This is a genomic window from Lacimicrobium alkaliphilum (assembly GCF_002591895.1).
Classification (GTDB): domain Bacteria; phylum Pseudomonadota; class Gammaproteobacteria; order Enterobacterales; family Alteromonadaceae; genus Lacimicrobium; species Lacimicrobium alkaliphilum.
In genome coordinates this window covers 1-57,671 of record NZ_NISX01000012.1, presented here as the reverse complement: position 1 = coordinate 57,671, position 57,671 = coordinate 1, and the positions used below count along the sequence as shown (strand labels likewise).

Genomic DNA, 57,671 nt, shown 5'->3' with positions numbered 1-57,671 from the left:
AGCGTTCCCATTACGCGGCGATAAAACAGACGCTGCTCGTTACTGATAAAACTTTGTAACTGTAGCCCGATATCGGCTTCAGAATCTATGCCCAGCGCTTCACAGAAAGCCTGATTGGCGGCAATGGGTAATCGCTCACTATTGAAGATGAGTACCCAGTCCCGGGTATGACGGAAAGCCTCTCCGAACAAGCGTAACTTTTCTTCATTTACACGGGTATGCGTCACGTCTGTGCAGGTTCCGCTGATGCGGGATATCCCCTCATCCTTATCCCACTCTACTACGCGCCCAAGATCCCGGTACCAGTGCCACTGGCCGATTTCATCACGAATTCGATAACTAAGATCAAAATGATCCGCCTCTCCCTGAATAAAACGACTCCAGTTCTGCTCAAACGCCGCTTTATCGTGGGGATGCAGCAACTCAATATAGTGCTCAATGGTAATACTGTCTGTATCTGTGTATCCAAGCTGTTTAAGTCGCGGTTGATACATCAGGCCCGTATTACTCTGCCAGTCCCATACGCCACTGTTACTGCCCGACAACGCGAGCTGAAGTTGCTCCTCGCGCATTTGCAGAGCCTGATGAGCAACAGTTAATTCGCGGGCCTGCAGATTCTTGCGACGCCACCACCAGCTCATTAGCACCAGAACAATCAGAGCATAAAAAGCATAGGCCAGAGGTGACCCCCATGGTGGGTATCTGACCCGGATAGACAAGCTTGCCGCGGGTCCCATTTCACCGGTTCGGGGATCGATAGCACTGACCTTAAACTGGTGATCACCACTTCTGAGTTTAGGAATTAATACCTGTGCATTGCGGGTAGGCGGATAATCAATATTGTCTTTCCCCGTAATACTGTACTGGTAGAGCGTCTGTTCCAGATTGCCATAATTCAGGGTAGAGAAGCTGACTTTCAGGCCAACATCATCATGTTCCAGGGTGAGTTCACGACCGCTCAGATCTGAGAGCGGCATATCCAGTGGTGCAGATAGCAAATCCAGTTCCGTGATGAGTGATGCCGGCGCTGTTTCCTTTGTATCTGTATAGCTTTGCGGATCAAACAGCGTTACCCCTTTCATAGAACCATAGGCCAGCCGGCCGTCCGCCAGATGCGTATAAGCTCCGGCATTAAATTCATTGGTCGCCAGTCCATCCATGTGGGTAAAATGCCGGATATGTTGCGTTTTGGTGTTCAGCCTCATCAGGCCACCATGGGAACTCATCCACAGGTTCCCCTCGCTATCCAGTTGCAGTCCATAAACGGCGTCTGATGAAAGCTTGTCCTGTTTCCTGTAGAGAAATTTCTGTTCCAGTGTCCCGGCATCCAGACCAAAAAGACCGTAACCTGAGTAGGCTATCCAAAGTACACCGTACTCATCCAACACCACAGATTCCGGCCCCTGATAAGCGCTGAGCTGCCCTTCTCTGAGTGCGTGTAATTTCGTCAGGTCGCCACTATCAGAATCAAAACTCCACAAACTCCCTGTCATAGAAATCAATAACTTGTTCGGCTGTCCCGGGTAAGTGCCAATAAAACCATGAGCCCATGCCGGATCCAGCATTCCATTCAGCGCTTCAATTCTTATCAGTTCATCTGATTCGGGGCGATAGCGATAAAACCCATCCTGAGTCACAAACCAAAGATCTCCGTGCTCATCCATCGTAGTACCCCAGGGATAGTCGGGTAACTTATCATCCAGCGGACTTTCTACCACAAGGCCTTGTTCAGGATCGAAGAGTCGCAGAGAAGAACGGGCATTGACCCAAAGCTTGCCGTCACCGGCAGGAAATATTTCTGTCGCGCCATATTCCCACTGCCCTGCCGGCTGCTGTTCGAGATTAAACGCAAAGGAGTGCATTTCCTGTGTGCTGGGATCGTATCGATTCAGACCATCTTCGGAGCCAATCCATAACATTCCCTGAGCATCCTGGTGCAGGCTCCAGATATTGTCATGATTAATCCCCTGACCATATCGGTTGTTTTTATGCAAATTAGTGAAATATGCAGAGTCGGGAGACCAGCGAAATACTCCATCTGATTTTGTCGCCATCCACAGATTACTCTGATGATCCTTCAGAATCTTTAAGATACTGTCATCTGAGATATGAAACAGGCCGTCGCTTAACCGCAACACAAACTGCAGGTTTTGCTCTGCGTCCAGCCGATAAAGGCCCTGGTTAGTCCCCAGCAGAAAATCATCACCATCAGGCAGAATATGCCAGATATTCAGCCCGTCTACGATCAGCTCAGCAACGGGATCGTTGTCTCCTTTTAAAAGTGCATCAACCTGATGGCGCTGAAAGCGAAATAGCCCAGCCACTGTGCCCACCCATAGCTGGCCCTGCTTATCTATATGCAGTTGCTTCACGTTGCGGCTGTGTTGCCCCAGATTGTTATTCGCCAGCTGGAGATCACGCACATCGCCGGTTTCAATGTCGAGTAGTCTGAGACCCGTCGACGTACCAATAAACAGATGCCCATTAACATACTCCATTGCCCTGATCATTTCGTGAGCAGCCCTTTCCTCTTCGCTCAATGAGTAGCGGACCTCATATTCGCCCGTGCTGACATCGAAATACACCACATCCTCAAGCAATCCCAGCCACAAGTTATCCTTCTCGTCTTCGATTATGACATCCACTTGCTGTGGTAAATCCGGGTCACTACGGAAGTAATGCACCAGAACCTGTTCCAGTTCCCCCCTTTCCGGGTTCAGACGATAGAGACCATGACTCTCAGTACCAACGAGTATCTCACCGCGACTGTCATAATAAAGGCTATAGATAATCTTATCGGCAAGTTCGCGGCCTTCCCCCTGATAGTTCAGGACACGGTAACCGTCATAGCGACTCAGCCCACCTTCGGTGGCAAGCCATAAGAACCCCTGACGATCCTGCAACAGGCTATAAACACTCCCCTGAGTCAGCCCTTCCTCCGTAGCGACCCGCTGCAGATTGGGATTTTCCACCAGTGGCAACGGTGCCGAACTTAGCGACCAGGACACTAACAGGCCTAAAAATAGGAACAGAATTTTAACGGGACGGGTCAACACGACAACGACAACACCTTGGGCTGGACGGGCGAGCTTGAAGAAGTGTGCTTAGTTTAACATCGTTACATTATGTAACAAATCATTAGCATTGAAAAAGTACATAGCCGGTCAGATACGCCAGACAGTTAAAAATGGAAACTTTGAGTCAAACGTCGCTGATAAGACCAGTATTTTACTGAGAATCCTGCATTAATCTCTATAATGTCTTATTAATATAAAAGATCGATTGTTTTTTGCTCAGTCGAACATGAATTTATTCGCAATCTGACTAAAAATAGTCAAACATAGACTTTTAACAACAATTGGACGCATTTTCGTGAACTTTTTATTATTGAATGGTCCCAACCTCAACCTGCTTGGTAAACGGGAGCCGCATATTTATGGCAACCAGAGTCTGGATGAGATCGTTCAAGCACTGAAAAAACAGGCCAGAAAAGCAGGCGTCAAACTCGAGCATCTGCAATCTAACGCGGAGTATGAGCTGATTGATGCCATTCATGGGGCCATGGAAAATTGCGATTTTATTATTATTAATCCGGGTGCCTTTACCCATACCAGCGTCGCTTTGCGTGATGCGTTGCTGGGCGCAGATCTGCCTTTTATTGAGGTGCACCTGTCCAATGTGCACGCCAGGGAGGCATTCCGTCAGCATTCTTTTCTGAGCGATATTGCCAAAGGCGTGATCTGCGGGTTCGGGGCTCAGGGCTATGAATTTGCATTACAGGCAGCAATAACACACTGCCACAACGACAGTTAAATAAAACAAGAGAGATTAACCATGGATATTCGAAAAATAAAGAAGCTGATTGAGTTGGTTGAAGAGTCCGGTGTGGCTGAGCTCGAAATTACCGAAGGTGAAGAGTCCGTACGCATCCACAGAGGCAGCTCCGCGCCCGCAGTACATTATGCTCAACCCTACCCTGCACAGGCTCCGGTTCAACAGCCCCCCCCTGCACCAGCTGCAGAAACCGCACCGGCAGCACCAGAAGAGCCTGCAGGGCATGTTGTTCGTTCGCCCATGGTTGGCACGTTCTACAGGGCATCCTCTCCGGGCTCCAAGAATTTTGTTGAAGTGGGCTCCAGCGTCAAGGTTGGCGATACCTTGTGTATCGTTGAAGCGATGAAGATGATGAACCAGATCGAGGCAGATAAAGCCGGTGTCGTGAAACAGATCCTGGTAGAGAATCAGGAGCCGGTTGAATTTGATCAGCCCCTTTTCGTAATCGAATAAGCAGGCGAATGGATATGTTGGATAAAGTACTGATAGCCAATCGTGGCGAAATAGCGCTACGGGTATTGCGCGCCTGCAAGGAGCTGGGAATCAAAACGGTAGCAGTACACTCTACTGTTGACCGTAATCTCAAGCATGTCCTGCTGGCGGATGAATCAATCTGCATAGGAGGCCCCTCCGCGACTCAGAGCTACCTGAATATACCAGCCATTATTGCTGCCGCTGAGGTCAGCAACGCTATTGCCATCCATCCTGGCTACGGCTTTTTATCTGAAAATGCCGACTTTGCCGAACAGGTGGAAAAAAGTGGCTTTGTATTTGTAGGCCCTAAAGCGGATACCATCCGCCTTATGGGAGATAAGGTTTCCGCCATCAATGCGATGAAAAAAGCGGGAGTACCATGCGTCCCCGGTTCTGACGGCCCGGTGGCTGAAGATGAAGCGAAAAACAAGGCCATTGCCAAACGTATCGGTTACCCGATTATCGTCAAAGCGGCTGGCGGCGGCGGTGGTCGTGGCATGCGAGTGGTGCGTAGTGAAGCCGATCTACAACAGGCCATCGCCATGACCAAAAACGAAGCCGGCGCTGCATTCGGTAATGACATGGTCTATATGGAAAAATTCCTGGAGAATCCCCGCCATGTGGAGATTCAGGTACTGGCTGATGGTCAGGGCAATGCCATTCACTTAGGTGAGCGTGACTGCTCGATGCAACGTCGTCACCAGAAAGTCGTGGAAGAGGCCCCGGCGCCGGGTATCACCGCGGAAATGCGTGAAAAGATTGGTGATCGTTGTCGCCGCGCCTGTATCGAAATCGGCTACCGTGGCGCCGGTACCTTTGAGTTCCTGTATGAAAACGGCGAGTTCTATTTTATAGAAATGAATACCCGTATTCAGGTTGAACACCCCGTATCAGAAATGATCACCGGTGTGGATCTTATCAAGGAGCAGTTACGCATCGCCGCAGGGCAGCCCCTGGCCATTGAGCAATCGCAAATTCAGGTACGCGGCCATGCCATAGAGTGTCGTATTAATGCCGAAGATCCAGAACGTTTTCTGCCCTCTCCGGGCAAGATTGATATGTTCCATTCTCCCGGTGGCCTTGGCGTTCGATGGGATTCTCATATTTATGCCGGTTATACCGTACCGGCCAACTATGATTCCATGATTGGCAAGCTGATCACCTATGGTGAAAGTCGTGATGTGGCCATCGCCAGAATGCGCCATGCACTGGACGAGCTGGTGGTAGAGGGGATCAAAACCAATATTCCTCTGCAAAAACGTATAATGGCCGATGAAAACTTCAGAAATGGCGGTACCAACATCCATTATCTTGAGAAAAAGCTAGGCATTCAGAAAGACTGACCTTAGCTTCAATATCAACAAAGCCAGACAGGAAGATTGTCTGGCTTTTTTATTCAGGAGAAAGAAACCGGTACTTTTGCCGCAATTCTGTATGACGCTCTGACTGCATAAAGCTTTTTAGTGCCTGATTAAAGGGCTTAACAAGACTCGGGTCGTGAAATCCAAGCCGATATTCGCTGGCAGCAAAAACTCTGTGTATATCCACCATAGACAGAGGATCTTCCACCAGTGATGAGGCAAGATAACGGAATATATTCACATCCATAACCGCAATATCAGTTCGGTTGTCTAACAACATTCTGACCTGATTCAATTGCTCTGGCAGTTCTACGTAGCCTCGGCTTTTATCCACCACAGCAGAAAATTCCTTGCCCAATAACAGCGAGGCATTCTGAAACGCCACAATGCTGTGACCACGCAAACCGGAAACATCTTTAATATCAACGTCATTACTTTTCAGACTTATCGCCACATTCTGGTAATGGATGTATACATCGCTAAGTTGCCCGGAGGGTATGCCCAGACGTTCATTCATCGTCAGTGCCAGATCCACTCGCCCTCTTAGCAACAAATCGGCTGAACGACCAAATGGCACATAAACCGGGTCCAGTTCATGCCCCATTTGCCGCAGCACCAGGCGCACCAGGTCTAACTCATAACCTGCATTTTCAGCAGCCACAATATAGGGAGGCTTATTCCAGCCTACGGCCAGCACCAAAGACTTGCCTTGGGCAGAAAAGGCCGGGAAAGCCAATACAATCCACAGCAGCTTACTAAATCTGTACAAACTTCTGAGCTCCCATTGCAATTTTGTCCACCCATATCCCCTGTGGCCTGAAAGACACGCAGTATGCGCAAATATCCCTTATGCAGCAATATCACCGTGACCCTTTAACGGGTTATCATGGTACTTTTTACGGAGAAAATAATGGCCTGGATCCAATTGCGCATTAATACCCACGCCCAAAGGGCCGAGTCAGTGGGCGACCAGCTTGCTGAACTGGGTGCTCAGGCAGTTACCTTTACAGACGCTAAAGACACGCCATGGTACGAACCCAAACCCGGAGAAGTACAATTATGGCCTGATACCCAGGTGGTGGGGTTATTTGATGCCAATGAAGATATGCAGCCGATACTCAGACAGGTGCAGGGCGCTTTGCCTGAAAATACCCTGATTAAACTGGATCCTCTTGAAGACAAAGATTGGGAGCGGGAATGGATGGACAACTTCCATCCGGTCAGATTCGGCAAGCGCTTGTGGATATGCCCAAGCTGGCGGGATGTACCGGACCCCGGCGCAGTCAATGTCATGTTGGATCCGGGTCTGGCTTTCGGAACCGGCACACACCCTACCACCGCCTTGTGCCTGCGCTGGCTCGATGGACTGGATCTGACTAAATGCACAGTGGTGGACTTTGGTTGCGGCTCCGGCATTCTGGGTATTGCCGCACTGAAACTCGGTGCTGCACGCGTCATTGGCATCGACATTGACCCTCAGGCAATACAGGCCAGTGCAGAAAATGCCCGGCGTAACAGCGTTGCAGAACAGATCGAACTTTACCTTCCCGAGCAACAGCCAGCCCTCAACGCCGATATTGTGGTAGCCAACATTCTTGCCGGTCCTTTAAGGGAATTGCGTCAGGTGATCACTGACTATTGCCGCCCCGGTACAATGCTTGCCTTGTCAGGTATCCTGAAAGAACAAGCAGAGGATATCAGCAATCTCTACAGCAAGGACTTCGATATGGATGCCATAGCCATTGAAGGAGACTGGGCGAGAGTCAGTGGCAAGCGCAAAGCCTGACATCCTCTGTTAATATCACTGTTTATTAACATCCAGGCCGCGATACCACTGAGCTGGACGCTTTTAGGCACCTTTGCCAGTGTCAATAGCAAAATGGTAAAAAAACTGACATTTTGTTTAATTTATAGCCTTTTCAACACCGAAAAAAAACCGTAAACTTAGCGCCCTTTTGAACGAGCTGGATGATTTTTGCACAACCGCGTGATGCAGATTGGTCCTTACCGACTGGAAAATAATCTGATTCTGGCGCCTATGGCAGGAGTCACAGATCGTCCTTTCAGGCAACTATGTAAATCCATGGGTGCAGGACTGGTGGTATCTGAAATGCTTTCATCGAATCCTGCGGTCTGGAACTCTGAAAAATCCAGACAACGTATGGATCATCAGGGAGAAAGCGGAATCCGCTCTGTTCAGATAGCTGGCTCGGAGCCAGAGCTTATGGCTCAGGCGGCCATCCATAATGTGAACAACGGTGCACAGGTCATCGATATCAATATGGGTTGTCCGGCCAAGAAGGTAAATAAAAAACTGGCAGGTTCGGCCTTGTTACGTCAGCCACAGCTGGTAGAAAAGATTGTTCAGGCAGTGGTAGCGGCAGTGAGTGTGCCGGTCACTCTGAAGATTCGTACCGGCTGGGATCCTGACCACAGAAATGGCGTTGACATTGCCCGGATTGCCGAAGCCAATGGCATACAGTCTCTGGCCGTTCATGGCAGAACCCGGGCCTGCATGTACAAGGGTGAAGCCGAGTATGACACCATCAGTGCGATCAAACAGGCAGTACGTATACCTGTGGTTGCCAATGGTGACATACGCACCCCGCAGAAAGCCCGACAGGTGCTTGAGCAAACCGGTGCGGACGCCATTATGGTGGGTCGCGGAGCTCAGGGAAGACCCTGGATATTCCGTGAAATAGAGCACTACCTGAAAACAGGCGAATTGCTTCCCGCGCCAACACTGAATGAGGTTCGGCAGATTATGCTGGAGCACATCGGTAATGTTCATCAGTTTTATGGTGAATTTATGGGAGCCAGAATAGCCCGCAAACATGTGGGCTGGTATCTGGCGGAACATGACAAAGAACGTCAATTCCGTTTCGCGTTCAATGCCATCGACAATGCTGCAGAGCAAATTGATGCCTTGAACCTGTATTTTGATGCGTTAACTGAATCGGCAGTCAATGCCGGCCAGTTGCCAACTATCACTAACCAAAGAGCAAGACAGCATTATGTTTGATCAAAACGTGACTTCTCCTTTTACGACGACTATTACTACACCTTCTCAGACTCAGGCTCAAAAGCCACTGCGCGACTCGGTCAAGCAGGCCGTAAACAAATACCTCAAGCAACTGGACAACACCAATATCGAGAATCTTTATGATTTGGTACTGGCGGAAGTAGAGGCTCCCCTGCTTGAAGAGATTATGACTTTTACCCGCGGCAATCAGACCCGCGCTGCCATCATGATGGGGATCAACCGTGGTACCCTGCGTAAGAAACTTAAACAATATGGCATGAACTAAGACGCCCGGCGTCAATTTCTGAAAGAGCACCAACTGGTGCTCTTTTCACTTCCACTATCTGTATTCTGATGATTTCCAAGAGGACCCCGTTGATGGAAAACCCTAAACCCGTTCGTCGCGCCTTGCTAAGCGTGTCTGATAAAACCGGGATCGTCGAGTTTGCTGCCGCACTGGCGGCCATGGACATAGAATTACTGTCTACCGGCGGTACCGCACGCTTACTGGCCCAAAATGGAATCGATGTAACCGAAGTGTCCGATTATACCGGCCATCCGGAAATTATGGACGGCCGGGTAAAGACCCTTCATCCCAAAGTTCATGGTGGTATCCTCGGCAGACGCGGCCAGGACGACGGCGTAATGGAAACACACCAGATTCAGCCTATCGATATGGTGGTGGTAAACCTCTATCCCTTTGCCAAAACCGTAGCAAACGAAGAATGTACTCTGGAAGATGCAATTGAAAACATCGATATCGGTGGCCCGACAATGGTCCGCGCCGCGGCAAAAAACCATAATGATGTGACCATTGTCGTCAATAGTCAGGATTATGCGCGGATACTGGACGAAATGCAGGACAATAACGGCAGTCTGACTCAGGCAACCCGCTTTGACCTGGCCATCGCTGCCTTCGAACATACCGCCCAGTATGATGGCATGATTGCCAATTACTTTGGCACCATGGTGCCGGGTTACCAGCAACCTGAAGGTGATGAAGAAGCTGATGATTCCGCTTTCCCGCGCACTCTGAATATGCAGTTTATAAAACAGCAGGACTTGCGCTATGGAGAAAACAGTCATCAGTCAGCGGCGTTTTACACTGAAGCCGAGCCTGCTGAAGCATCGGTAGCCACTGCCCGGCAATTGCAGGGCAAGGCGCTGTCTTACAATAATATCGCCGATACCGATGCCGCGCTGGAATGTGTCAAAGAGTTTGCGCAGCCAGCCTGTGTGATTGTCAAACATGCCAATCCTTGCGGCGTGGCTTTGGGCGATGACCTGCTTAGTGCTTACGACAGGGCGTTTAAAACCGATCCTACCTCTGCATTTGGTGGCATTATCGCATTTAACCGTGAGTTGGATGAGCAAACGGCTAAAGCTATTGTCGACCGCCAGTTTGTAGAAGTGGTCATTGCCCCTCAGGTGAGCGACACTGCCGCAGAAATCTTTGCCTCCAAGAAAAATGTGCGCGTGCTGGAATGTGGTGACTGGCAGGGACAACTGACTGAGGAATTTGACCTGAAGCGGGTCAATGGGGGCCTACTGGTACAGGACAGAGATATCGGTATGGTAGACATGTCAGATCTCAAAGTGGTGTCTAAGCGCAAGCCTGACGAGCAGCAGCTACAAGACCTGCTATTTGCCTGGAAAGTGGCCAAGTACGTCAAATCCAATGCTATCGTTTACTGCAAAGACAGTATGACTATTGGTGTAGGCGCCGGTCAGATGAGCCGGGTCTACTCGGCCAAAATCGCCGGTATCAAGGCCGCCGATGAAAACCTTGAAGTGGCCGGTTCAGTTATGGCCTCCGATGCCTTTTTTCCGTTCCGGGATGGTATTGATGCAGCCGCCGCTGCAGGCATCACTGCAGTGATCCAGCCGGGTGGCTCTATGCGCGATGACGAAGTTATCGCCGCCGCCGATGAGCATGACATGGCCATGGTATTTACCGGCATGCGCCATTTCAGACATTGATCTGAATTACTAACCACAGAGGCACGGAGGTTTAAAACAATATTCACCGCGGAGCCGCTGAGTTCGCAGAGATTTAATGGGTTAAGTCCTGTTTTCTCTGCGCCTCTGCGAGAGATGGTTATTTGTTCGTGGGTTTAGTGTTTTTCGTGGTTAAATTCGATCTCGCAAAGACGCTGAGAGCGCACAGAAGAGCCATTTGTTATAGGGTTCAATTTATTATTGGCTGGTATGCCTAAACTGGCGTTGTCAGGCGAATAAATTCGCCCCTACAACTCCGTGGTCCTGTGATTATATTAAATCTCGCGGAGGCGCAAAGCCGCAGAGAAATACAAATCTGGCGCTATAAAGCCCCAGCGCCACTGCGAGAGGTAATTAAACATAGTCTGTATAGAGTGAAGTGCATCCAGGAAAACTCACAAATTACTGCGTTGCTTGACGGGCTACGATGCTAAATAATTCTGCGCTATAGGATCTAAGGGAAATAAAATGAATATATTGATTATTGGTGGTGGTGGCCGTGAACACGCTCTGGCCTGGAAAGCAGCACAGTCGGCTCAGGTTAACAGGGTTTATGTTGCCCCGGGTAACGCTGGCACTGCCACCGAGAACAAACTGGAAAATGTCGCTATCGGCGCCGAAGATATCGATAATTTACTGGACTTTGCCCATAAAAATAACATTGAACTGACCATAGTCGGCCCGGAGGCACCTTTGGTTGAGGGCGTTGTAGACAAATTCACAGAAGCCGGATTGCGCTGTTTTGGCCCAACTAAGGGTGCCGCACAGCTAGAAGGTTCGAAGGCTTTTACCAAAGACTTTCTTGCCCGACATAAGATTCCTACCGGAAGCTACCAGACCTTTACTGAGATTGATTCCGCTATCGCCTACGTAAAAGCCCAGGGTGCACCGATTGTGGTTAAAGCCGATGGTCTGGCTGCAGGCAAAGGTGTGATCGTGGCGACTACTGAAGCCGATGCCGAAGCCGCCATTCGCGATATGCTCGCTGATAATGCCTTCGGTGATGCAGGAAGCAGAGTGGTCATTGAGGAATTCCTCGAAGGTGAGGAAGCCAGTTTTATTGTAATGGTGGATGGCAAAAATGTTTTGTCTTTTGCCACCAGCCAGGATCACAAGAGAGTGGGTGATGGCGATACCGGGCCTAACACCGGTGGTATGGGCGCCTATTCTCCGGCGCCTGTTGTCACTCCCGAAATCCATCAACGCATTCTGGATGAAGTCATTTACCCTACGGTGAAAGGCATGGCCGCTGAGGGCCATCCCTATACCGGTTTCTTATATGCCGGATTAATGATTGGTGAAGATGGCAGCCCTAAGGTGATTGAGTACAACTGCCGATTTGGTGACCCGGAAACGCAGCCAATTATGTTGCGTCTGGAATCAGACCTGGTGTCATTATGCAATCAGGCTCTGGACGGGAAGCTGGATCAGGCCGAAATACACTTTAATCCTCGTGCCGCTGTCGGCGTCGTGCTGGCAGCCGGCGGTTATCCGGGAAGCTACGCCAAAGGACTTGAAATCAGTGGGCTTGGCGAAGGTGAGTCTCAGAGCGCGAAAGTTTTTCATGCCGGTACCAGCTTACTGGACGGTAAGGTGGTGACCAATGGCGGCCGCGTGCTCTGCGCTACGGCCTTGGGTAAGACGGTCAGCGAAGCTCAGCAGCAAGCCTATCAGCTGACTTCCACAATCAGCTGGCAAGACATGTTCTGTCGCAAAGACATTGCCTGGCGCGCCATTGCCAGAGAGCACAAAAACTAGATTATTGTAGCTCCTGGTAACGGGTCGGATACGATAGCATAAAGCGAGCGCCGCCTGACGGGGAGCGCTGCACCTCGCAACGGCCTTCGTGCCACTGCTGAATGCGGCTAACAATCGCCAACCCCAGCCCCGCCCCACCGCGCTTTCTGGCGCGGCTGTTATCGGGACGAAAAAATGGCTCGAAGATCCGTTCGCGATCTTCCTCTGCTACTCCCGGGCCGTCGTCGTCCACCAGAATGGTGATTGAGTCGCTGCTCTTTTCAATACTCACAGAAATTCTGTGGCGGGCATAACGCAGAGCATTTTGTAACACGTTCTGTAGCGCCCGCTGCACAAAATAGCCATCACCGAGCAATTCCACATGGGTTGTCTGCACGTCAATGTCAATGTTTTCATTTTCGGGCGACCTGAGTCGTCCGATTACAGAATCAATCAGCTCATTCAGGGGTAATACTGAATAGTCCATTTCCGGTGCCGTATGCTCCATGCTGGCATAGTCGAGCATTTCCTGAATCAAACTCTCAAGTTCGGCCACATCCCGGTTCATATCCTGCCAGGGTGAAGAGCCAGGCTGAGGCTCGGCCGCCAGCGCGAACTTCAGTCTGGACAACGGCGTACGCAACTCGTGGGCCACGGCACCGGTAAGTTCACGCTGACGCTGAAGCAGGGATTTGATCTGAATGCTGAGCTGATTGAAAGATCCCATGATCCCGGCCAGCGCCGACGCCGGATTCACCGACAAAGCGGGTAAAGAACCGTCCTGTTGCAATGAGCTGGATGCTTTCTTGAGCTTCAACAGATCCCGCCATAGTGGCCAGATCCACAACGACAATAACGCGGCAAGCAAGCCAAAAAATACACTACTGTACAGCCAGAAATCGGCGGTGCGATTATCCGGACTATAGACCTGCATCAACTGGTTGTCAGGGTATAGCTTATAGACTTGCTGCCCATAATTGGGATCATGCAGGATCACCGACTTTCCTTGCTGCAAGCGCTTTTGCATATCATCGGGCCAGGCAATCGAATCCGCTTCCATCCAGCGCACCACCAGGCCTGCTCGCGTTAATTGGTGTTCCGGTGATTGTTCTTCAGGGGATGACAATAAAGCAGCGCTGGCGGTGATCCAGGGATCGGTCGTGTTATCAGAGGCGAAGAATACCTGATCCAATAGCGCTGCCAGCCCCACAAGGGATAACACAATAAACAGATAAAGACTGATAAACAGGCGTGCCATCAGATAATAGTACCTAAATACATTGCGGCGTTCGGGTATTAATCCCAGGCATCAGCAACAAAGAAAAATCCCTTGCCCCAGATGGTTTTAATGCGCTGAGGATTCTTCTGGTTATCATTAAGCTTCTTGCGCAACCTTGAGATACGCACATCAGCCGAACGGTCCAGACCGTCGTACTCACGACCAATAAGCTCACTGTAGATACGTTCTCTATCCACCAGTTCAGAGGCGTTCTCGGCCAGCATCCACAACAAATCAAACTCATGACTGGTAAGTTGTATTGGCTCACCACCGAGCATTACTTTTCTCGATGCACGGTCAATTTTAAGCTTACCGAACTCAAGTTTGTCCTGGTTCCTGTTACCCGCTTCCTTCTGCACCCGACGCAGCAGTGCATTAATTCTCGCCAGTAGCACTCTGGGCTCAACGGGTTTGATAACATAGTCATCAGCCCCCAACTCCAGCCCTAAAACCTGATCAAAATTAGTGTCCCGGGCGGTAAGAAACAAAATCGGGCCATCATATTCCTTGCGTAGAGAACGGCAGAGGGAGAAACCATCCTCACCGGGCAACATCACGTCCAGCAGCACAATATCGGGGCGATTCTCCCGCACCTGTGCGATCAGATCGGCACCATCTTCAAACTGCCTGACACTGAGACCATGGTTGTTCAGAAAGTCGGCTGTGAGTTGACTCAATCTGATATCATCTTCAACTAAAAATACATTAGCCATCAAAATACGCTCCAGGGGGTTCTGACTCGCTGACGAATCCGGCTCAGGGACTTAATTTCCAGTGTTTCCTGCAGCAGTGTTTGGTCGTCACTGTCACGCATACTGATCACTGACGCCTCACGAAATTGCAGTGTGATACTGATTTTCTCATCGGGCATAGCCCAGCACTGAACCTGAGAATCTTGTATAAAAAGACAACTGTGTTGTGGGATTTCGCCCCATAAACTGATATCCAGTTGCAGTTCACAGGCATCTCCAATCTGTTCAACCACACAGATGTTAGGCTTAATCCGCCAACCTGCCGGTTCCGCCTGAAGGGCCTGTGACCAGCCCAGCATAAACAACAATGTCAGCCACAATCCATTTTGCTTCACGTATACTCTCTTCAGAACCGGTAAGCGGCCCCCATAAACAGGGTGTTAATCGAGCCTTCCTGAACCAATGGACTGCCAGTCATACCATCATGCAGTTCTGTATGGCTCGCTTTAAATAACATCAGCCACTTTTCAGACAGAGGCTTTGTCACAGTCAGATCCAATCCGGGCTGCCAGCCGCTGCCACCGCTAAAATAATACGAAAGAAGGACACCGTCCCGCTCACCCAGACCGTAATAGTAATCCGTCAGTGCAGCGCTTTTCCAGGTCAGGGAAGGAGTCAGAACAATACGCCACCCCCCGGCCTGCCACATTCTGCTGTAACTCAGTGACAGTTGATGCCCGTGATGAACGCTGCTGACATCGGTCAATGCGGCGAGTTGCCATTCTCCCTGCTGCTGCCGGATGTGTATGCGGGCACCACCATTTACAGCCCAGCGACGCGTTGCTACATCGTCTTTGGAAACTTCAGGTGGGGGGACCCTGGCTGGCCCGATAAAACTCGCGCTCAGGGAAAAATTCGAAAACAACACATTAGACGGATGAAAATACCGGAAATAAGCTGCCTCTTTGTTCAGGTTAACAAACGTCTCCAGTGCCACCTCTCCTGAATCATACCACTGGTAACCAAACTCATCATTATCCAGATAAAATGACTCACCGTACCAGGCAATATCGGGCAATAACAACAAAGGTATATTGTCGCCGTCCACCAGCGGATTCGTGCGCACACCAATGCCCAGAGCAAGGCCAAACTGCCAGTCTTGTTTATCGACACATTGCCCGGCACCGTATTCGCAGCTTTCTGCGGAGCGGCATGTCAATACAGATAAAAACAGACATAGGCTGAGTAACAGGGTTTTCATACTAAAAGTGCCATGTAAATAAAAAACGCCTCAAGTGAGAGTTCAGATAGTGCAAAGGCCAGGTAACCCTTTGAAGGTATAGTGAGTCTGAATCAAAAAATAACATCAGCTTATGCACTTTTTTGGATCTCGCCTGAAGGGAATACCTGAGAAACCTCACTCTTTATTCGGATATCCTGATTGAGCACCCTTATCTCTTCGCAATCAGACTCAGATAAGACATTTTTCAGATTGCTCTGACATAGGTTTATTAAACAATATGGTGCTCTGCAATATCCGGGGAGAGAGTATCAGAGGGCGCTGCGACAGGCACCTGGAAATTACAAATCCTCACAAATGCCTGGCCCAAAGCATTAATACCAATTGAACGAAATAATTGGTCAACTTAGAGCTAGTCAGAAGGGCTTAGGTCAAGGCGGCGCTTCGAAGGCATAGTCGTTCTACGTCAAGAAACGGCAACGAAGAGATAAGCCCTTCTGGTTGCTCCCTGCGGGCGAGGCTAAAAAGCCCCCTGGCTGTGTTATGGCCCTTCGATTTAGACCCACCAGACCTTCAGGACCATGCCTTGCCAGTGAACTTTTTAGCTCTCGCTAAGTGATCAATTATTTCGTTCAATTGGTATAACCCGATATTCAGGGTAAATTCAGTTGCAACATCTAAACTAATGGTCAGAAAACAATAATACCTGTAATCAAATCAGAAACCCGGAGAAAAGAATGAAGACCCTGTTAACAATCCTGACCTTATCAACACTGGCAGCCAGTGGCCATGTGCAGGCCAAGGCGGATGTAGAAGTTACCTGGCATGAGCCAGAAAATTATACCGACATTCGGGCTGCCAACGCATCACGTACTAAATTCAGAGAGAGAACCACTAAAGAGTTACAAGAGTATATCAATGAATTAAGCGAATCCCTGCCTGATGGGTATAAACTGACGATGACAGTCACAGATCTGGATCTGGCCGGGCAGGTATGGCCAGGCAGTTTCGTGGGCCTCAACTCCGCATCGGATGTCAGACTGATAAAACGCATTGATATTCCGCGTATCACCTTTGAGTACAAATTGATGGATGCACAGGGACAAACGCTGAAACAGGAAGAGGAAGTCAAACTCAAAGACATGTCGTTTCAGGACAAACACAATCCGTTCTTTGACAGCGAACCCCTGCGTTATGAGAAAAACATGCTCAGGGAATGGTTCAGGGATACCTTTGCTGAGTACGAAGTTGCGGGTAAATAAACAAAGGCCGCTGAAATAGCGGCCTTTGTTGGTTAATTTCGCTCAAAGTAATTTTTCAATAGAGCGATAAAGCTCTGCCGCCTTCTCGCTGTTCAGATTATTGGCCTGAGAAGATTCCCCTATACTACTCGACACCCTGACGAAATTATTATTCAGCTCCTGAGGTTCCTGCTCTTTCTCTTGTTTGACCGGCGCACTTTGCTGGCGTTCCAGCTGGCGCTGTTCTGACTGCTGCAAAATTTTAGCCTGAGCAGAGAGCTCAACCTGAGGCTTATTCGCCTCACCAATGCCGAAAGCATTCAGGTTTCTGCTTTTATTCCCGGCATCAACTCTATCAGCCGGCAACCTGACATCATTCTTCAGCGTTGCACTTGTTGCATTAATTTCCATGACAAGCCCCTACGACCATTGCTTAACTAAGTATGGTTCAGGCTGTATAAAAAACCAACAGAAGGTGCAAATACGTCATCATGACCCGCGAACTCAGAACGCCCCGGTTCTGTCCGCCAATTGTCTCTATGGCTTATCTTTCAGGCTCTGCCGAAAATTAGAAAGGGTCAGTAACATCAATTCCATCTTTTTGACGACGGGCACCAGTCTCGCCTCAAAATCGGCCTGGTCCTGCACAGACTCCAGCTCAACCACTTCTCTACCCAATTCCTCCACATAGGGAGAAAAGCGTTTACTGCTTACGGTAAAACCGGCATCTTTGGCAAAAACATGCTTGAACTTCCCTTTGCCAGACTGCTGTAGTCTGGCCAGCGCATTATCAGCATCCAGTGCACGGCGATATATCAGCTGCATATTTTCTTTCAGTTTGTCGATGATTGGCTGCATAGTTCCAAATTTTTTTCTAAAGATTACTCAGGAATGGTCGATAAGGTATCGAAGGCGGGCAATTCTGCCTGCTTTTCATTTTACTCACAAGCTGTTAGAGGAATAAAGGTATGGAACTACAAGGTGCACGCACCTCTGGAATGTCCGACGCGTCTGTAGAATTGCGTTCTGCAAAACTTGCTAAGAATCAGCAGGAAGAAGAAGGCAAACAGGCGCTTCAGCTGCTGGATTCAGCAGCTGGCGTACCAAAACCTTCTTCGGCTGATCCTGCGTTAGGCTCGACTATCGATACTTTCGCCTGATAAGTCACCTGGCTTTCCAGAGCCAGGATGAAGATGTAAGTCTAAAGGTGTTTTACCGGGCTGGTTCCCAATCTCTCTGACGAGTTTGGGAACCAGGTAACCCGGTAAACGCCTTATTATTCCTTCCATCAAAATTCTTGCCTGTTGCTCCTGTGTATCAAAGTGTGCTGCCCCCTGCACCTTATCCAGCAGATGCAAATAATAGGGCAGAATGCCGGCCCGGAATAACGCCTCACTGAGTCTGACCTGCGCTTCTACTGAATCATTCACACCGTTAAGCAACACCGCCTGATTTAATAACGTCACGCCTGCCTGTTTTAAAGGTTGCAGTTTTGCTGTCAGCTCATCGTCGATTTCATTCGCGTGATTGATATGCAATACCAACACAGGGGTCAAACGGCTGTTGATAAACCAGTCCAGAAATTCCGCCGTAAGCCTTGAAGGAATGACCACCGGCAAGCGGCTATGTATTCGTAACCGGCGTAAATGCCCAATGGCTTCAAGCTGTTCAGTTATCCAGCCCAGAAAGTTGTCTTTAGCCATCAGCGGATCACCGCCGGAATATATGACTTCGTTAATATTCTGATCTGCTGCAATATAGTCCAGCGCCTGCTGCCAGCCCCGCTTAGACAACGCGTTATCTTCATAGGGAAAGTGGCGCCGGAAGCAGTATCGGCAATTTACTGCACAACCACCCCGAATAATCATCAGCACCCGACTCTTATACTTATGCAGCAAACCGGGCACTGCGCCTTGTTGCTCTTCCAGCGGATCTTCGCTGTAACCCGGCGCAGCAGTAAACTCTTTTACATCAGTGATGACTTGTCTGAGCAATGGGTCATTGGGGTTACCCTGTTGCATGCGACGCATAAAGGGCCGTGGCACCATGACCGGAAATAACTTTCTGGCAGCAAAGCCAGACTCAAAACTGACAGGGTCCAGTTTCAGGTCGGTTAACAGTTTTTTTGGATCCCGGTATGCCTGAGCCAATTCTTTTTGCCAGGAAACCTCTACAGGATCGATAATATTAGGTATCATCTGCGACAGTACTGTGCGTTCGAATAGTAATGAGGAAAAAATGGCATCTTACAGCACAAATGAGTTTAAAGCTGGGTTAAAAATCATGCTTGATGGTGAGCCCTGTAACGTGATGGAAAATGAATACGTCAAACCGGGAAAAGGACAGGCTTTTAATCGGGTTAAGATCCGCAAGCTGATCTCCGGAAAAGTGTTGGAAAAAACCTTTAAGTCCGGTGATACGGTAGACGGTGCCGATGTCATCGATATCGATCTCGCTTATTTATACAGCGACGGCGAATTCTGGCACTTTATGAATAATGAAACCTTCGAGCAAATTGCCGCAGACAGCAAAGCCGTTGGCGACAACGCCAAATGGCTGGTAGAAAACGATGTCTGTACCCTGACATTGTGGAATGGCGCCCCCATTAGCGTTTCCCCGGCGAATTTCGTCGAACTGGAGATAACCGAAACGGATCCGGGTCTCAAGGGTGATACCGCAGGAACGGGCGGTAAACCCGCCACACTGGCAACGGGTGCTGTAGTCAGGGTACCACTGTTTGTGCAAACCGGCGAAGTGATCAAGGTCGATACCCGCAGCGGCGAGTATGTTTCCCGGGCTCAGAAATAGGCGTTATTATCCCCAAACAGCCCACCTGTGGTGGGCTTATCTTTTCAGGATTCTTCATCTCCATGACAGACCCTGTCGGCAACAATAGCTGGCGTCCCAGCGCACAAATATCAGTATTAGCTCAACGGGCCGGTTTAATTGCACAGATCAGACAGTTTTTTGCACACCGCAAGGTGATGGAAGTAGAAACTCCCTGTTTGTCTCTGGCCACGGTGACCGATCTGCACCTGCAAAGTTTCAGCACGCGGTATACCGGCCCCGGTTTAGCCAACGGCAAGACCCTTTACCTGCAAACCTCTCCGGAATTTGCCATGAAGCGTTTACTGGCAGCGGGTAGTGGTTCAATTTATCAAATCTGTAAGGCTTTTCGTAATGAAGAGTGCGGCCGTTTTCATAATCCGGAATTCACCATACTCGAGTGGTACAGGCCTGACTTTGATCATCATCAGCTGATGCAGGAACTGGATGAGCTGATGCAGCGTATCTGCAACACCTCAGCCGCAAGCAGGCTTAGCTATCAACAAGCCTTTGTGCACTATCTGAACATAGATCCTCTGATCGCCGATCTACAGACTCTGCGACAAGCCGTTATTGGCCTGGGCCATAACGAACTGGCCGAACACGAAGAGGATAAAGACACGCTTTTACAATTGCTGTTTTGTGAAGTGATTGAACCACAAATTGGTCGGCAGGCACCCTGTTTTATTTATGACTTCCCTGCCTCACAGGCAGCACTAGCCCGGCTTAGTCCCGAAGACGCTCGTGTGGCTGAACGTTTTGAGCTCTATTATCAGGGGGTCGAACTGGCCAATGGTTTCCATGAACTGACCGATGCAGATGAACAGCGGCAACGTTTCGAACAGGATAATCTGAAGCGGCGACAAAACGGCAAACAAGAGAAACCCGTTGATACGCATCTGCTCGCCGCACTTCATGCTGGCTTGCCGGATTGCGCCGGTGTGGCGGTCGGCATTGATCGACTGATGATGCTGGCATTAGGCCAAAACGCTATCGACGATGTTATCAGCTTTGGTATTAATCACGCATGAAACTTAACCAGGCACAAAATCAGGCGGTCACCTTTATTTCAGGACCTTGTCTGGTGCTTGCCGGTGCCGGCAGCGGGAAAACCCGGGTGATTACCAATAAAATTGCGTATCTGGTGCGTGATTGTGATGTACCCGCCCGTTATATCCTCGCGGTAACCTTTACCAATAAAGCTGCACGGGAAATGAAAGAACGTGTTGCCCTGACATTGGGCAAGCAGGAGTCCCGTGGGCTCAAAATCTCTACCTTTCACACCCTCGGTCTCAACATTATCAAGTCTGAGGTGAAAGAAATCGGTCTTAAACCCGGGTTTTCCCTGTTTGATGACAAAGACAGCATGGCATTGCTTAAAGATCTGACCATGGAAAAGCTGGACGGTGATAAAGAACAATTATTCCTGTTACAAAACTGCATCTCTTCATGGAAGAATGACCTGATTATGCCGGAGCAACTGCAGAAAAAGGCACTGTCTGCTGGCGAACTGGAGTTCGCCCAGTTTTACCTCCGCTACCAACAAAACCTGCGGGCCTACAACGCATTAGATTTCGACGATCTGATTATGTTGCCAACCTTGCTTCTAAGGCATAAAGAGCATGTACGCCTGAAGTGGCAAAAGCGCATACGCTATATGCTGGTAGATGAGTACCAGGATACCAATACCAGTCAGTATGAACTGGTGCGCCTGCTAGTCGGAGAACGGGCTCGTTTTACCGTGGTTGGTGATGACGACCAGTCCATATACTCCTGGCGTGGCGCTAAGCCACAGAACCTGGTGCTGCTGCAAAAAGATTTCCCTGCGCTCAGAGTGGTCAAACTGGAGCAGAATTATCGCTCTTCGGGACGTATTCTTCACTGCGCTAATATCCTCATCCAGAACAACCCCCATGTTTTTGACAAGAAGCTGTATTCAGAACTGGGTTATGGCGAGCCCCTCAAGATCCTGCTGGCAAAAAATGAGGATCACGAAGCTGAGCGGGTAGTGGCAGAACTGATGGCGCACAAGTTTATGAACAATACTCAATATAAAGACTATGCAGTCTTGTATCGGGGTAATCATCAGTCACGCTTGTTTGAAAAGGTGATGATGAGTAATCGTATTCCTTACAAGATAAATGGTGGCATGTCATTCTTTGCCCGCGCTGAGGTAAAAGACATCATGGCCTATCTGCGTCTGTTGGTGAATCAGGACGATGACAATGCCTTGTTGCGGATCATCAATACCCCTACCCGTGGCATTGGCCGCGCAACCCTTGAAAAACTGGGAAATTTCGCCAACGAACTGCACGTATCGCTGTTTGAAGCGGCCTGTCATCCACAACTGGGAAGCGTTATATCCGGCAAAGGTCTGACAGCGATCGAGAATTTCAACCGCTGGATTGTCGGGCTCGCCGACAATGTAATGCGGGGCGATACTCAGGCAGGGATCCGGGAAATGATCAAAAGCATGCAGTATGAAGAATGGCTGTATGCCACCAGTACCAGCCCCAAAGCTGCGGAAATGGGCATGAGTAATATCAGCACACTGTTTGGCTGGATCACTAATATGCTCGAAGGCGATGAGCTTGAACCTCCGATGACCTTGCCAGAGGTGGTTAACCGATTGATCTTAAGGGACATGATGGAACGGGGGGAAGATAAAGAAGATACCGATCAGGTTCAGTTGATGACATTACATGCATCCAAGGGCCTGGAATTCCCCTATGTATTTATGGTTGGCATGGAAGAAGGGTTGCTGCCACACCAAAGCAGTATTGATGAAGATAATATAGAAGAGGAACGTCGACTGGCCTATGTAGGTGTAACCCGGGCACAGCGTGAGCTGTTTTTTACCCTGACACGGGAAAGACGCCAATATGGCGAACTCCTGAACCCTGAACCGAGTCGCTTTTTGTACGAATTACCTCAGGATGACTTAGTCTGGGAAGATAAAAAGCCGAAGGTCAGTGCTGAACAGCGCCAGCAAAAAGGACAAACAGGTATTGCCAACCTGCGTAATCTGCTGAACAAGTGAGTTTTCAGCTATCAGTATTCAGTTATCAGTCGTATCTGTTTCAGTTGATATAATCCTGGATTCGGCGGTTGACTCACGGGCGGTAGCACATCTGCAGGATCCAGGATAATCATAAAGATATAGTCCCTGTCTGACCACTGAGGACTGGGAACTGATAACTGGTTAACCGGCGACCACTACACCAATGTCTTTAGGCTGTAAGTCTTCCAGTCGTTGAGCCTGTACCACAATATTCCCCTGCCCCAGTTCACAACCAATTTCACGTAGCGCCGCTAACTGCTCTTCCCGATCAATACCTTCAGCAATCAACTTGAAACCCAGGTGTTCGGCAATACTCAGGACAGATTGAATCATCTTAAGATTCTTTTGAGACCTGGGCAGAGATTTCACAAATCGATGGTCGATCTTCACATAATCAAAGGGGTAGGAATACAGATAACTCAATGATGCCAGGCCACTTCCGAAATTATCCAGCACCAGGGTCACACCCGCCTTTTTAAGCTTCTTCAACGCCGGTAATACGTGTTGAGAGCGCTGATTCAGAGCATTCTCATCAAATTCCAATACCAGTTGTTCAGGTGAAATATGGTATTCACCGAGCTGATTGAGAAGTTGAGTTACAAGCTTGGTCTGTAAAATATGATTAATACTCAGGTTCATGGCAACGCGCAGGGGCTTAGTTGCCTCAGACTGGAGCTTACTCAGACTTTCACAGGCCTTTTCGAGCATAAAGTTATCCATCTCTATGGTCAGCCCGGTATGCTCCGCCACATTCCAGAATTGCTCTCTTTTCACCTTGCCCAGCGTCGGGTGTAACCAGCGGATATAGCACTCCAGATAGATCCATTCGTTACTGGTAAGATCAACGGTAGGCTGACAGAAGCATTCAAACAACCCCTCCTTGAGCATACGCCGGAATTCACTCTCCAGCTCCACTTCTTCGAGCAGCCGGTCACGCATACTCGAATCAAATGTCATATAACGGCCTCGCCCGAAGGCCTTGGCCTGATACATAGCGGCATCAGCATCACGAATCACTTCATCAGCATTCGAGTACCAGCTTTGCAGAAATGCGATGCCGATACTGGCGCCCGAGTACATTTCTTTGTCATCCAGGATAAAGGGCTTACCCAGTAACTCGATAATGCGGGTTGCGACCTCTTCTGCATCGTCTTCATGGTCAAGACAATCCAGCAGAATGACAAACTCGTCGCCACCGAGCCGGGCGAGCAAATCATGGCCACGAATACACTGACCAATGCGCTTAGACACCTCGATCAGGAACATATCGCCAGCATGATGACCAATGGTGTCGTTGATCAGTTTAAATCTGTCGAGGTCGATAAAAAGTACCGCAAAATTGTGTTCCGGATGACGCTTCTTATTAGCAACCCCCAGTTCCAGGCGGTTTGTAAAGAGTACCCGGTTTGGCAGGTCAGTCAGAGCATCATGATGGGCATCATGGATTAACTTGAGCTCTATTTCTTTACGCTCTTCGATCTGCTTTTTCAGATGCTGATTCGTTTTATATAATTCCTCGGTACGCGCTTTCACTTTATCAGCCAGTTGCTGATTCATTTCCTGAGTCGCTTCGGCGGCCCGTTTTCGCTCCATAGCCACTGCAATATGATGGGAAACGAATTTCAGTAACTCCAGATCCTTAAGGGAATAGCCTTTATCATTTTCGTACGTCTGTACGGCAATGACCCCGGAAATATCCCCTTCGACAACCAGGGGTGAACCGAGCCAACAGTTGTTCCGTTCAATCATCCGCTCACTGACTTCATCATCCAGTTCACCACTGGATGCCAGGGCCCGGGCTCTTGGAAGATCAATCAACGCAGCCTGCCCGGTAGTCAGTACATACTCGGTCAGCCCCTTACCCAGCGGCCGGGATTCAATCTGCTGCTCTTTTTCATCACTGTAATAGGGAAACTCGAGGTGCTGGCTCTTGTCATCAAGTAGCGCCACATAGCAGTTGGGCGCACTCAGCAAACGCGACAAAATGTCATGCAGGCTGGCATAAAAAGACAGCATGTCGCCTTCGACATTCGCAGACAGCTCAGATATCTCAAAAAGGGCTTGTTGCAGAGATTCAATCTTCTGTCGTTCCTGAATCTCTTCCTGCAGCTCTTCATTAATAGTACGCAGCTGGCGGGTGCGTTCACGAATGGTTTTCTCGGTTATCTCACGGCTCTTGACACGATCCACCGCGTTAACGATATGCTGGGAGACAAACACCAGCAATTCCAGATCCTGCTCGCCGTAACGCACTGATTCATCATAACTCTGCACCACCATGGCACCAATTACCTGAGTACCACGCTTTAACGGCACACCAATCCAATCTACAGGATCTGAACCGAGCTCTTCTGCGCCAATATGCTTCAGATGTTGTTTATAAGTTTCTTTGGGCAGGAACAACGGCTCACCGGTTCGCAATACGTGGCCTGTTATACCCTTTTTCAAAACAGATGAGGGCAACTGGCGAACATTCAGCTCGTCGAATTCATCAACAAAGTAAACGAAGTCCACCAATTCAGTATTCTGTTCATACAAGGCAACAAAAAAATTGCGGGCATTCATCATGCCACTGATAATATCGTGAATAGCGGGATACAGGCGCGACAGCTCACTCACAGAATTAGCGAGTTCGGAAATATCAAACAGAGCCTTTTGTAAAGTCTCTGCCTGTCTGTATTTTTCTGTCAGTTGCTGAAGCTTCGGTACAAGTGCCCGTAACTCCTCTGCACTAAGGGCTTCAGCATTTTTGTCGTTGCTCATAATGCCTTTTATGAAAGCGAGTTATTTGTTTTATGTCTTTATATTAGTATCGCCAACCGGACAAAAATAGCGCAATTGATAACAAAAGGCCACCAAAAAGGTGGCCTGTGTTACTCAGAAATTACTTATCTTTGAATAGATTAGAGCCCATCGATCATATGTTCGATAGCCGCTTTGATATCATCATCTGAACAATTCGCACAGGTTCCCATTGGTGGCATCGCGCCAATGCCATTAATGGCATTACTCAGCATGGTGTCAAACCCTTGCTCCATACGTGGCTTCCAGTCATCCGCCACACCTGATTTTGGCGCGCCCATGGCACCGGTTCCGTGACAGGCGAAACAGGAAGTCTGATAAATTTCCTGACCTGAACGCGGGCCCGAATCTGCAGCTGCAGTTTCGGCTTCAGCACCGGCAACCCGCACCTGACCAATAGGTTTAATGCGATCTTTAATGGCATCATCTGAAGAATCGTATGCCTGACCGGCAAACGCCACTATCAATCCAATTCCAAAAATCATTAACGTTTTAATCTTCACTACGGACTCCCACTGCCACTGGTCTGTATAAACAATTTTTTCTGGGCCAAGATTATAACGGTTAATCAGTGCCCTACAACCTTTTAATACTCACGCAAAGGGAGATTGGCTCAAATCAGAAAGCAAGAGACTTGCCCCGCGCCCGAATCCCTCCGGACCCGATAAGGCATATTTGATTACTTTATCCGAACAGGCGTTGTGCACAAAAATGCCGCCCTAAACAACAGATCCGGATTGATTTCACCTGCTGTTTGCGGCATAGTACGCCGCGCCTGGGCCTTACCGGTTTCAACCACTGACAGATTCCACGTCCGGGCTCAATCTGAAACCGCCCGTAGCTCAGCTGGATAGAGCGCTGCCCTCCGGAGGCAGAGGTCAGAGGTTCGAATCCTCTCGGGCGGGCCATCTCTTCCAGTCACTCTACCGAGAGCCATCACTAACATCTGGTGACTCCCTGAACTCACCGTGACCAAAATTTTCTTCCTCGGCAATTTCGCCTCTCTGACAGCCAATATTCTAAACAAGCCATGTCGGCCTTTATAGTCACCTTTGATAACGCACAGGCGCCAAACCTCCCATTGCCTGAGCTTTGTCTGCAGCAGATAAGCTGATAGCCTGTACGCAAAGACAAAAGAGTTTCACTATGACCCAGGAGCGCCCACAAAGAGTTTTCAGCAGCAATGTAGGCGTTGACCAGGTCATTCAACGGGTCGGCAAGAAAATTACCCTGGGTCTGCCGCTCGGTTTGGGCAAGCCCGTTCATTTTGCTAACGCCTTATATCGGCGCGCCAAACAAGATCCCAGCATAGAGCTGCATATTGTCACTGCGCTGTCACTGGTGCCGCCGAAGCCTTCCCAGGGTCTCGAAAAGCGCTTTATGGATCCTTTTGTTGCACGTCTGTACGGCGATATACCTGAGCTGGCGTATGCCAGAGATGTGCTCAATCGTGAACTGCCTGACAACGTTAAGGTTTCAGAGTTTTTCTTCCAGGCCGGTAATTTTCTCAATCATCCTGAACAGCAGCGCCGGTATATCTGCACCAATTACACTCACGCGATGCGTGATTTAATCGCACTGGGTGTTAATGTTGTCGGGCAATTGGTCGCGCCTGATACAGCCCCCGATTATCCGCAGCAGTTCAGCCTCAGTTGTAACCCTGATTTGTCACTGGATTTATTCCGGAATCTGCGGGCAGCAGAAACCAAAGACAAGCCGATAGCTTTGGTAGCGGAGTGTAATAGCAATCTGCCTTTTTTCGGCCCCGATGCTGCTGTTCCTGTCACCACGTTTGACCTTGTACTACACAATAAAGAAACGGAGTATCCTCTTTTCTCCGTCCCGCAAACTCCGATCAGTGCTCAGGATCATATGATTGGTTTTTATGCCAGCAGCCTGCTGAAAGATGGTGGTACATTGCAGGTTGGTATCGGTTCATTAGGCTCGGCATTAATCTACAGCACCTGCCTGCGGCATCAGAATAACGACTACTGGCAACAACTTTACCGTAATCTTAGAGTCGCAGAGCGTTTCCCGGTCGCCGAAGAATACGGTGGTACCGCCCCGTTTAAAAAAGGCCTGTATGGTTGTAGTGAGATGATGGTAGATGGTTTTATCCATCTGCTGGAAGCAGGCATCCTGAGCCGGAAGGTTTATCCAGACGCCGGGCTACAGGAGCAGATCAACCAGGGGGTTTTAGATCCAAAGCACAACGATGATGCCCGGTTACGACAGGGTGTTGTCATGCATGGCGGATTTTATCTGGGGCCCAGAGATTTTTATCACAAACTGGCGCAACTGACAGGCGAACAGCGCAGGCTTATCTGCATGAGCAGCGTGAACTATATTAATGATCTTAACGATCATCGCTTTGGCGATCAGCGCCTTAAGGTGGCGCAGCGGGTTGCCGGCCGCTTTATCAACTCCGCGATGCAATGCACGCTGGATGGCGCCGCGGTTTCTGACGGGCTGGAAGATGGCCGGGTGTTAAGTGGCGTTGGCGGGCAATATAACTTTGTCGCCATGGCCCATGAACTTGAAGGCGCCCGCTCCATACTAACCATACGCAGCACCCGCACCTCAGGCACCGAAACGCTGTCCAATATATTATTTTCCTACGCTCACTGCACTATTCCGCGGCATCTGCGTGATATCGTTATCACCGAATACGGCATCGCCGATCTTCGCGGAAAAGCCGACGAACAGGTTTACCTGGCGTTAATCCGCATTGCCGACTCAAGATTCCAGCCAGGGTTATTAAAACAGGCGCAGAAGGCCGGTAAAGTCGCTCAGGATTTCAGCTTACCGGCACTTTGGCGAAACAATACACCGCAGGCTATAGAGCGAATCCTGGGGGATTTTCAACAAAAGGGGCTGTTCCCGGCATTTCCCTTTGGCTGTGACTTCACAGAGGATGAGTTAAAGATTGGCAAAGCCCTGAAGCTCCTGAAAGCCCGCACCTCAACCCGCTTAGGTAAAGTAAAAACCTTATTTCAGGCTCTGATTTATGGCTCGGCTGGCGAAAACTACGCCTTTTTATTGCAGCGCATGCAGCTGGATAAAGTGCATGGATTTAAGGCCTGGCTGGATCGTCGCCTGCTTATTCTGGGATTAAAAAAAGCGGGAGTTTAATACCACTCCAAATTCACAACGACTGCCAGACTGCATAAACAGCTGGCACGGGGGACTACACAACAGTCGGCAAACTATCTGGCCTGGCGGCGATTTTTTAACATCCACAGCAAGTCAACGGCTTTTAAAAAGTATATTGAAGCGATAGTACGGACATTTACTCTGCAGCGTAATATACCAATTATTACGCCTTGGCGTATATTGACAGAATTATCGCTGTAGCGTATATTTCCATTATTTACGCTATAGCGTATCAACAAATGGTTAAATTATGAATATCACCAGGCCTGAACAATTAAGCACCTATATAAAAGAGCAGCGCAAAAAAGCCGGTATGACTCAAAAGCAGGTTTCTGATCGGGTTGGCATTCGCATTGCCACAATTTCAGACTTTGAGAATAAACCTGAGTCCTGCAAGCTGGAAACCTTTTTTAAAATCCTGGCCGCCCTTGACCTTCAGCTTGATGTTACCCCCCGTGGAAAACGCTCACAAAGCCTTCCTCATAATGAACCAGGACAATGGAATGAGGGCTGGTGACAGTGAATACCCTTGATATCTATATGAATGGTATAAAGGTGGGCGAGTACAGACGGTCCCGCAGTGGAGCAAACAGCTTCGTCTATGATAAAAGCTGGCTGACTTCGCCCGGCACACGCTGTATATCATTGTCCTTACCCTTACGTGAGGCACCCTATAATGGCCCTGAGGTATATAACTATTTTGACAATCTTCTGCCGGACTCACGGGAAATTCGCGAGCGTATTGTTGCCCGATATAATGCGGATTCAACAGAACCTTTTGATATTCTTGAGCAAATCGGCCGGGATTGTGTGGGTGCAGTTCAGCTTGTTCCGCACCGTTCTTCCCCCCCTCAGGTAAAACAGATTCAGGCAAAGCCTCTTGATGATGAGAAGGTAGCGAATATCCTTAAAGGCTATCAGTCACAGACACCTCTTGGCATGCTCAAAGAGGAAAATGATTTCCGCATTTCTCTGGCCGGAGCACAGGAAAAAACCGCGCTGTTGTATCACGACGGACAATGGTGCCTGCCGTTGCATGCAACGCCAACCACCCACATCATTAAACTTCCCATCGGCGAAATTCAATCTCATGACCGTATCATTGATATGACACACAGTGTCGAGAATGAGTACTTATGTCTTAAGATTGCCAGGGAATATGGCTTTGAGGTGCCGGAGTGCGAAATCATTACCCCTGATGATATGAAAGCGCTGGCGGTTAAACGCTTCGACAGAAAGCTCGCAGCGGATGGATCCTGGATCATGCGCTTACCCCAGGAAGATTTTTGTCAGGTTACGGGCACATCGCCAGCAAAAAAGTATGAATCGGACCGTGGCCCAGCCATTAAACAGATTATGAAAGAGTTGATGGGGGCGAGTGACCCTATAGCAGATCGCAGCTTATTCATGCGTGCGCAGGTTCTGTTCTGGCTACTTGGCGCAACTGACGGACATGCGAAGAATTTCTCCATATTTATTGAACCCGCCAACCAATACCGTCTCACGCCGCTGTATGACATTCTCTCAGCCTATCCGGCAATCAGCCCCAAAGGTCTGCATGAGCGGGATCTTAAACTGGCCATGTCCTTAAAGGGAAGCAAGGGCCGAAAGTATCAATGCATGATGATTCAAAGAAGACACTTTCTGGCCACAGCAAAAGAAGTGGGCTTCAGCGAAAACACAATGAACAAAATTCTTGATGAGATGACATTGGCAACAGAGGGGGTTATTAACAAGGTAGCGAAAGATTTACCTGAAAATTTCCCCGCATTTATTTCTGACCCCATATTTTCAGGGATGCGTAAATACAGCGAGCGGTTATCAGGTTAGTGCAAGTCACTCGTCTTTAAAGCGTGCCTTTATCGCCAGGATGGCGTCGAGTTCCTGCTCCAGTAACTCAATCAGGCGGGGCTGAAAGTGTTTACCCTTTTGATCCCGCATAAAGATAAGGGTTTCTTCAACGCTCCAGGCCTCTTTGTAGGGGCGCTTACTGGTCAGGGCATCGAATACATCGGCCACTGCCACTATTCGCCCTTCAAGAGGGATATCTTCGCCCTTTAATCCCGCAGGATAGCCACTGCCATCCCATTTCTCATGGTGGGTGAGCGCAACCTGTTTCGCCAGGCTGATCAGATCCGAGTCTTCCTCACCCAGGATCTCAGCACCAATCTGTGGGTGTTTTTTCATTTCATCAAACTCTTCCGCAGTGAGTTTACCCGGCTTAAGCATAATGCTGTCAGCAATGCCGATTTTACCCACATCATGCATCGGTGCTGCATGCAACAACATATCGGCGCGGCTGTCACTGAAACCATAAGCCAGCGCCAGTACTCTGGAATAATGGCTCATGCGCATCACATGCATGCCGGTTTCATTATCTTTAAACTCTGCCGCCCGCCCCAGTCGCTGAATGATCTGCAAACGTGTTGCGCGCAGCTCATCGGCCTGCACCAACGACAAATGCGTACGTACTCTTGCCCGCACCACCGCCTTTGATACCGGCTTGGTAATATAATCCACCGCGCCTATGTCAAACCCCTGCGCTTCATCTGTTTCATCACTCAGTGCAGTCACAAAAATCACCGGAATAGCCGCCGTAGCAGTCTGTGACTTCAGGGTCTTACAGACTTCCAGCCCGGTCATATCCGGCATCATAATATCCAGCAAAATCAAATCCGGCTTATTTTGCTGTGCCAGGCGCAAGGCTTCATTGCCACTTTTGGCAAATATCAGCCGATAGTCATCGTGCAGGATTTGCTTGAGTACCCGCAAATTGGCTGGTTCGTCGTCGACAACCAGAATAGTATTTTGCATGTCCTGCATGATGGATTACCTCTGAGTTAGCTCTTGTATCAAGCTGTCAATTGACTGAATAGCCTGAGCGAATTCAAAATCATTCAATGCCCGATAAATTGCATTAATTTCACTGGCATGCCCTGTCAGTGAGTGACTCATCAATTCATCCAGTGCTGTTTCGTCAATCTCATTCTGGCTCGCGGCCTGGCGGAGTTTTTGCAGCATACCTATCAGAACGGCAGGATCCGCTGATTGCGTCGCTTTCTGCTTCCGCTCTGCATCTTTATCACTACGGATTGCCTGGCGGATTTGATCAAACAACGTCAGTGCAGGTGGAACCAGGCTGTCACACTGTTGTGGGTGGCTGTTAAGAACCGCTTCAAGCTTTTCCAGACTGCGCATCAGGCTGGTCAGGGAAAGATTGCCACATATCCCTTTGAGCTTATGAGCTGTTTGCTTCAGGTCCTGCCAGTCCTGATTTTCACAACTGTGCGCAAGTTGTTTAAAAGCAGACTCCTGTTCTTTAACAAAAGCCTTCAGCTGTCGATAGTAGTCCTCCTTGCTGCCCCACAGGGCAATTCCCTTTTTCTCATCAATCAGCTTACCCGAGCACTCTTCCTGTACAACGGCCACGTTGCTGCCACCTTGTGCCAGGCCCAGCACCCTTGCAATTTCTACCGACAACAGTTGCATATCAACGGGTTTATTGGCAAAACCGTCCATACCGGCCTGCTTTGCCGCCTTTCTGTCATCTTCCAGCACACTGGCGGTCAGAGCAATGATGGGAACAGGCTTAAGCCCCTGCTGCTGTTCAGTCTGGCGCCTTTGTCTGGCTGCCGCCAGGCCGTCCATCACCGGCATTTGCACGTCCATCAGCACCAGATCAATCTGTTGCTCTGCCTGCATGCGGATCAGCGCCTGTTTACCATCCCGGGCGCTAAGCACTTTATGCCCCTGCCTTTGCAGTAACAGGGTCAACAACTCTATATTCTGCTGAATATCGTCCACCACCAGAATCGTCAAGGCGGGCAAACGAATCTGCTGCTGTTGTTCTGTCTCCTTGTCCTGACCGGGCTTGAGGGGCAGCACAAAGCGGAACTGACTGCCTTTACCCGATTCGCTCTGAGCACTGATCTCGCCACCCATCAGCTCCACCAGCTGTTTGCTGATGGTGGTACCCAGTCCTGTACCACCAAAACGCCGGCTCATGGAGGCATCTGCCTGGGTGAAGGGTTCAAACACCGCCTGTAGTTGTGACGGCGTCATACCGATACCGGTATCTTCAATCAGAAATTCTATCTGCTCAGCGGCAAGAGGTTTAACGCTGACCCTTACATGACCTTGCTGAGTAAACTTCACCGCATTGCTGATAAGGTTAGTCAGTACCTGCCGGATCCGCTCAGGAGAACCGGAATAACTGGTCTGTAGCTTAGGCGAGATATCAGCGTTTAACTCCAGCCCCTTTTTGCGGGCCTGTAACCATAAGGTAGAGATCACCGCATCGACTTCCTGAATCAGCGAGAAATCGCGAACCTCCAGCTCCAGCTTACCCTTATCCAGTTTGGCGCTGTCGAGCACATCGTTCAGCAGGTGCAACAGTGACCTGGCAGACTGATTGATGGTTTTGAGGTGGCGTAGCTGCTCATCCTCCAGCGAACTTTCCAGCAAAATATCACTGAATCCGATAATCGCATTCATCGGTGTACGAATTTCATGGCTCATATTGGCCATAAATGCGGCCCGGGCCGACGCCGCCTGCTCTGCTTTTTCTTTGGCCTCCCGCAGCGCCTGTTCCATTTCCCGCCGCTCGGTAATATCCATAATAAAGCCGTCCAGCCAGGTGGTTCCGCTTTGCCGATCTTTGAGGGTAACCCCCTGTTCCATCAGCCAGCGAATTTCACCATCACGCCTGATCAGCCGGTATTCAATATTAAAGGCGCCCTCAGCAGATGCTTCGACTTCGGCCCGTTTACGATCTTCGGGATGAATCAAATCAGCGAAACTGCGTTTAGGATCAGGCAGCACAAAGTCTTCTGGCGGATAGCCGGTGATCCCCTCAACCCCGTCGCTGATAAATACCATCGGCCACTCTGGTGTACTTTCGCAACGATAGGCAATTCCGGGGATATTGGTGATAAATGAGCGAAACTTCTCTTCGTTTTCACGCAGTGACTGTTCCATCTTCAGACGCTGACGAATATCGGAAATAAAGCCGACAAAAAAATCGTCGTTAGCCATGCGCACATGGCCGATAGCCAGACGAATATCTATCCTTTCGCCATTTTTATGCACCGCCTGCACTTCTCTTCCCTGGCCGATGATCCTGGCCTCTCCGGTATCCAGATACCGCTGCAGATAACTATCGTGTTCAGAACGTACCGGCTCAGGAGTCAGCATGCTGACATTGTTACCAACCAGCTCAGCTGCTGACCAGCCCAGCAATTGTTGTACGGCGCGATTAACACTGGTAATCACACCATGGCTGTCGATTGTCACTATGCCATCTACTGCTGTATCCATTGTGGCCAGCAACCGGCGTTCACTTTCTGATGCCCGTTGTGATATATCTTTGTAGCGGAAGATAAGATTAATCCCCAGCACCAGAAAGATAATCACAACAGTGACAGCCGCTACCCCCAGTGCCAGATATATGGAGATCTCAGCAGGCTGTTCACTTAATTCCATCCCCGGCGGCCTGACAAAGCGCGCAGCCGCCATACCGGTGTAATGCATACCGGCAATGGCACAGCCCATTACCACACTGGCAACAACGTTTGCGTGCCATGGTCGGTAGCCACTTTTCCAGACCCGGTGCAAACCGGAGCGTACCCACAGCGACAACATTGCCAGCGTTACTGCAACCACTATCGACAGGCTGAACATCCAGGGGTCATATCGCAGTAGGGGTGCCATTTGCATCGCCGCCATACCAGTGTAGTGCATGGTGCCAATGCCGGCACCCACCAGTACCCCTGCGATCAGCAGCGACACAAAGCTTTGCCGGTGGCGGTTAATATGGTTCAGGGCGATCCATGAGGCACAGATTCCCGGTAACAGCGAGAGCAATGTCAGTAGCCAGCCGTACTCTACCTGCGTGCAAAGTTCAAAGGCCAGCATGCCGATAAAATGCATCGACCAAATACCGCCGCCCAGCGCAATGCCGCCAACCAGCAACATAATCTGTCGGCGCCTGGGTGAGCCACTGACGGCGGCCTGGGACATTACCTGCAAACCCATAAAAGAAGCAAAAACGGCAATCAGCACAGAGAGTATGACTAACCAGAGGTTATAGTCGCCATACAGCAGAATGCTGTCCTGCGGAATTGAAAACTGACGGAGAATCCAGTCAAACATAGTGTACACAGCCGTTTGTTGGGTAAGCCAACTACAACACAACTTACTGGTGCGATCCAGAGTGTAGCGGGCATTTGAGGGCTCGCAGCGCTGGTGGCTAATAACTAAAGCTTACAATTGCTTCCTTGCTGGTGCTCAAGTCCATCGGTATATTCAGGCTATGCTGTCCAATTATCCGCGCCTGTTGCCAGGGATGCACTTATGTTGAAAAAGATATCGTTATCTCCCGTGATCATTGCCGTAGTGCTGGCCATAGCGCTGGTTATCTGGCTGTTAAGTGGTGACGACTACAGTGCCCGTACAGAAGCGCCCGCTGAACAACAACCTCCGAAAGCACAGCTGGCCAGTGTTGAAACGCGCTGGTCTGAGGCCCAGCCCTATGCAGCCACAACAATTGCACAGGGCCAGGTGCTGCCCTGGCGTCTGGTGGAGATCAAGTCACAGCAAAGCGGCAGGGTAGAACAGCTATACAAGCAACAGGGCGAGCCCGTGCAGCAAGGGGAAAAGCTGTTGCGTATTTCCGATGAAGGCCGAAGTGCATTGCTGGCCCAGGCTCAGGCCAACCTGAAATTACGCCAAAGCGAACTGAAAAGCGCGCGCTCCCTGGAGGAATCGCAGTTTTCCTCGGCCACTGAACTGACCCGGCTGGAAAGTGAACTGGCAAAAGCCGAAGCCGAGTTACAAAGCGCCCGTCTTAACCTCAATCAAACTGAGCCCGGCGCCCCCTTTGATGGTGTGGTCGACCGCCGCCATATCGAAGTGGGCGACCTGGTGCAAAGCGGCACGGCCCTGATGCAACTGGTGCAACTGGACAAGCTCAAAGTCACCGCACAGATCCCACAGCAACATGTAAGCGAACTGGAAATTGGCCAGAGCGCAACCCTGACTCTGCTCGATGGCCGCAAACTGGAAGGCACCTTAAGCTTTATCAGCGCGGCTGCCGATACCGCCACCCGCAGTTTTTATGTTGAGATCACGGCCCCCAACCCGCAACATTGGCGCATCGCCGGTGGCAGCGCCACGGTGGAAATAGCCCTTGGCAGTGTGCCCGCTCATCATGTATCACCGGCGCTGCTGAGCCTGGATGACAGCGGTAACCTGGGGCTTTCGGTGGTTAACGCACAACAGCAGGTGGAGTTTTATCCGATCAGCATCCTCTCCGCCACCAATGATGGCGCCTGGATCAGCGGTTTGCCTGAACGGGCACAAATCATCATACAGGGCGCCGGCTTTGTGCAGCCAGGAGACGTGGTGCATACCACTGAGGCAAAATCATGAATCAGATGATTCGCGCGGCGATACAACGCAGCCGCGCCAGCATCATGTTATTGCTGTTTTTGTTTATCGCCGGGATTACCGCGTACCAATCCATTCCCAAGGAAGCCAATCCGGATGTGGCCATTCCTATGATGTATGTGTCCATGACCCTGGATGGCATCAGCCCGGAAGATGGTGAGCGTTTACTTGTCAGGCCTATGGAACATGAGTTGCGCTCCCTGGAAGGGATCAAGAAGATGACCTCCACTGCCAGTGAAGGTCATGCCTCGGTAATGCTGGAATTCGATGCCGGATTTGACGCCGACAGGGCGCTGACCGATGTGCGGGTCAAGGTGGACGCCGCCCGGGCCAAATTACCCAGCGAAGCGGAAGAGCCAACCGTTAACGAAATTAATGTGGGTCTGTTCCCGGTATTGTCTGTGGGCCTGTCCGGCCCGGTTTCAGAAAACCAACTGGTGTTTATTGCCCGCCAGTTAAAAGAGAATATCGAGTCCATTCCCGAAGTGCTGGAAGTGGATATCGGTGGTGACCGCGAGGATTTACTCGAAATCGTGGTCGATCCGCAGGTACTCGAAGGCTACGGGCTGGATTATCAGCAACTTTTCAGCCTGGTCTCCAACAATAACCGCCTGGTGGCGGCAGGCAGCCTGGACACCGGTGCCGGTCGCATGGCCATGAAAGTGCCGGGGGTGATAGAGGATCTGGATGATGTGCTGTCTATACCCATCAAGGTAGATGGCGACACCGTAATTACTTTTGCCGATGTGGCCACCATCAGCCGCAGCTTTAAAGATCCCCTTGGCTTTGCCCGCATAAACGGTCAGCCTGCGGTGGTACTGGAAATTAAGAAACGTAGTGGCGCCAATATCATCTCGACCATAGAGCAGACCAAACAAATTATTGAACAGGCCGACAGCCTGCTGCCCGAAGGCATGGAAGTGAATTACATCATGGATCAGTCTAAGGATGTGAAAATCATGCTCTCGGATCTGCTCAATAATGTGCTTACCGCGGTGGTGCTGGTGCTGATACTGATCATTGCTACCATGGGCATACGTTCAGCGGTACTGGTGGGCATCACCATACCGGGTGCGTTTTTTGCCGGCATACTGATGATCTATATGCTGGGCTATACCATGAACATTATCGTGCTGTTTGCCCTGATCCTGGTGGCCGGGATGCTGGTGGATGGCGCTATTGTGGTCAGCGAGCTGGCAGACAGGAATCTGGCCGAAGGCCAGAAACCCAAACAGGCCTGGGCCAATGCCGCCAACCGCATGGCCTGGCCTATTATTGCCTCCACGGCCACCACCATAGCGGTGTTTACACCGCTGTTGTTCTGGCCCGGTGTTGTCGGTCAGTTTATGAAGTATCTGCCAGCCACCGTAATCCTCTGCTTGCTGGCATCCTTGCTTATGGCACTGATATTTTTGCCGGTTATGGGCAGCGTCAGTCGTACCCAAAGCCTGGCTCACGAGGTTAAAAGCAGCGCCGGGGGTAAAGCCTATGGCCGTGCGCTGGGTTGGCTGTTACGCCGTCCCGGCCTGACCTTTATCGGTGCGATTGGCGCCATAGTTGTGATTTACCTGGCCTATGGTAAATACAACCATGGCCTGGAATTTTTCCCCTCCGTTGAGCCTGAGTCAGCCCAGGTCTGGGTCAGAGCTCGTGGCGATATGTCAATTTATGAAAAAGACGCCCTGCTGCAAAAGGTCGAAAAGCGGCTGCTTGGCTTATCTGAAGTCAAGGCCCTGTATGCCCGCTCGCTGGCCAGTGCCAGCGGTGAACTGGCGCCGGATGTGATTGGCACCCTGCAGTTTCAGTTTATCGACTGGCATCAGCGCCGACGGGCAGCAAAGATACTGGAAGAAATGCGCAGCCTGACGGCAGATATTCCCGGTATTATTCTCGAGTTCCGTGAGCAGGAAGGCGGCCCGGCAGCAGGCAAACCGGTCGAGTTGCAGGTCAGCAGTATGGACAACAAAGCCACCGAACAGTCAGTGGAGAAGATCATCGCTCAGATGCAACAAATGGAGGGCTTTGTTGATATTGAAGATGATCGCAGCCTGCCAGGGGTGGAATGGCGGCTGCTGGTTGATCGCGCCGCCGCCGCCCGCTTCGGTGCCGATGTGCTGACTGTAGGTAACGCCGTACAGATGATCAGTAACGGTCTGCTGCTGGCCAAATTCCGCCCCGAATACGCCAGTGATGAAGTGGATATCCGCGTGCGTTTTCCCCAGAACTGGCGTTCACTGGATCAGCTCAGTCGCCTGACCATTAACACCCCCCGTGGGCAGGTACCGCTGAGCAATTTTGTGAAACTGGAGCCCGCCCCAAAAACCAGTATTGTTAAACGCATCGATGGTAACCGCGCCATCACCATCAAAGCCGACCTTAGTGAAGGCTATCAGGTCAGTGAAAGGCTGCAGGCCCTGTATGCCAGTGAACTGGATATAGCGGACAATGTATCGATTAAAACCGCCGGGGAAAGTGCCGATCAGCAGGAAGCCATGACCTTTCTGATCCGCGCCTTTATTACCGCGATATTTCTGATGCTGATGATCCTGCTGGTGCAATTTAACAGCTGGTATCAGAGCCTGCTGGTGCTCTCCGCTATCATTTTCTCCACCGCCGGGGTGTTACTGGGCCTGCTAATCAATGGCCAGAGCTTTGGCGTGGTCATGGTAGGCATGGGTATTATCGGGCTGGCGGGCATTGTGGTGAATAACAATATTGTACTCATCGACACCTATAATCAGATGCGCGATAACGGCTTGTCACCACAACAGGCAGCACTGGAAACCGGCTGTCTGCGTTTAAGGCCGGTACTGCTGACGTCTGTTACCACAGTGCTGGGGCTGATGCCCATGGTGCTGGCGGTCAACGTCAATCTGCTTGAGCCCAGCCTTGGCTTTGGCGCCCCCTCCACTCAATGGTGGACACAGATGTCCAGCGCCATTGCCGGTGGGCTGGTATTTGCCACCGCCCTGACCTTATTTCTGACCCCCTGTATGCTGGTACTGGGCGAGAAAATCAAACCACGTAAAACCGCCAGTCAATCTGCACCGGTAACCAGCGACGAAGAGATTCCCCTGCTAGTTAAACGAAGGGCCTGAATAGCTAACGTAATCAGAACCTGGCTAATTTTGCTCTTGTTCGGCAGGGACAGCTCTGCCACGGGTAACGACTTTGGTCAGCAACACCACCACCAATGCACAGAACATCAGCGTGGCAAAGGGCACCGCCGTACCGGTGTAGGTTAACGCCAGTACCGGCCCCACCAGGGCACCACTGCCAAAGCGCAGACTGCCGATTACCGCAGTAGCCGTACCCGAATGATGGGGAAAACGAATGAGGATCAGGGAGTCAGCGTTAACTGCCATAAGGCCCAGCGAGCCAATCAACGGAATAATACTGACCACGGTGTAGGCCAGCCCCAGTCCAAGCAGGTTTACGGTAAGCAGACTGGCAGCGGCCAGCAACCCCATCACCAGACCTATGCTAAGCATTTTCTCCGAGCCATGGCGCACCACCAGCCGGGTATTAACAAAGTTCACCATCATTAACGCCGCCACATTGGACGCAAACAGAATACCGAACAATTGCTCGGAAACACCGAACGCCTCCATGTACACCACAGGCACTGCGGTCAGATAGCCGAAAAAGGCAAAAGATACCAGCATGGAAATGACAATATGCGGCTGGGCTGCACGGTTACCCAGCACCGTCACATAGCCTGAGAAGAACAGTTTCAGCCAGGGACCGTGCTGAGTACGGGTCGCGACTTCCGGTAACCAACGAAAAGCTGGCAGCCATAGCAATAGTGCATAACAGGCCAGCACCACAAAGATCACACGCCAGTCGAACCATTGCAGGATCAGACTGCCAACACTGGGTGCAATCAATGGCGCTATCATCATAATCATCGACACATAGGACATGCCTTTAGCCGTATTCTGGCCATATAAGTGACGCACAATACCCGGCACCACCACTGCGGCCGCTCCCCCGGCCATGGCCTGCATGGTACGCAGCACCAGAAACCACTCTATCTGGCGCACAAACACGATAGCGATACTGAGCAGCATAAACAGGCACAGGCCCCAGAGCGCAAGAGGTCGGCGGCCGACAATATCGGCGATAGGACCAAAGATCAGCATAGACAACGCAAAACCCGCCAGATAACAGCTCAGGGAAACCTGGACCAGAGAGATCTCGGTATTCAGACTTTCAGAGATCGCCAGAAAAGCCGGCAAATACATATCGATTGCCAGCGGGGTAACAGCGGTGACTGAGGCCAGTAAAAGTATGACCCAATTAAACCTGGATTCGGCAGTTGGCACACGAGCGATAGCGCATCTCCTTGATTCGTCTGGTTATATGAAAAAATGCCTCATCACCAACAGGATGACCACGGATTTTTTCATTACGCCATCCAAATCAGACAATTGTACTCTCACCTCGCGCGTAACCCGGGAATCCGGGTTGAGAGTTTGTGGCTGAGATGCCTGCATAAATTCTCCGAGAGCAGGCTATCATACGTTAACCGCTCACAGAGCGTAAACGAATAAGCGTTACAATCCTTAATGCCCGCGATAAGTATCGGCCACAAGGTCTAATGCCAGTCAGCTAAGCTGACTGGCATTTTTATACCTCTTCAAAGGCCGGCAAAGCTGATAGCCTGGCTGTCCCTGCATTTATGACGTACTAACCGAAAGACATCAAAGACAGGGAGGTCAATGTCTCGTTTAGCTCAACTTACAAACGCCACATATCCCTAACTGAAGTGCATTACCGTATCGCCGGAGAATACTCCCCGCAACTCCGGCATACGACCGCCTGGGACGGCGGAAGAGCTGGATGCCCGAAATAAAAAAGGGAAGCTAAAAAGCTTCCCCTTTTTTACCATTCAACCGGCCAGATTACTCACCGGCAAGTTCGTTCATACGCTCTCGCAACTGCTCGTCGGTCTGCAGACGCTGAACAATAGTGTTGTACTCGTCAGTAGACAAGCCTGATTCAGAAACTGCATTAATCATTTCCTGCTGAGCCTTTTGCTGAATTTCCTGTGCCTTGGTTTGATCCTCGGCGTTCTGGAAAGCTTCGGCATACTTGCCACTGATGGCGCGCACTTCACTCATAGCATCTACCACTTGCTGCAACTTGCCATCCGATACGCGTTCCTGAGGTTGCGCCTGCTGTTGCTGAGGTACCGGTGCATCCTGTGCTACAGCACCTGTGGTAAAGCCCATCAATGCAATACTGGTAGAAGCAGCAATCATTAATTTACGCATAGGTAAGTCTCCTGTTATTTGCTGGCAAAAATCTGCCAATTCGATTTACGACATTTCATCCCAAATAAAGCGAAGGTCGTGCCAGTTTCGCAGTAGAGACTTAACTCATTGTTTTATAATAATTATATAAATCTCATGTGACCGGCATCCTGCAATCCCCCAATTAATAGTGTATCCTTTTGACATGGAAAGGTGTCGCGGTGTGACAAATTTGAACATATTTTCACGCAGTATACACAAACTCAAGGCCATGGGGCTGCAACCTCTGCTGACGCTATATCTGGTACTACCCATGGTGATCATTTACGCTCTGGTGACCTGGTTTGGACTGGCGTTTGTCAAACAGATGGCCAATGAGAAATTGCGCAGCGATCTGGAACTGGTAGGTCGCGCTATCCGCCTGCCGGTAAGTGAAGCGCTAGCCAAAAATGATCTCACTGCCCTGCAATCAAACCTTGAGTCAGTATTCAGTATCGGCCGTGTCTATGGTGCCTCTGTGTTCGATAAAGAGGGTAAGCTGGTAACCTTTTCCGGCGTCACAGAAAAAGATCTCAGCCGCAGCAATATGGCCGAGCTGGTGGTACAAACCGGCGAGCAACAGGATGGCTACCGTTCTGTTGAAGGGCGGGATGTTTATTCTTATTTTTTGCCCATCACCGACCGCCATGGTGAGGTCAGCGGGCTGCTACAGATCACTCGCCGTGCCAGCGATTTTGAGCGCTCATTCGACAAACTCGCCCGCCTTGCCTGGCTAAGCTGGGCTGGCCTGGTGCTGGTGACGCTGGGGATCCTGTTTCTCGGCCACCATCGCGCTATCGGTCGCTATGTCAGTCAACTGGTCAGCAGCATGCGCCGTGTGGCACAGGGGGATCACAAGCACAGAGCCACCGAGTCCGGCCCCAGAGAAATACGTGAACTGATAAACGGATTAAATCAGATGCTCGATAGTATTACTGCTGCCGAAGCCGAGATCAGCGCCCACCGACACCAGGAGTATCTTTTACAGGAGCAACTTAAAGAGAAAGAGAAGATGGCGGCCATTGGCCAGGTGGCCCGCGGTGTGGCCCATGAACTGGGCGCCCCGTTAACAGTAATTGATGGCCGCGCACAGCGCCTGAGCCGTCAGACCGACGATGCCGACAGTCTGCGTCAGCTTGCGGCGGTCAGAGGCCAGGTAAAACGTTTGACCCGAATGGTGCAACAACTGTTGGATTTCAGCCGCCATCAACAGGTGCAGACCGAAAAGTTTGATATTACGGACCTGGTAAACCAGGCGGTGGAAAACCTCGGTTATGAAATGCTGATCGACAGCTGCAAAATAGATATCACATCTTCGTCGGCACAGATGCTCATTGGCGATCCTCAGCGCCTGGAGCTGGCGCTGATCAATATCCTGCGCAATGCAGTGCAGGCGGCACAAAATGCAGTGACCATTCACTGGCATCAGGTTGCGGAATCTTTGCTGATCCATATAGAAGATGACGGGCCGGGACTTGCCACCCCACAGCAGAGCGAAAAATTACTCAGCCCCTTTTATACCACTAAAAATCAGGGAGAAGGCACCGGACTGGGGCTGACGATTGCTGCTCATATTATCAAAGACCACCGCGGAGAACTTAGCCTGGGAAACCGTAAAAATGGCGGTTGCCGGGTTACAGTCAGACTCCCATTGCCGGAACATTCAGAACATGAATCTTAGTCAGGTTACCGTTGTAGAAGACGATCCCGGATTGCGCGAATTACTCCAGGAAGAACTGGAGAGTTGCGGTTATCAGGTGAATGCCTTTGAGTCTGCCGAGCTCGCCTTACAACATCATATTGAGGATAAGCCGGATCTGGTGATCAGCGACATTCGTCTGCCGGGGATCAGTGGCATGCAACTGCTGCCCAAACTCAAGGCCTGGGATCCGGCCCCGGCGGTATTGCTGATCACCGCCTTTGCCTCGGTGAACGAAGCCGTCTCTGCCCTCAAACAGGGTGCCGATGACTTTATTACCAAACCGCTGGATCTTGAGCACCTGCTGTTAAACGTTAAACGTCTGCTGGAACACCGGGCGCTGTATCTGGAAGTGAACCAGTATCGCCAACAGCAACAGGCTCAAACCTATGGTCTGGTGGGGAAAAGCCGCAGTATGCGCCAGTTGTGCCATCAGATTGAACATATTGCCCCCGCCGATGGCGGCGTACTGATCCTCGGCGAAAGCGGCACCGGCAAGGAGCTGGTCGCCAAGGCCGTGCATCAGGCGAGCCCCCGTCAGGATAAACCCTTTCTGGCTATTAACTGTGCCGGGATCCCTGCCGAGTTAATGGAAAGCGAGTTCTTTGGCCATGCCGCCGGTGCTTTTACCGGGGCCAGACTGGCCAGGGCCGGTTTGCTTAAAGAAGCACAAGGCGGCAGCCTTCTGCTGGATGAAATCGGCGAGATGCCGGTGTCTTTACAAGCCAAATTACTGAGGGTATTGCAGGAAGGCACCATGCGCCCTGTTGGCAGTGATAAGGAAGAACCTGTGGATGTGCGTATTCTCGCCGCCACTCATCAGGATCTCGAGCAGCGGGTCACCGATGGCGCCTTTCGTGCCGACCTGTTCTACCGCCTGGAAACCTTTACCATCAAAGTGCCACCACTGCGTGAGCGTGGCGAGGATTTGGAACTGCTGGCCGAGCATTTTTTACAGCAACTCAGGCTGTCTCAGCCTAAGCAGGTGCGGGGCATTGCCCCCGAAGCACTGGACTGCCTGTATCAGTATCCCTTTGCCGGAAATGTCAGAGAACTACAAAATGCCATAGAGCGAGCCTATACCTTCTGCCAGGATAATTATATTGGGCTGGCCGATCTGCCTGAACGGATCCGTCAATCAGCACCCGCTGAGCCCTCGGTCATCAGTGAGAGTCAGCGCCAAAGCTGGCCCAGCCTGCAACACATGCAGCAACAATATGTTGCTCAGGTGCTTGAGCATACCGGCGGCAACAAACAAAAGGCGGCACAAATACTGGGGATCACCCGCCGGACACTGTATCGCTGGCTGGAAGATGATGAAAACGGGAAATAACCGCAGACCCCGGACACCTTGCGCGTAGCCCGTTAAGGAGAGAAGCGGATTGCGGGAAGCCCCGGATTCCGCTGCGCTGCATCCGGGTATATCCAGCACCTTTGACACTGGGATATTGCCGGTAAGCACATTGGTAAATTCAAAGGTTGCCGGGCTACACCAACTGCTTTTTATCTCGCAGAGGCGCAGGGCCCGCTGAGGAAAGCCCCTTTAGATTTACCCTGCGACTTTGCGACTTTGCGCCTTTGCGAGATTCAATATAACCACTGAGCCACAGCTTCCCGGATTCCGCTGCGCTGCATCCGGGTATATCCAGCACCTTTGACACTGGGATATTGCCGGTAAGCACATTGGTAAATTCAAAGGTTGCCGGGCTACACCAACTGCTTTTTATCTCGCAGAGGCGCAGGGCCCGCTGAGGAAAGCCCCTTTAGATTTACCCTGCGACTTTGCGACTTTGCGCCTTTGCGAGATTCAATATAACCACTGAGCCACAGCTTCCCGGATCCCGCTGCGCTGCATCCGGGTATATCCAGCACCTTTGACACTGGGATATTGCCGGTAAGCACATTGGTAAATTCAAAGGTTGCCGGGCTACACTAACTGATTTTTATCTCGCAGAGGCGCAGAGCCCGCTGAGGAAAGTCCTTTTTTACCCTGCGACTTTGCGCCTCTGCGAGAGACTGGCTCTTCCTCACCCCTCTCTAACTGCAAGGCTCTTCTTATACAGACTAAGCGCCTGTTTATCATCCTGCTGCAGTTCCTTAACCCGAGCCAGACGCAATCTGTCCTGCTGACTTTCTTTATGATCCGGGCGCAGATGTAATGCCTTAGTCAGAGCCTTCTCAGCCAGCGGCAGATCCCCGGCATGAGCCGACAATTGTCCCAGCACAGAGAGCAGTTCAGCATTCTTTTCATCGGTTTTCAGCCAGCCTTCCAATGCCCTGACTGCCTTAACCGGATTGGGAAGTTTCAACTCCCGAAACAAGGGTAACAATAAGGCATGGGGGCCTTTTTTCTGCCAGTCCACCAGCAATTGCTCGGCATCGCTATCCATACGTTGCGCCAGCAGTTGTTGAATATAAGCCGCCTGATAGGCAGGGTTCTGGCGCTGTATGCGGGGCAGTTGCTGCCAGTAAATCTTCAGCTGATTGGCCCCTTCTTTACTGGCCACTTCGGCAAGAATGCCCTGCGCCGCGCTGTACATCCATTGCTGATACGCGTCTTTGCCCAGCACTTTTTTCCAGTTAGCCAGCTTCTCCTGCAATACCCGCCATTTACCCGATGCCGCCAGTGCCCTTGCCCATACTGCCGCCACCTGCGGATGGTGCTGCTGTTTATCATCCAGCTCACCGAGCAGGGCCAGTGCCTGAGCAGGATTGTGCTGCGCCAGCGCCAGTTCACTTAAATGCAGTCGCGCCGCTAATACACAGGAAGGATAATCCAGTGCCTGAGTCCATTTTTCTCTCGCCTTGTCCGCCTGCCCGAAACGCAGTGCTACCTGTGCCGCCAGCAATAAATTCAGACCGGAAAAGCGATCGCTGTCGACCCGGGCCAGTTGCTTTTCGGCCTCGGCCAGATTGTTTTCTTCCAGCGCGATCAGGCCCTCACTGAAGGCTTTACGCCGACGCCGCTCCCCCCAGTTACCCAGCCATTGCCTTGAGCCGGTCGCCAGGGTCAGTATCCGCTTTATCAGCCATTCCAGCAGCAAAAAGGCCAGGATTGCGCCGATCAGCATCAGCCCTAAAGAAATCACGCTCATTTCCACTGTCCAGTGACCCAGCGCAATCAGCACATAACCTTTCTGGCCTATGAGATATGGCCCGGCAATCAGCCCTGCCAGCAAAATAGCCAGGATAATAAACAGGCGGATCATGGCTGTTCACCCTGATATTGTGAACTCAGGCGCTGCTGCAGGATATCTTCCAGTGCCGCTGCAGATTGCAGTTGCTGCGGATAATCACGACGGAGTTCGGTTTGCTGTAACTCGGCCAGAGAGCTGCTGAATCCCGCCACCGCCGGAGCCTGGGGCGCAAAATACATCTCCAGTAAGCTTTGTGCTTCGCTCAGAAATGACTGATACAGCTCTGCCTGCTCTCTTAATACCAGATGTTGCGCCTGCAGCAGATACAAACGCAGTTGCTCGCGCACCAGCCACTGCTGTTTGTCGCTAAGCAAGGGTTTGGTTTGCTCGGTGCGCCGGCGAACGGTAATAAAATCATCGACTATGCCCTGCCAGCTGCGCTTTAAATTCATACGCCAGTCTGACACCGAATCGGATAATTCCTCCTGCACCTGTTGTTCTTCCGCATCGGGCAACACCACCATATCCAGTGGCAACGCATCCACCTGACTGGCCAGAGCGCCCAGTTGCAACGCCAGTTTAGTCAGGGGTTGCGGGTTGATCTGGCGAAGTTGCTGAATATCATCGCTCAATACCTGGCGAACCGGCAACAGGCTGGGATCACTGAGATCTTCAAGCCGCGTATCGGCAGACTCAAGCAACAAGGTGGCGGTTTGCACGTCTTTTTCCAGCCACAGCTTACGACCCGCCATACGCACCAGATAGGCGGCCTCAGCCAGCAACCAGTCATTAGGACGACGGCCTTTGACCTGCTGCAACTGTTGCTGGTTAGCACTGAGTTGTTGTTCAAATTCCGCCAGACGCTGTTGCAATGCCTGTTGCTGGCTTTGCATATCCTGTTGCCGCGTCCGTTCCGCGCTGTCCAGTTGCTCACTGAGCTGTTGCGTCAGCTGCTGACGCTGACGTTGCTCATCAGCCGCCAGTTGCTCCAGACCACTGTCTTCAGCCTGTTGGGTGAACCGGAATTGCTGCCAGCCCCAGTAACCGGCTGCAGCGAGCAACAGCACCATTAACAGATTCAGTATTGCCACCAGCCACAGAAAACCAGTACGGCCAGGTTTCGGGTCTTTGTCTGCAGCTTTGGTAGCGGGCTTATTCTCTGTTTTGTTATTTTTGGGCGAACCTGAGGAAGCAGAGGTCACAGCAGAGCTGTTATCCCGCGCCTTTTCAGGTTCGGGTTTTGCACTATGTTGCGCTGCTTTTGAACTTGAATGTTTATCTGGCTCAGCCATAGATTGTTGCTCCATAAAGTGCCGGGCAGTGTTAATCAGCGCATCGTCACTGGCATTTTCACTGCGGATAACCTGCGTAATACCGCGCTCTGTGGCCTGTTGTATCAGCCTGTCACTGACCAGGATCCAGGGCAGCGTTTTAAGCCAGTCGCGATCAAACTGCGAAAACGCCGCATCCATCAGTTCACCACTGGTAGTAATAATGCATTGAATCTGTTCTGGTTTCCATTGCTGAGTCGGCTTTGGCTGCTCAACCCGCTGACGCCGGTAGATACTCAAAGGCGTTAGCACAGCGCCGCGTTCTGCCAGGCTTTCGGCCAGCAACTCCCGGCCTCCTTCACCTTTTACCAGTAACACCGGCAGGCCGTTAACAGCCTGCAATTCCGCCAATGCCAGCAAGCCTTCGGAATCCTGCTGCTCTGGCACCTGTACCGCCAGCCCGGCTTGGCGGATGATTTCAGCGCTGCTGTTGCCAACCGCGAAATAGCTTAACTGTGACGGCCAGGTTTTATCCGCCATGGCCTCCAGCGCCAGGTTGGCCGCAGAGGTACTGGTAAATATCACCTTGCTTTGGGCTGGCAGTGATAACAACGTCTCTGTCAGTTGCTCAAGCTGTTCAGCCTGAGGTTCGATACGCAAAAGGGGCAGACCAACAACCGGAATACCGGCAGCGGCAAAGCGCTCACAGCTTTGCTGACATTTACCTTCGGGGCGAAGTAATAAAAAATCACTCATGTTGCTGATACAACGCTTTGAGTATTTTGCCGGCGCCTTTTTCCAGTAACATCTGCCCGAGCTGCTGACCTAAACTCTCGGCATCAGCAGCATCACCGCGGATTTCAGCACTGATAATCTCGCTGCCATCCACAGCGCCCACCAGGCCCCGCAACCAGACTTTGTCGCTCTCCAGCAAGGCGAAACCACCGATGGGCACCTGACAGCCCCCCTGCAAGGTGTGGTTCATGGCCCGCTCAGCACGCACACGAATGGCGGTATGTTGATGATTAAGAGGTTTAAGCAGTGCGATCAGATCCTTGTCATCATCCCTGCATTCGATACCGACCGCGCCCTGTCCGACGGCAGGAAGACAGAATTCCGGCTCGATACCATGACGAATACGCTCGCCCATTTCCAGACGAATCAGCCCCGCACAGGCGAGTATAATGGCGTCATACTCACCGGCATCCAGCTTAGCCAGACGGGTATTCACATTGCCGCGCAAATCACGGATCTGCAAATCATCACGCCAGGCTTTGAGCTGGCACTGGCGACGCATACTGGAGGTACCGACTACCGCCCCTCTGGGCAGCGACTGTAAATCGGCATACTGGTTGGACACAAAGGCATCAAAGGGATTCTCTCGCTCACAAATCGCATACAGGCCAAAACCTTGTGGCATTTCCATGGGAACATCTTTCATAGAATGCACGGCAATATCGGCTCTGTCTTGCTGCATTGCCACTTCCAGCTCTTTGATAAACAATCCCTTGCCGCCAATTTTCGCCAGCGGAGTGTCCAGCACCCGATCCCCCTGCGTGGACATGGGTACCAGATCTACCCTGAGCCCAGGGTGGGCCTTTTCCAGAGCCTGTTTGACATACTCAGCCTGCCATAGCGCCAGGGCACTTTTACGGGTAGCGATACGAACAAGGGATGGGTGCATTCAATTCTCTTAACGCATTATTCAGATATAGCGAATAATAACATTGCACCTTAACTTTAACAGCCAGTACATCAACGCAGAATAGGTATTTGCTTTGCTCATGCCCGGTCAGATTAGTAATTATCCATAGCCAGGGTAAACTTGAATTCTTCGCTGACCAGCATCTTTTCTCCAACCCAGACCTGCACCTGCCAGTCACCCTGCCATTTAGGCAAAAGATTCTTACTGGACCATGTCCGCCAGTTGTTACTGCCAATATCGAAAAGCACTTCTGCTTTCACTTCCCCCTGATACAGCCACTTATGTATCACCTGCTGATTCATACGATTTTCAATATGCGTAAAAAACATTACCGTGGTGATCTGCCCGGGCCTGCCTACGACTTCATCTTGTAAATCATCCACAGGTTCGCGATTCTGAATCTCGCTGGTAAGCTGGCTACGCACCACATCTGCATGAGCATTGAAAACCCAACACAACAGTATTATCAGTAAGCCTCTCATCTTCCGCCCCAATCGATTAAGCTGGGGATAAGTGTAGACCAGGGTTGAATTTATTCGACCATCAGAGACGGGAGTGACTCAATGAGCCGATTAAACTGAGTCCTATCCTGGCGTCCTACGGCCTTTAAGAGCTATAAGATTAACCACAGAGGCACAGAGAACACAGAGATTCAGAAGGCGTTCCATCTCCGTTTTCTCCGCGCGCTCTGCGACTCTGCGGTGAAGAAATGAGTAAGTTAACCACAAACATCGCCAAGGAACACGAAGGTTAAAAAACATTAAGACACTGGATTCCCGCCAACTACACGTGGGGAAAGACAGCCCGTCATGCCCGAGTGTTGTTATCGGGCCTGTCCAGCATCTTTGATTGCACGGTCCTATTTAACAGCACATTGCTAATTCAAAAGTGCTGGGCATCCAGCGCCCCTGGAAAAAGGCTGAATAAACCACTAAAAACACGAACAAATACATTACTCTCGCAGAGCCGCTAAGACGCAGGGGGCTGATAACGCCAATTCCATATTTCTCTGCGGCCCTTGCGCGATTCAATATAAACACAGAGTACATAGAGGTAATAACGGTTTAATGCCCTTTACTTCTCTGTGCCCTCTGCCTGCCCAGCCCCTTTGCTTAGCTGTTTCTTCAGGGACATACTTCAAACCGAAAAAGTAAAGGTGCGGGGTGCCTCTGTGGTGAAATTTCTTTTGCGAGCAGGAAGCCCCCGGATTCCGCTCCGCTACACCCGGGTATATCCAGCACCTTTGACAACAGGATATTGCCGGTAAGCACATTGGTTAATTCAAAGGTTGCTGGGCGACTCATGCAAATTGAAAACTTTCCCCTACAACGGCAATTTTTCGAGGTGGGCGGCAAAGCGCTCTGCGTTCATAAAGCCTGTGACTCTGGCGCGCTGGAGTTCATTTCCCTTAGCATCGAAGAACAGAATGGTCGGTAATCCGAGTACCGCAAATTCTTCCTGAAATGCCAGGCTGGTTGGTGTATTTTCAGTCAAATCAATTTGCATCAACACCGTATTTTCCAGTGCTTTTTTCACTCGTTCGTCGGGAAAAGTGTATTTTTCAAATTCCTTGCACGCCACACACCAGTCTGCATAAAGATCGATCATCACCGACTTGCCTTGAGCATTGGCGGCCTGCAATTTTGCGGCAAAATCACCAAGATCTCTGACCCGCATAAAATGCACTTCTTCACCTTTGGTGACCTCGTTTTCAGCATCTGACACCTTGCCAGACTGCACCAGGCCAACACCGGGCAGCACCGCCTGATAGCCATACAGCGCCGAGCCAAACAGCCCCAGGAAAATAATCAGACTGCGAATCCCTTTGAAAAAACTTGTCGCCGTCCCCTGATTCATCACCTGCCAGTAACTAAAAGTGGACAGTCCCAGAATCGCCCAGGCAAGGTCGGTCCACTGGTTATCGAACATGCGTTCAACAAACAATAAGGCCACCGCAAGCATCATAAAGCCAAAGGTTACCTTGACGATATTCATCCAGGCGCCGGCTTTGGGCAACAGTTTTCCTCCGGTCATGCCAAACAGCACCAGTGGTATGCCCATGCCGATACTCAGGGCATAAAGGGCTGAAAACCCAAGCACCAGATCGCCGCTCTGGGCCACAAATAACAAGATCCCAGTCAGTGGTGCGGTAGTACAGGGCGATGCCACCAGACCGGAAATGGCTCCCATCAGGAATACCCCGGAGTACCGGCCACCTTTTTGCTGATTGCTGACGTTATTCAGCTTTTCCTGCCATTTAGCCGGTAATTGCAGCTCCCAGGCTCCGAACATCACCAGTGCTAACAAAGAAAACACAACAATAAAGGTGATCAGAATGGCAGGATGCTGCAATGCAGCCTGGAATTTCACCCCTGCCGACGCGACCACCAGCCCCAGCAAAGAATAGGTAATGGCCATGCCCTGTACATAGATAAAACTCAGACTGAACGCTTTGGAAGTCTTAATTTCTTTGCCCTGACCGATAATGATGCCGGACAGAATAGGGTACATAGGGAAAACACAAGGTGTCAGTGCCAGACCGGCACCAAGCACCACAAAGATCAGCAGGGTCCAGAGCAGGTGCTGATCGCTTGAGAGCAGATCGGCCAGCTCAAATTGTTCGGAGCGGCTGCCTGCCTCCGGCTCCTGCTCGGCGGCCGCAGCCTCACTGCCGTCAGCGCTATCGCTCACCTGATCCAGATACACCACCTGAGTGGTGGCCGGATAACACAATCCGGCTTCGGCACAGCCCTGATAACGGATTTTAACGACACCGTCCTGAGCAGAGGAATGAATATCATACTCAATGCTGACATCCTCAAAATACACCTCGGATACACCGAAATATTCATCTTCTATTTCTTCGCCCTGCTCCGGGGCATAACGCGGCGTTGAAAGGTTTACATCGGTAAGCGCCGTCTTAAACTGTTTTTTGTAAAGATAGTATCCCTCGGCCACTTGCCAGCTAAGATGCAACTTGCCATCCTGTTGACGAAATTCGAATTGAAACGCCTCTTCGACGGGTAAAAATTGTTGCTGCTCACCCAGTAAATCGGCCAGAGGATCCTGAGCAACAGCCAGGGCGGGAAAATAAAGAACAAGCGCAACAATAAAAAACCGCAAATACTTTGTAATCATTCTGTACTACTTTTAATCCAGTTCAGGTAAGTGGCAGCGCCACCGGCAATATCAACAATAAGCCATTCCGGCTCATCATACGGGTGCAGACTTAACGCCAGCTTATATAGTGCATCGGTATTGCGCTTTGTCGTTTTTATCAGTAACTGTACTTCACTGTCCTGCTCTATCTCGCCTTGCCAACTATAAACGGACGTCAGGCCGGGGAGTATACTGACACAAGCGGCATGTTTTTGCTCCACCGCAGCGCGGGCAATCTGAGCCGCTGTCTCGTTGTCAGGACAGGTGCAAAGCACCAGGCAAATATCAGATACTGTCATAAGACCCTTCCTGTTCACTTTGTCTTTCAACTTTTATACTTTGTAACATTTATGCCAATTCATACCCACAATTAACCATTGGGCGCGTGGCCGGTGTCTGCGGGCATGTTAAATTCCCGCGGTTCGCATAATACATTTCGGTTGTGGGTACTCGTGGCTTGTGTTGCTATAGTTGGCCCCAACATAGTTTTGTTATACCCGTTCTATTGTGCACACCTTTGCAAGGATACCCCATGGGAAAACTATTTTTTCTGTTCGCGATTATGCCAATTATTGAAATCGCTGTGTTAATCGAAGTTGGCGATCGCATTGGCGGCTGGCCAACCATTGGCCTGGTAATACTCACTGCGGCTGTAGGCGCTGCACTGGTGCGGATGCAGGGCGTGGCCACGCTGTTTCAGGCCAGACGCAAAATGGACATGGGCCAAATCCCCGGTCAGGAAATGGCCGAAGGCCTGATGCTGGCCATTGCGGGTGTGTTACTGGTAACGCCGGGCTTTGTCACCGATGCCTTTGGTCTTTTACTGGTGGCCCCCTTCTCCCGGCCACTGATTGCGCGCTGGCTGCTGAATAAAATGCAGGTTCAGGTAGTGCAGGCACAACAACAGCAACAATATTATCGCCGTCCGAATCAGGACGACGACAATAGTACCATTGAAGGAGAATATAAGGTGAAACCGGACCAGCAAAAAGAGCGGGATAAGCTGCCCAAGGATTAGCCAGGCGATGTCAGTCAGAGTCAACCATTCTGCCAAAGCGTTAGGGAGCCTGCCCAGTTGTTAACTTTTAATCAGGTCAGCCAGAGTTATCCGCATCAATCGCTGTTACGCAACCTGTCGATAACTATTGATGCTCGCCGGGCGCTAATCAGTGGCCCCAATGGCTGTGGCAAAACCACCTTATTGCTGTTGGCCGCGGGTTTACTTAAACCTCAGCAGGGCAAGATCACATTTAATCAGCAGGATGTGCTTCTCGCTGGCAGTAAACAAAGCATCGGCATCAGCGCCAGCAAAGTGGCACTGCCCGCATTTATGCCGGTAAAAGAGTTGTTGCGTTTTCACGCACAACAATTCGGCTGCGAGGATGATCAGGGCTGGGTAGCAGAGTTTGGCCTCGGGAAATTCCTTCTTACTAAAGTGCAGGACCTGTCACTGGGCAATTATAAAAAGCTCAGTTTAATCACCGCCCTGATGCATCAACCCGATTTATTGATACTGGATGAGCCTGGCAATGGCCTGGATGATCAGGCCAGAATTGTATTGGCAGGGATCCTGGACAATTACCCGGGGCAGATTATTGTGGCAAGCCACGACAACCTGTCATCCGGCAATACCGAAATGCAACATATTCCACTGCAAGATATTGCCAACGGTGTCATGTGAGCTACTGGTTATTCAGGATCAGGCTTTACCATCAATCATTAAAGCAGTGGCTGACCAGCCTCAGACAAATGGGAATCGGACTGGTGGCACTGTTCCCTATGGCCTTACCTGCACTGGTGATGCTACCACTGCTGTCATTGGGGGTACTGGCCGATCCGCAAACTCAATCCTCGTTATACCTGAATACTTTGTGGGGCTATCTGTTACTGCTCTACAGCTGGATGAATTTTCAGCGCGACGGCATTTATGCAGCCCGCTATCAGCTCTATCTGAAAGCACTACCCACAAACCCGGCCTTTAAATCCCTCTGCGATTGGGGATTGATAATTTATGCCGCAAATGTGTTTATTCTGGGGCCTGTACTGCTGCTGATCATCGTTCTGGTTCAACAAAGCGGTACCCTGACATCAGCAAATTCGCCAGCATTTCTGGCTGAACTGATTCCCCTGTTGGCTCTGGTGATACTGTCTGCTTATTACGGCTTTATCGCAGTGAACAATACACTGCCGTGGATCAGCCTGTTGGTTTTTCCTTTTCTCGCCTTTACCTGGCCAGAGGAACTGAGCAAGTTGCAGTGGTTGCTGCTTTGGGTCATTGCCATTGTGACAGAGCGTTTTATGCCAGCGGTTTCAATCCCATCCGGTAACTGGCCGCACGGGCTCTTCCGACTGTTTTTGCGGGCGGATATCTCGTCTCCCGGCGGCGAAAAACTGCGGCTTATTGCCCTATTGCTATTGATTGCCCTGACCCGCATCAGTGCCTCTTCATTGCATCCAGACGTACAGCCTTATTTGTTAAATCTGGTCTGTTTCCTCAGCGCGCTGATACTGGCAAGCAGCCTGTTTGGTATTCAGGCTCTCAGAGAGCGCTACCACCTTTACCTGCGCAGCTTATCCGGCGGTGAATTCGCACAACTGGCCTGGGGGGTGACGTACGTGTTTCTTAAAACCCTTATTGGCGTCATACTGATCGCCTTGGCGGGTATCTTTGAAGTTGTCCAATGGGGGCTATGGCTATTGTTTTACACAGGCGCTCTGGCCGGCATATTGTGGCGCCCTAAATGGTTTCTGTTTGTCCCCTGCCTTGTTGCTATTGTGGTCTTTCTGGCTGCATAGCAATCAGGGGCAGCTGTGTCAGCCATCGCTGCCCATAAAACTGTTCTTGTTTATGCTTTTATTGCGCCTGCCATACTCAATACCTGTGCCACTGGCATGGACTTTCGCGTCGACTCGGGATAGGTTAACCCTTTGTTCTTATTCTCTATTCCTGCCCTAAGGTGATGAACAATGTTGAGACTATTTATTCTTGTAGTTTTGCTGGTAAGCCAGCCTGTTGTTGCGCAGACACAGCAAGCCGCAGTGGCCATGCCCGACAGTTACAGTGCTGATGTGGCCAGACAGGTGCTCGAAGAAGGGGGTAATGCAGTTGATGCAGCGGTGGCTGCAAACTTTGTACTGGCGGTCACCCTACCCGAGGCTGGCAATATCGGCGGTGGCGGCTTTATGCTGATTTACAAGGATAATCAGGCTGACTTCCTCGATTATCGCGAAAAAGCGCCACTGGCTGCTCATAAAGACATGTATCTGGATGCAAAGGGCAATGTGATTCAGGAAAAGCCGCTGTACGGCATTCTGGCATCCGGTGTGCCCGGTGCGGTAATGGGCATGTGGCAGGCGCACCAGAAATACGGCACGAAGGATTGGTCAACCCTGATGGCTCCGGCCATCGAACTGGCAGAAGATGGCTTTATGCCGCACCCCAAATTGCTGAGGTCAGTTAAACGCTATATCAGAAGGGTTAAGCAGGATCGTCACGGGCGAAACTTCGATTATTTCTTCGGCCGCATGCGTGAAGATCAGTTATTTAAACAGCCGCAGTTAGCTGCCACCCTAAAGCGTATTGCTGAGCACGGTCCACAAGGTTTTTATGACGGAGAAACGGCCAGACTGATTACAGAATTTATGCAGCAACAGGGTGGCCTGATCACTGGCGAAGATCTGGCCGCTTATGAGGCAAAATGGCGCACTCCCATCAGCGATAGCTGGAATGGCTATCAGGTTCTGTCCGCGCCGCCGCCAAGTTCCGGCGGTCTGGTACTGGTGCAGATGCTGAAAATGCAGGCGCAACTGAAACAGCATTTCCAGGATCTGGAGCATAATTCGGCGCAATATATCCATTTGCTGGCGGAGCTTGGCAAACTCGGCTTTGCCGACCGTGGAGAATATATGGGCGACCCGGATTTCCATCCGGTACCCACAGAAAAATTACTTGATGATACCTATATTGCCAGACGAGCGGCGCAGGTATCCATCGACAGTATTTCTGTTACCGAAGAGGTCAAACCGGGCCTTAAAGAAAGTGAAGATACCACCCATTACTCGGTCATCGATCAATGGGGTAATGCGGTCTCCAATACCACGACGATTAACCTAGGTTTCGGTAATGGCGTGGTGGTAGAAGGGGCGGGCTTTTTGCTGAATAACGAAATGGATGATTTCAGTGCCAAGCCCGGCGTGCCGAATTTCTTTGGTGCCATCGGCAAAGAAGCCAACAAGATAGAGCCGCAAAAGCGCATGCTCTCCTCGATGACACCAACCATTCTGTTAAAAGACAATCAGGTGGAGATGGTCTCGGGCTCACCGGGCGGCACCACCATTATCAGCTCGGTGTTTCAGTCCATCTTAAACCGGGTGCTGTTTGACATGAGCGCCGATGAGCTGGTGAATGCACCTCGCGTGCATCATCAGTTGTTGCCCAAAGATGTGATCCGCCACCATCCCGGCCTCTCTGCCCGGGCAAAATATCAGCTTGAAAAAATGGGCTACAAACTCAGTGGCAGACGCTTCGGCGATCTACAGGTCATCAGCCGGGATAACAATGGCAACCTGGATGCCGCATCAGAGACCAGTGGTCGCGGTAAGGCTATGGTGTTTTGATCCTCTTTAGCCAGGGGTTTCGGGATATCCAGGCCTCGGCAAAGAGAATGGGATCTCGCAGAGGCGCTAAGACGCAGAGAGTAAGTTGGAATTTTGTATTATGACTGGAGCCAGGATACCTATTTGCGCCGCTGACTAAGTATTGCCCTATCTTAGTCAGCTCTGTTCAAAATCTGGGAGTATTCTGTAGAAATTGTTGGCTATATGCAGAGGAATTGTCCGGTTTGAGCGAGAAGCGGACGTAAAGTATAAGTCGCACAATAGCGACCGGAACTAATCTCAGACAGATTACAGTTTTAAGCGTCAGATCAAAAAAACGCATTAGTATGTATGATACTTTAAGCTTAATCTAGCCAGAATAAAAAGGGATGTTTATGAATGAGGGTGTTTTCACAAAAGCAAGATTTTGGAAATGTGCACTACAGGTCAATCCTGCAAGTTACATTGGCTATAGAGGTGCGCAACAAGGATTATCTGAGGACGATTACAACCACAAACTTCTCGAAGTTTGCCTTGAAGAAAACATTAAAGTTGTTGGTCTAGCTAACCACGGAAATGTTGACTCCGTTGATGGTATCCGAACCTTGCTCTCCGGCCAGGGCCAGGGTCAGATCCTACTTTTT

The 57,671-nt window shown here is 50.6% G+C and carries 46 protein-coding genes and 1 tRNA gene (1 of these 47 running past the window's edge); 26 read left to right on the top strand and 21 right to left on the bottom strand.

Annotated elements, in window-relative coordinates:
* A protein-coding gene (locus tag CDA54_RS12395; RefSeq protein ID WP_180237207.1) for an EAL domain-containing protein crosses the window boundary here: on the bottom strand, positions 1-3,008 show its 5' portion. 1,498 nt of this gene lie to the left of the window's left edge; only the first 3,008 of its 4,506 coding nucleotides appear in the window; its start codon is at positions 3,006-3,008; the stop codon falls past the left edge of the window.
* A gap of 358 nt (positions 3,009-3,366) precedes the next feature.
* Between CDA54_RS12395 and aroQ the strand changes: the two genes are divergently transcribed.
* The 3 genes from aroQ to accC are packed head-to-tail and all read left to right on the top strand — an operon-like array spanning position 3,367 to position 5,651.
* Positions 3,367-3,813 (top strand): type II 3-dehydroquinate dehydratase, encoded by a 447-nt coding sequence (gene aroQ, locus CDA54_RS12390; RefSeq protein WP_099035340.1) that lies wholly within the window; start codon positions 3,367-3,369, stop codon positions 3,811-3,813.
* 21 nt (positions 3,814-3,834) lie between these two features.
* Positions 3,835-4,287 (top strand): acetyl-CoA carboxylase biotin carboxyl carrier protein, encoded by a 453-nt coding sequence (gene accB, locus CDA54_RS12385; RefSeq protein ID WP_099035339.1) that lies wholly within the window; start codon positions 3,835-3,837, stop codon positions 4,285-4,287.
* A gap of 14 nt (positions 4,288-4,301) precedes the next feature.
* Positions 4,302-5,651, top strand: a complete 1,350-nt coding sequence (gene accC / locus CDA54_RS12380) for an acetyl-CoA carboxylase biotin carboxylase subunit (protein WP_099035338.1) — start codon at positions 4,302-4,304, stop codon at positions 5,649-5,651.
* 49 nt (positions 5,652-5,700) lie between these two features.
* Here the strand turns inward: accC and CDA54_RS12375 are convergent, their stop codons facing one another.
* A complete protein-coding gene (locus CDA54_RS12375) occupies positions 5,701-6,438 on the bottom strand; it encodes a substrate-binding periplasmic protein (RefSeq protein WP_180237206.1) in 738 nt (245 codons plus the stop codon).
* Positions 6,439-6,579: 141 nt separating this feature from the next.
* On the opposite strand from CDA54_RS12375, the gene prmA reads away from it, so the two are divergent.
* From prmA to purD, 5 genes are all read left to right on the top strand, one after another.
* Positions 6,580-7,455, top strand: a complete 876-nt coding sequence (gene prmA / locus CDA54_RS12370; RefSeq protein WP_099035336.1) for a 50S ribosomal protein L11 methyltransferase — start codon at positions 6,580-6,582, stop codon at positions 7,453-7,455.
* Between the two features lie 204 nt (positions 7,456-7,659).
* On the top strand, positions 7,660-8,691 hold the full coding sequence (gene dusB, locus CDA54_RS12365; RefSeq protein WP_099035335.1) for a tRNA dihydrouridine synthase DusB: 1,032 nt from the start codon (positions 7,660-7,662) through the stop codon (positions 8,689-8,691).
* Positions 8,684-8,977, top strand: a complete 294-nt coding sequence (fis, locus tag CDA54_RS12360; protein WP_099035334.1) for a DNA-binding transcriptional regulator Fis — start codon at positions 8,684-8,686, stop codon at positions 8,975-8,977. Before dusB ends, fis begins: the two co-directional genes overlap by 8 nt.
* A 92-nt stretch (positions 8,978-9,069) precedes the next feature.
* Positions 9,070-10,671, top strand: a complete 1,602-nt coding sequence (gene purH, locus CDA54_RS12355) for a bifunctional phosphoribosylaminoimidazolecarboxamide formyltransferase/IMP cyclohydrolase (protein ID WP_099035333.1) — start codon at positions 9,070-9,072, stop codon at positions 10,669-10,671.
* 486 nt (positions 10,672-11,157) lie between these two features.
* Positions 11,158-12,447, top strand: a complete 1,290-nt coding sequence (gene purD, locus CDA54_RS12350; protein ID WP_099035332.1) for a phosphoribosylamine--glycine ligase — start codon at positions 11,158-11,160, stop codon at positions 12,445-12,447.
* Position 12,448: 1 nt separating this feature from the next.
* Here the strand turns inward: purD and CDA54_RS12345 are convergent, their stop codons facing one another.
* The 4 genes from CDA54_RS12345 to CDA54_RS12330 are packed head-to-tail and all read right to left on the bottom strand — an operon-like array spanning position 12,449 to position 15,658.
* Positions 12,449-13,684: an ATP-binding protein gene (locus CDA54_RS12345; RefSeq protein ID WP_099035331.1), complete on the bottom strand. Its 1,236-nt coding sequence runs from the start codon at positions 13,682-13,684 to the stop codon at positions 12,449-12,451.
* A 38-nt stretch (positions 13,685-13,722) separates the two neighbouring features.
* The gene (locus tag CDA54_RS12340; RefSeq protein ID WP_099035330.1) at positions 13,723-14,418 is read right to left on the bottom strand and encodes a response regulator; all 696 of its coding nucleotides are present in this window, start codon (positions 14,416-14,418) and stop codon (positions 13,723-13,725) included.
* Complete coding sequence (locus CDA54_RS12335; protein ID WP_143452291.1) at positions 14,418-14,792, bottom strand: DUF3019 domain-containing protein; 375 nt, start codon at positions 14,790-14,792, stop codon at positions 14,418-14,420. Before CDA54_RS12335 ends, CDA54_RS12340 begins: the two co-directional genes overlap by 1 nt.
* An 11-nt stretch (positions 14,793-14,803) precedes the next feature.
* Positions 14,804-15,658, bottom strand: a complete 855-nt coding sequence (locus CDA54_RS12330; protein ID WP_099035328.1) for a MipA/OmpV family protein — start codon at positions 15,656-15,658, stop codon at positions 14,804-14,806.
* A gap of 716 nt (positions 15,659-16,374) precedes the next feature.
* On the opposite strand from CDA54_RS12330, the gene CDA54_RS12325 reads away from it, so the two are divergent.
* Positions 16,375-16,899: a DUF3016 domain-containing protein gene (locus tag CDA54_RS12325; RefSeq protein ID WP_099035327.1), complete on the top strand. Its 525-nt coding sequence runs from the start codon at positions 16,375-16,377 to the stop codon at positions 16,897-16,899.
* A 42-nt stretch (positions 16,900-16,941) separates the two neighbouring features.
* Here the strand turns inward: CDA54_RS12325 and CDA54_RS12320 are convergent, their stop codons facing one another.
* Together CDA54_RS12320 and CDA54_RS12315 are read right to left on the bottom strand one after the other, a co-directional pair.
* Positions 16,942-17,289, bottom strand: a complete 348-nt coding sequence (locus CDA54_RS12320; protein ID WP_099035326.1) for a hypothetical protein — start codon at positions 17,287-17,289, stop codon at positions 16,942-16,944.
* Between the two features lie 126 nt (positions 17,290-17,415).
* On the bottom strand, positions 17,416-17,736 hold the full coding sequence (locus CDA54_RS12315) for a hypothetical protein (RefSeq protein ID WP_099035325.1): 321 nt from the start codon (positions 17,734-17,736) through the stop codon (positions 17,416-17,418).
* Positions 17,737-17,846: 110 nt separating this feature from the next.
* Between CDA54_RS12315 and CDA54_RS12310 the strand changes: the two genes are divergently transcribed.
* Positions 17,847-18,038 carry a hypothetical protein gene (locus CDA54_RS12310; protein ID WP_062482984.1) on the top strand — a complete coding sequence of 64 codons (192 nt, stop codon included), beginning with the start codon at positions 17,847-17,849 and terminating at the stop codon, positions 18,036-18,038.
* Here CDA54_RS12310 and epmB read toward each other — a convergent pair.
* Entirely contained in the window at positions 18,009-19,085 is a 1,077-nt protein-coding gene (gene epmB, locus CDA54_RS12305) for an EF-P beta-lysylation protein EpmB (protein WP_099035324.1), read from the bottom strand. The genes CDA54_RS12310 and epmB overlap by 30 nt on opposite strands.
* Before the next feature lie 31 nt (positions 19,086-19,116).
* Between epmB and efp the strand changes: the two genes are divergently transcribed.
* From efp to rep, 3 genes are all read left to right on the top strand, one after another.
* Positions 19,117-19,686, top strand: a complete 570-nt coding sequence (gene efp / locus CDA54_RS12300) for an elongation factor P (protein WP_099035323.1) — start codon at positions 19,117-19,119, stop codon at positions 19,684-19,686.
* 62 nt (positions 19,687-19,748) lie between these two features.
* Positions 19,749-20,735, top strand: a complete 987-nt coding sequence (gene epmA / locus CDA54_RS12295; RefSeq protein WP_099035322.1) for an elongation factor P--(R)-beta-lysine ligase — start codon at positions 19,749-19,751, stop codon at positions 20,733-20,735.
* Positions 20,732-22,744 carry a DNA helicase Rep gene (rep, locus tag CDA54_RS12290; RefSeq protein WP_099035321.1) on the top strand — a complete coding sequence of 671 codons (2,013 nt, stop codon included), beginning with the start codon at positions 20,732-20,734 and terminating at the stop codon, positions 22,742-22,744. The genes epmA and rep overlap by 4 nt, the downstream gene beginning before the upstream one ends.
* A 162-nt stretch (positions 22,745-22,906) precedes the next feature.
* Here the strand turns inward: rep and CDA54_RS12285 are convergent, their stop codons facing one another.
* Together CDA54_RS12285 and CDA54_RS12280 are read right to left on the bottom strand one after the other, a co-directional pair.
* The gene (locus tag CDA54_RS12285; protein WP_099035320.1) at positions 22,907-25,528 is read right to left on the bottom strand and encodes a bifunctional diguanylate cyclase/phosphodiesterase; all 2,622 of its coding nucleotides are present in this window, start codon (positions 25,526-25,528) and stop codon (positions 22,907-22,909) included.
* 140 nt (positions 25,529-25,668) lie between these two features.
* Positions 25,669-26,070, bottom strand: coding sequence for a c-type cytochrome (locus tag CDA54_RS12280; protein WP_373286094.1), 402 nt, complete (start codon positions 26,068-26,070; stop codon positions 25,669-25,671).
* A gap of 328 nt (positions 26,071-26,398) precedes the next feature.
* Here CDA54_RS12280 and CDA54_RS12275 point away from each other — a divergent pair.
* The 4 genes from CDA54_RS12275 (at position 26,399) to CDA54_RS12260 (ending at position 30,550) form a co-directional block, all read left to right on the top strand.
* Positions 26,399-26,475: transfer RNA gene (locus tag CDA54_RS12275), tRNA-Arg, on the top strand.
* A 238-nt stretch (positions 26,476-26,713) separates the two neighbouring features.
* Complete coding sequence (locus CDA54_RS12270) at positions 26,714-28,699, top strand: acetyl-CoA hydrolase/transferase C-terminal domain-containing protein (RefSeq protein WP_099035318.1); 1,986 nt, start codon at positions 26,714-26,716, stop codon at positions 28,697-28,699.
* A gap of 271 nt (positions 28,700-28,970) precedes the next feature.
* On the top strand, positions 28,971-29,237 hold the full coding sequence (locus CDA54_RS12265; RefSeq protein ID WP_099035317.1) for a helix-turn-helix domain-containing protein: 267 nt from the start codon (positions 28,971-28,973) through the stop codon (positions 29,235-29,237).
* A 2-nt stretch (positions 29,238-29,239) separates the two neighbouring features.
* Entirely contained in the window at positions 29,240-30,550 is a 1,311-nt protein-coding gene (locus CDA54_RS12260; RefSeq protein WP_099035316.1) for a type II toxin-antitoxin system HipA family toxin, read from the top strand.
* A 6-nt stretch (positions 30,551-30,556) separates the two neighbouring features.
* Here CDA54_RS12260 and CDA54_RS12255 read toward each other — a convergent pair whose 3' ends face one another.
* Positions 30,557-31,543: a response regulator gene (locus CDA54_RS12255; protein ID WP_099035315.1), complete on the bottom strand. Its 987-nt coding sequence runs from the start codon at positions 31,541-31,543 to the stop codon at positions 30,557-30,559.
* A 6-nt stretch (positions 31,544-31,549) separates the two neighbouring features.
* Positions 31,550-34,870, bottom strand: coding sequence for an MHYT domain-containing protein (locus CDA54_RS12250; RefSeq protein ID WP_099035314.1), 3,321 nt, complete (start codon positions 34,868-34,870; stop codon positions 31,550-31,552).
* A gap of 201 nt (positions 34,871-35,071) precedes the next feature.
* Here CDA54_RS12250 and CDA54_RS12245 point away from each other — a divergent pair, with 201 nt between their 5' ends.
* A complete protein-coding gene (locus CDA54_RS12245) occupies positions 35,072-36,148 on the top strand; it encodes an efflux RND transporter periplasmic adaptor subunit (RefSeq protein WP_099035313.1) in 1,077 nt (358 codons plus the stop codon).
* Positions 36,145-39,264: an efflux RND transporter permease subunit gene (locus CDA54_RS12240; RefSeq protein ID WP_099035312.1), complete on the top strand. Its 3,120-nt coding sequence runs from the start codon at positions 36,145-36,147 to the stop codon at positions 39,262-39,264. Before CDA54_RS12245 ends, CDA54_RS12240 begins: the two co-directional genes overlap by 4 nt.
* Positions 39,265-39,288: 24 nt before the next feature.
* Here the strand turns inward: CDA54_RS12240 and CDA54_RS12235 are convergent, their stop codons facing one another.
* Both CDA54_RS12235 and CDA54_RS12230 read right to left on the bottom strand, forming a co-directional pair.
* Positions 39,289-40,491 (bottom strand): multidrug effflux MFS transporter, encoded by a 1,203-nt coding sequence (locus tag CDA54_RS12235; protein WP_099035311.1) that lies wholly within the window; start codon positions 40,489-40,491, stop codon positions 39,289-39,291.
* Between the two features lie 579 nt (positions 40,492-41,070).
* The gene (locus CDA54_RS12230) at positions 41,071-41,442 is read right to left on the bottom strand and encodes a DUF4168 domain-containing protein (RefSeq protein ID WP_099035310.1); all 372 of its coding nucleotides are present in this window, start codon (positions 41,440-41,442) and stop codon (positions 41,071-41,073) included.
* Positions 41,443-41,644: 202 nt separating this feature from the next.
* Between CDA54_RS12230 and CDA54_RS12225 the strand changes: the two genes are divergently transcribed.
* Both CDA54_RS12225 and CDA54_RS12220 read left to right on the top strand, forming a co-directional pair.
* Complete coding sequence (locus CDA54_RS12225; RefSeq protein WP_229748149.1) at positions 41,645-43,141, top strand: sensor histidine kinase; 1,497 nt, start codon at positions 41,645-41,647, stop codon at positions 43,139-43,141.
* The gene (locus CDA54_RS12220; protein WP_099035309.1) at positions 43,131-44,492 is read left to right on the top strand and encodes a sigma-54-dependent transcriptional regulator; all 1,362 of its coding nucleotides are present in this window, start codon (positions 43,131-43,133) and stop codon (positions 44,490-44,492) included. The genes CDA54_RS12225 and CDA54_RS12220 overlap by 11 nt, the downstream gene beginning before the upstream one ends.
* Positions 44,493-45,186: 694 nt before the next feature.
* Here CDA54_RS12220 and CDA54_RS12215 read toward each other — a convergent pair.
* The 6 genes from CDA54_RS12215 to cutA form a co-directional block, all read right to left on the bottom strand.
* Positions 45,187-46,368: a heme biosynthesis HemY N-terminal domain-containing protein gene (locus CDA54_RS12215; protein ID WP_099035308.1), complete on the bottom strand. Its 1,182-nt coding sequence runs from the start codon at positions 46,366-46,368 to the stop codon at positions 45,187-45,189.
* Positions 46,365-48,323 (bottom strand): uroporphyrinogen-III C-methyltransferase, encoded by a 1,959-nt coding sequence (locus CDA54_RS12210; protein WP_099035307.1) that lies wholly within the window; start codon positions 48,321-48,323, stop codon positions 46,365-46,367. The genes CDA54_RS12215 and CDA54_RS12210 overlap by 4 nt, the downstream gene beginning before the upstream one ends.
* Entirely contained in the window at positions 48,316-49,251 is a 936-nt protein-coding gene (gene hemC, locus CDA54_RS12205; RefSeq protein WP_099035306.1) for a hydroxymethylbilane synthase, read from the bottom strand. The genes CDA54_RS12210 and hemC overlap by 8 nt, the downstream gene beginning before the upstream one ends.
* A gap of 113 nt (positions 49,252-49,364) precedes the next feature.
* Positions 49,365-49,754, bottom strand: a complete 390-nt coding sequence (locus CDA54_RS12200; protein WP_099035305.1) for a DUF2914 domain-containing protein — start codon at positions 49,752-49,754, stop codon at positions 49,365-49,367.
* 841 nt (positions 49,755-50,595) lie between these two features.
* On the bottom strand, positions 50,596-52,410 hold the full coding sequence (locus tag CDA54_RS12195) for a protein-disulfide reductase DsbD (protein ID WP_099035304.1): 1,815 nt from the start codon (positions 52,408-52,410) through the stop codon (positions 50,596-50,598).
* Complete coding sequence (gene cutA / locus CDA54_RS12190; protein WP_099035303.1) at positions 52,407-52,730, bottom strand: divalent-cation tolerance protein CutA; 324 nt, start codon at positions 52,728-52,730, stop codon at positions 52,407-52,409. The genes CDA54_RS12195 and cutA overlap by 4 nt, the downstream gene beginning before the upstream one ends.
* Before the next feature lie 233 nt (positions 52,731-52,963).
* Between cutA and CDA54_RS12185 the strand changes: the two genes are divergently transcribed.
* The 5 genes from CDA54_RS12185 to CDA54_RS19735 form a co-directional block, all read left to right on the top strand.
* Positions 52,964-53,449 carry an FxsA family protein gene (locus CDA54_RS12185; protein WP_099035302.1) on the top strand — a complete coding sequence of 162 codons (486 nt, stop codon included), beginning with the start codon at positions 52,964-52,966 and terminating at the stop codon, positions 53,447-53,449.
* Positions 53,450-53,506: 57 nt separating this feature from the next.
* Positions 53,507-54,112 carry an ABC transporter ATP-binding protein gene (locus CDA54_RS12180; protein ID WP_099035301.1) on the top strand — a complete coding sequence of 202 codons (606 nt, stop codon included), beginning with the start codon at positions 53,507-53,509 and terminating at the stop codon, positions 54,110-54,112.
* Positions 54,109-55,227 carry a DUF6136 family protein gene (locus CDA54_RS12175; RefSeq protein ID WP_099035300.1) on the top strand — a complete coding sequence of 373 codons (1,119 nt, stop codon included), beginning with the start codon at positions 54,109-54,111 and terminating at the stop codon, positions 55,225-55,227. The genes CDA54_RS12180 and CDA54_RS12175 overlap by 4 nt, the downstream gene beginning before the upstream one ends.
* Before the next feature lie 171 nt (positions 55,228-55,398).
* Entirely contained in the window at positions 55,399-57,048 is a 1,650-nt protein-coding gene (ggt, locus tag CDA54_RS12170; protein WP_099035299.1) for a gamma-glutamyltransferase, read from the top strand.
* Between the two features lie 374 nt (positions 57,049-57,422).
* Positions 57,423-57,671 (top strand): hypothetical protein (locus CDA54_RS19735; protein WP_218962405.1); only part of this gene is annotated, 249 nt, incomplete at its 3' end.

Coding starts and splice junctions, on each gene's coding strand:
- CDA54_RS12210 (WP_099035307.1), bottom strand. CDS start 48,323: ATGAGTGATTTTTTATTACTTCGCCCCGAAGGTAAATGTCAGCAAAGC.
- CDA54_RS12310 (WP_062482984.1), top strand. CDS start 17,847: ATGGAACTACAAGGTGCACGCACCTCTGGAATGTCCGACGCGTCTGTA.
- prmA (WP_099035336.1), top strand. CDS start 6,580: ATGGCCTGGATCCAATTGCGCATTAATACCCACGCCCAAAGGGCCGAG.
- CDA54_RS12200 (WP_099035305.1), bottom strand. CDS start 49,754: ATGAGAGGCTTACTGATAATACTGTTGTGTTGGGTTTTCAATGCTCAT.
- CDA54_RS12215 (WP_099035308.1), bottom strand. CDS start 46,368: ATGATCCGCCTGTTTATTATCCTGGCTATTTTGCTGGCAGGGCTGATT.
- epmA (WP_099035322.1), top strand. CDS start 19,749: ATGACAGACCCTGTCGGCAACAATAGCTGGCGTCCCAGCGCACAAATA.
- efp (WP_099035323.1), top strand. CDS start 19,117: ATGGCATCTTACAGCACAAATGAGTTTAAAGCTGGGTTAAAAATCATG.
- purH (WP_099035333.1), top strand. CDS start 9,070: ATGGAAAACCCTAAACCCGTTCGTCGCGCCTTGCTAAGCGTGTCTGAT.
- CDA54_RS12245 (WP_099035313.1), top strand. CDS start 35,072: ATGTTGAAAAAGATATCGTTATCTCCCGTGATCATTGCCGTAGTGCTG.
- CDA54_RS12325 (WP_099035327.1), top strand. CDS start 16,375: ATGAAGACCCTGTTAACAATCCTGACCTTATCAACACTGGCAGCCAGT.
- accB (WP_099035339.1), top strand. CDS start 3,835: ATGGATATTCGAAAAATAAAGAAGCTGATTGAGTTGGTTGAAGAGTCC.
- CDA54_RS12340 (WP_099035330.1), bottom strand. CDS start 14,418: ATGGCTAATGTATTTTTAGTTGAAGATGATATCAGATTGAGTCAACTC.
- ggt (WP_099035299.1), top strand. CDS start 55,399: ATGTTGAGACTATTTATTCTTGTAGTTTTGCTGGTAAGCCAGCCTGTT.
- CDA54_RS12330 (WP_099035328.1), bottom strand. CDS start 15,658: ATGAAAACCCTGTTACTCAGCCTATGTCTGTTTTTATCTGTATTGACA.
- hemC (WP_099035306.1), bottom strand. CDS start 49,251: ATGCACCCATCCCTTGTTCGTATCGCTACCCGTAAAAGTGCCCTGGCG.
- CDA54_RS12230 (WP_099035310.1), bottom strand. CDS start 41,442: ATGCGTAAATTAATGATTGCTGCTTCTACCAGTATTGCATTGATGGGC.
- CDA54_RS12270 (WP_099035318.1), top strand. CDS start 26,714: ATGACCCAGGAGCGCCCACAAAGAGTTTTCAGCAGCAATGTAGGCGTT.
- CDA54_RS12285 (WP_099035320.1), bottom strand. CDS start 25,528: ATGAGCAACGACAAAAATGCTGAAGCCCTTAGTGCAGAGGAGTTACGG.
- CDA54_RS12345 (WP_099035331.1), bottom strand. CDS start 13,684: ATGGCACGCCTGTTTATCAGTCTTTATCTGTTTATTGTGTTATCCCTT.
- CDA54_RS12265 (WP_099035317.1), top strand. CDS start 28,971: ATGAATATCACCAGGCCTGAACAATTAAGCACCTATATAAAAGAGCAG.
- CDA54_RS12240 (WP_099035312.1), top strand. CDS start 36,145: ATGAATCAGATGATTCGCGCGGCGATACAACGCAGCCGCGCCAGCATC.
- accC (WP_099035338.1), top strand. CDS start 4,302: ATGTTGGATAAAGTACTGATAGCCAATCGTGGCGAAATAGCGCTACGG.
- CDA54_RS12255 (WP_099035315.1), bottom strand. CDS start 31,543: ATGCAGGACATGCAAAATACTATTCTGGTTGTCGACGACGAACCAGCC.
- cutA (WP_099035303.1), bottom strand. CDS start 52,730: ATGACAGTATCTGATATTTGCCTGGTGCTTTGCACCTGTCCTGACAAC.
- purD (WP_099035332.1), top strand. CDS start 11,158: ATGAATATATTGATTATTGGTGGTGGTGGCCGTGAACACGCTCTGGCC.
- CDA54_RS12185 (WP_099035302.1), top strand. CDS start 52,964: ATGGGAAAACTATTTTTTCTGTTCGCGATTATGCCAATTATTGAAATC.
- CDA54_RS12195 (WP_099035304.1), bottom strand. CDS start 52,410: ATGATTACAAAGTATTTGCGGTTTTTTATTGTTGCGCTTGTTCTTTAT.
- fis (WP_099035334.1), top strand. CDS start 8,684: ATGTTTGATCAAAACGTGACTTCTCCTTTTACGACGACTATTACTACA.
- CDA54_RS12220 (WP_099035309.1), top strand. CDS start 43,131: ATGAATCTTAGTCAGGTTACCGTTGTAGAAGACGATCCCGGATTGCGC.
- CDA54_RS12320 (WP_099035326.1), bottom strand. CDS start 17,289: ATGGAAATTAATGCAACAAGTGCAACGCTGAAGAATGATGTCAGGTTG.
- CDA54_RS12315 (WP_099035325.1), bottom strand. CDS start 17,736: ATGCAGCCAATCATCGACAAACTGAAAGAAAATATGCAGCTGATATAT.
- dusB (WP_099035335.1), top strand. CDS start 7,660: ATGCAGATTGGTCCTTACCGACTGGAAAATAATCTGATTCTGGCGCCT.
- rep (WP_099035321.1), top strand. CDS start 20,732: ATGAAACTTAACCAGGCACAAAATCAGGCGGTCACCTTTATTTCAGGA.
- CDA54_RS12250 (WP_099035314.1), bottom strand. CDS start 34,870: ATGTTTGACTGGATTCTCCGTCAGTTTTCAATTCCGCAGGACAGCATT.